We start from the raw sequence: 57,671 nt of genomic DNA on the forward strand, positions 1-57,671 counted from the left end.
CTGACGTAGTAGATGTCATCGAAGCTGTGTCGCGTGATCAGCTCGGACACGAACGGCAGCATCGCGCTCTTGTCCTTGCTGAGGTCGACCTTGTTGATCGCCAGCAGACGCGGCACTTTCTGCTCGACCAGGGCGTCGTAGAGGGTTTCGTCCTCGTCGGTCCAGCGGCCGGCCTCGATCACCTGCACGATCACTTCGACTTCGCTGATGGCCGAGCGCGCGGCGCGATTCAGGCTGCGATTCATCGCGCGCTTGGCGCCGCGATGCAGGCCGGGCGTATCGACATAGAGGATCTGCCCGGCTTCGCTGGTCGCGATGCCGAGAATCCGGTGGCGGGTGGTCTGCGGACGCGGGCTGACGATCGACAGCCGGAAGCCGATCAGGGCGTTGAGCAGCGTGGATTTGCCGACATTGGGCCGGCCGGCCAGGGCGACCAGGCCGCAGCGGAAATCCTCGTGCGGCAGCTCGGGCGCGCCGACGTCTTCAAAACTATCGTCGTTATCATTCATGGCTTGGAGCCTGTTCGGTAAGTCGGCGGGATGTGGGCCCAAGGCCGGGCGCCCCCGCTAGAGGTGGGAAAGAAGTGTAAGTCAATGTGCGCCGGAGCGCCGGAATCAGGCGACCTAGGATTCTAGCAGGCGGCGCAGTACCGTCTCGGCCGCGTCCTGCTCGGCCGCCCGGCGACTGCCGCCATGGCCGTCGGCGTGGATGATCTGCGGCTCGGTGATCGCACAGGAGACGTCGAAGGTCTTGGCGTGATCCTCGCCGCGAGCGTCTTTGAGCTCGTACAGCGGCAGGGGCAAGCCACGCGCCTGCAGCCATTCCTGCAGGCGGGTCTTGGCGTCCTTGGAGGAGCGCGGGATCGCCGCGACCCGGTCCTTGAACAGGCTGCGGACCACCTCGCGGCAGGCTTCGAAGCCGCCATCGAGATAGACCGCCGCCAACAAGGCCTCGAAGGCATCGGCCAGGATCGAATCGCGCCGGAAACCGCCGCTTTTCAGTTCGCCTGGGCCGAGCTTCAGACCATCGCCCAGCTCCAGCTCGCGGGCGATGACCGCCAGTGCCTGGCCGTTGACCAGTTGGGCGCGCAACCGCGACAGCTCGCCTTCGCTGGCATTCGGGTGCGCGTCGTAAAGCAACTCGGCGACCATGACGCCAAGCAGGGCATCGCCGAGAAACTCCATCCGCTCGTTGTTCGGCTTGCCGACGCTGCGATGCGTCAGCGCCAGGTCGGCCAGGGCCGGATCACGGAAGCGGTAGGACAGTTTGGTCAAAACTCGAAAACTCGGTTATTCGCCGACATTGCCCTGCAAGGTTACGCTTTTTTCAAAGTGCAGCAGGAAGTCGATGTTGTAAAGAAACGGGATGCGCTTGTCGTAGGCCACCTTGAGCTGGGCGGCATTGCCGCTGCGCTGAAGGGTGATGTCCTTGGGACCGACGGTGGCGTCGTCCACGTACTGGAAGCCCATCTTGAAGATCAGGTCACGGCGTACTTCATCCAGCGACTTGCCTTCCACGCCCGCACTGGCGACCTGGTTCATCGCCTTGGAGACGCCCATGTACTCCGTATAGGACGGTATCAGCTTCATTGCCATGAAACCGAAGAAACCGACCACGATCAATACGACAAGAAACCCGATCAGGGTGATGCCCGACTGCTTTTTCATAATCCCCTCGCTACGCCGCGTTGGCGGCCGTACCCCGTGTGCGTTTTATGCCAGCCTCACAAGGTGACGGAAATACCGATCACCTTGGCTTTGCGAGTGCGATTCTGCCCGCAGTCGGGCTGCAGGTCACGTGCCCTGGATCGCGTTTGGAGCAGCCCGAGGGCTACTCCGTTACGCAGGTGTACCTGAATCTCAATGAATGAGGGTGCCTACGCGCTTGAAGTCGCCGAAATTCAGCCAGACCAGAAACGCCTTGCCAGCCAGGTTCTGCTCCGGCATGCAGCCCCACCAGCGGCTGTCGGTGCTGTTGTACCGGTTGTCGCCCATCACCAGGTAGCAGCCCTGCGGCACCTCGGACGGCACCTTGTCGTTGGGAATCGACGGCGGGGTGTTGTAGGCCGGCATGCGGGCGATCTTGTGCGTGACATTGCCCAGGTGCTCGTTCCATACCGTGGCGCCCATTTCCAGCATCAGGCGCGACTCCTGCTGCTTGGGGTCGCCCGCGTACGGACCGATCAGGTCGGCCGCGACAGGCTGGTCGTTGATCAGCAACGTATCGCCATGCACCTCGATGCGGTCGCCCGGCAAGCCGATCACGCGCTTGATCCAGTTCTGGCTTTCCACCGGCGCATGCGGATTGGCGCAGGTGATGTCGCCGCTGCGCACCATCTTTTCACCGTCCTGGCACAGATAGCCCGGGAAGCGGAACACCACCACGTCGCCGCGCTTGGGTTCGCCGGTGGCAAAAAACTTGTTGTTGAAGGCCGGCATGCGCAGGCCATAGGAAAACTTGTTGACCAGGATGAAGTCGCCGACATCCAGCGTCGGCATCATCGAACCGGACGGAATGCGAAACGGCTCGGCAACGAAGGAGCGCAGTACCAGCACCACCAGCACCACCGGGAACAGCGAACGCGACCAATCGACCAGCACCGGCTCGCGCACTTCCGTGGCACCGTCCGCTTCGGCCTTGGCCTTACGCGCCTTGTAGAAGAACAGGCGATCGATCAGCCAGATCACGCCGAACGCAACGGTCAGGCCAAGCAATATCGCCGAAAAATCAAAATCCATGCACAGCTCCTGGTAGAGCGGTCAATAGTAAATGGTCCGTGGCCAAGAGAAGCGTCGACTCCGTTGACCATTTGCCGTTTACCGTTTACCGCTTATTTGTCGACCTTCAGCACCGCAAGGAAGGCTTCCTGTGGAATTTCCACGCGACCGACCTGTTTCATGCGCTTCTTGCCTTCTTTCTGCTTTTCCAACAGCTTTTTCTTACGACTGACGTCACCGCCATAGCACTTGGCCAGAACGTTCTTGCGCAAGGCTTTCACGGTGGAACGCGCAATCACCTGCGCGCCGATCGCCGCCTGGATCGCCACGTCGAACTGCTGACGCGGGATCAGGTCCTTCATGCGCTCGACCAGGTCGCGACCGCGACGGTCGGCGTGACTGCGATGCACGATAAGACTCAACGCATCGACGCGATCGCCGTTGATCAACACGTCGGTACGCACGAACGGGCCGGCATCGAAACGCTCGAAGTGGTAGTCCATCGAGGCATAGCCGCGCGACACCGATTTCAGACGATCGAAGAAATCCAGCACCACTTCGGCGAGCGGTAGCTCATAGGTGATCTGCACCTGGGTGGCCAGGTACTGGATCGAGCGCTGCACGCCGCGCTTTTCTTCGCATAGCGTGATGATGTTGCCGATGTAGTCGGGCGGCGTGAGGATGCTGGCGACGATGATCGGCTCGCGAATCTCGGTCACTTCCTGCGAAGGCGGAAGCTTGGCCGGGTTGTCCAGCAGCAGGATCGAACCGTCGGTTTTCAGGACCTCGTAGACCACCGTCGGTGCGGTGGTAATCAGGTCCAGATCGTATTCGCGCTCCAGGCGCTCCTGCACGATTTCCATGTGCAGCATGCCGAGGAAGCCGCAACGGAAGCCGAAGCCCATCGCCTCGGAGCTTTCCGGTTCGAAAAACAGCGCGGCATCGTTCAGGCGCAGCTTGTCCAGCGCTTCGCGCAGCGCCGGATAGTCGTCGGCCGAGACCGGGAACAGGCCGGCGAACACGCGCGGCTGCATCTGCTGGAAGCCCGGCAGCGGCTTGGCCGCCGGCTTGGACGCAAGGGTCAGCGTGTCACCGACCGGCGCGCCGTGCACGTCCTTGATCGAGGCGTTGATCCAGCCCACCTCGCCCGCACCGAGCTTGTCGAGCTTCTTGCGCTTGGGGGTAAACACGCCCACTTCGCTGACTTCGTGCGCACGGCCGGTGGACATCACCAGCAGCTTGTCGCCCGGCTTGATCTCGCCCTGCATCACACGCACCAGCGACACGACGCCGAGGTAATTGTCGAACCAGGAGTCGATGATCAAGGCCTGCAGGCGATCGGTGTCGCCGGGCTTGGGCGGCGGAATGCGCGCGATGATCGCTTCGAGCACCTCGACCACGTTGAGGCCCGTCTTGGCGCTGACCGCCACCGCATCGGTGGCATCCACGCCGATCACCGCCTCGATCTCGCCCTTCACCTTTTCGATGTCGGCGGTCGGCAGGTCGATCTTGTTGAGCACCGGCACCACTTCCAGGCCCTGCTCCACCGCGGTGTAGCAGTTGGCGACGGACTGGGCCTCGACGCCCTGCGCCGCATCCACCACCAGCAGCGCGCCTTCGCACGCAGCCAGCGAGCGGCTGACCTCGTAGGAGAAGTCGACGTGCCCGGGCGTGTCGATAAAGTTGAGCTGGTAGGTCTTGCCGTCGCGCGCCTTGTACGGCAACGACACGGACTGCGCCTTGATGGTAATGCCGCGCTCGCGCTCGATCGGATTATTGTCGAGTACCTGCGCCTCCATCTCGCGTTCGGTCAGACCGCCGCAGATTTGGATGATGCGATCCGCCAGCGTGGACTTGCCGTGATCGATATGGGCGATGATGGAAAAATTGCGGATCAGATCCATGGACTACGCTGTATACGGTGTTCCACCGAACGCAGTACGCCGGCAGCGCGCCCCCCCGATGGCGGCACGAACTGGGCATTATCGCATGGAACGGGTGGGGGCCGGGTTGCCGGTCGCCGCTGTATGAATGCGTAGTCAGCGAGGTTGAGCCTCAGTACTTAAAGCCCCCCTCACCCCAACCCGCTCCCCTGGCTTTGCCGGGGGAGCGGGTTGGGGTGAGGGGGAAGCTCGGGACGATGCGAAGCGGGCCTACCGCCCTTACTCGCCGTCCTTGTCGCCCGGCACCGTCAGCCCGATAAACGAACTGCGATCGTCACGGCGCACCAGCAACAACACAGTGCCACCTGCCTTCACGTCCTTGGTGGCCTCACGGAACGAGGCGGCACTGGTAACCGGAGTCTGATTGACCCGCAGGATCACGTCACCCTGGCGCAAACCGGCCTGGGCAGCCACGCGCCCAGTGACATTGGCCACGACCACGCCCTCGCCGGCCTTCAGGCCCAGCTGCTTACGGGTGGCGCTGTCGATCTCCTGCACGGTCAGCCCCAAAAGGGACGAACCGGCACGCGCACCGGGCTGCTCGCTACCGCCCTTGCTCGCCAAGGCGGCGTTCTTGTCGCGCGGCAGTTCGCCAACCGCAACCGGGACATCCTCTTTCTTGCCGTTGCGCAGAATCTGCAGGGTCGCCTTGGTGCCAGGCGGCGTCATGCCGACCAAAGGCGGCAGGTCCGAGGCCTGATTGACGCGTTGGCCGTTGAATGCCAGCACGACATCACCCGGATGGATGCCGGCCTTCTCGGCCCCGCTGTCCTTGCTCACATCGGCAACCATGGCGCCATTGGCATCAGGTAGCTTGAGTGCCTTGACCATCTCGTCGGTCAACGGCTGCACGGTCACGCCCAGCATGCCGCGTGATACATAACCATGTTCCTTGATCTGCTTGACCGCGCTCATCGCCACGTCGATCGGGATCGAGAACGCCACGCCAAGATAACCGCCGGTATTGGAGTAGATCTGCGAGTTCACGCCGACCACCTGGCCTTGCAGATTGAACAGCGGACCGCCGGAATTGCCCCGATTGATCGGCACGTCGGTCTGGATGAACGAGGTATACGGCTGGTCCTGGCCACCAAGGTTGCGGCCGATCGCACTGACGATGCCTTGGGTCACGGTGTAGTCGAAGCCGAACGGCGAACCGATCGCCAGCACCCATTGCCCCGGCTTCAACGCGCGTGAATCACCGATGCTCACCGCCGGCAGGCTACCGCCGGCATCGACCTTCAATAGCGCGATGTCGTATTGCGGATCGCTGCCGACGACCTTGGCGGTCAACGTGCGGCGATCCTGCAGGCGCACGCTGACGGTGTCCGCGTCGTCCACTACGTGCGTATTGGTAATGATGTAGCCATCGTGCGAGATGATGAAGCCCGAACCCAGCGACGTGCGCGCCTGCTCTTCGGGCGAAGGCATCATCGGCATGCCGAAGAAGCGGCGCAGGATATCGTTCGGATCGTCGCCATCGGGACTGTCGGAATCGGGCCCCTGTTGCTGCCCCCGACGCACGGTTTTGTTAGCGCGCTTACCGCTGTATTTAGCCTCGACATGCACGACGGCCGACGCGTTCTGCTGCACGATGCCGGTGAAATCCGGCAGGCTGCCTGTTGTCGCAGGGGCATTTTGCGCCTGCACACTGCCGATGGATGCCAGCCCGACCAGGGCGCAGCAAGCCGCCGTGCGCAAGATAAATCCACTCATGCTGATGTTCCTCCTGTTTTCAGACACGCCTCTAGGCAGCCCATGGCATGGACCGTTAGAGGCAACAAAAGATAGGGAGCTTGCAAGACAAGGCCACGACGAACGCGTGGCCTTGTGGCCTTACTGGGTGGCGGCTGACGCCCCGCCGTCATTGACCGACGGCGCGGGCCTGCGGCACGGACTGCTGAGGCACCGCCTGATCCGGACTGATCAGCAGGTAGCTGCCGTTGCCATGGTTGACCACGCGGTAGCCGCGGACCTGATAGGGCGACAGCTTGTCGCTCTGCGAGTAGAACAGCGGGCCTTCGTTGGCATCGATCGTGGCCGATGCCCGTTCGCTCAGCTGCGAGGGAAGGGAGGCATAGCTATTGAGCCAAGCCGGCGCCTGCGCGGGAGCGGCATTGTTGTGTGTCGGTACCGCCTGCGTCACCGGCGAAACGGTTGCGCCGTTGTTGGCGGCCACCAGCGGCGAGCCGCGATCGCTACCTTCCTGACCTGCCGGCTGTGTCACCAGCAGCGCGGCGATGGCCACGCTTGCGGCAATTGCGCCGCCAGCCGACCAGTGCAGCCAGCGTCGACGGCCTTGCGGGGCCACCGTAATCATTGTGTCCTGGTCGATCGCCAGCATCACCCGGGCGGCAAAGCCCTCGGAGGCTACCGATGGCAGCTCGCGCCGCAGCCCATCGCGGGCGAGGTGATAGCGCGCCCAGGCCTGGGACAGCGAGGCATCGGATTCGAACCGGCGCAGCAGAAAGCGCAGCTCCTCTTTGGAGAGCTGGCCGTCCATTCCGGCAGAAAGGTTTTCGCGATTGACTTCAGTCATTTTTACGATCCTCGCGGTCCGACAGCAGCGGCCGCAGCTTTTCATCGATCGCCTCGCGAGCGCGGAAAATCCGCGAACGCACCGTGCCTATCGGACAATCCATGGCTTCGGCAATCTCTTCGTAACTGAGCCCCTCCACTTCCCGTAGGGTAATGGCGGTACGCAGTTCTTCTGGCAGGGCTTGGACCGTCGAAAACACGGTTTGTTCAATTTCCTGCCGCATTAATTCACGTTCGGGGGTGGCGCTTTCCTGCATGCGGTCGGCACCGGGCACGAAAACGGCGTCTTCGACGGCGATATCGTCGGTCGGCGGACGCCGTCCCATCGCCACCAGATGGTTTTTGGCGGTATTGACCGCGATCTTGTACATCCAGGTGTAGAACGCGCTCTCGCCGCGGAACGAGCCGATGGCACGCCAGGCGCGCACAAAGGCCTCCTGAGCGACGTCCTCGCACTCGGCATAGTTGTTCACATAGCGCGAAATCAGGCCGATCACCTTGTGCTGGTACTTGCGTACCAACAGGTCAAACGCCCGCTTGTCCCCACTTTGGACTCGCTCGACCAGCGCGCGATCCAGTTCGTTTTCGCCCATCCGGGCCGTCTCCTTCGTTACCGCTGTTACAAGCATAAAGTGCGCCGGATGAGAACGATGAAATCAGACAAGCATCCAGAGGTTAAGTTCAGCACGAAGGCGTTCATCATGCGGCCCCATCCTATGACAGCTTCCCGCTCGCCCGGCATGGCACCGGTACGAGCCCCTAAGATTATCGATATGGGGCCGTTAAGGCGGCTGGCAAGTCAATCGCCGGCGGTGGCGATCAGACGCTGGCGCTCGGACAGCAGTTTCTCAAAGGTGGGCACCGGCAGCGGGCGGCAGAACAGATAGCCCTGCAATTCGTCGCAGTGGTTGTTGCGCAGGAACTGCAGATGCTGTTCGATCTCCACCCCCTCGGCCACGACGCCACGCTTGAGGCGGTGAGCCATCTCGATGGTGGTACGCACGATTGCTTCGTCGTCCGGATCGACGCCGATATTGCGCACGAAGCTCTGGTCGATCTTGATCCGGTCCGCCGGCAACTTGCGTAGATAGTCCAGCGAGGCCGCACCCGTACCGAAATCGTCGATCGCGATGCGGCAGCCGAGCTTGTGCAACCCGTGCAGATTTTCCATCAGATTCGGCGCGGCCTTGATGCTGATGCTCTCAGTGATCTCCATTTCCAGCAGGCCGGGATCGAGCCCGGTTTCCTGCAAGACCGAGGAGACCACATCGAGAAAGTTGGGTTGCATCAACTGCACGGCGGACAGGTTCACGCCCAGGCGTAGCCGCAAGCCGAATTTCCGCTCCCACTCCTGAGCCAGCCGGCAGGCCGCGCGCAGCACCCACTCGCCGATCGAAATGATCAGCCCGGTTTCCTCGGCCAGCGGGATGAAGAAACCGGGGCCGATGTAGCCCAGCTCCGGATGCTCCCAGCGGACCAGCGCCTCCATGCCGACGATGTCCTCGGTCTTGGCATCGACCTGCGGCTGGAAGAAGACGCGCAGCTCGCCGTTGCTCTCGGCATGGCGCAGGCGCGATTTCAGCGCGAGATTCTGCTGCTGCGCCTGTTCGGCGCTGACTTCGTAGATCTGGAAATTATTGCGACCCAGGCTCTTGGCCGCGTACATCGCCTCATCGGCGTGCTTGAGCAAGGTTTCCGCGTCGTCGGCGTCGTCGGGATAGAAGCTGACACCGATGGAGGTGGTGACCTGTAACTCGGTGCCGTCGTCGATCCGCAGCGGCGCCTGCATGACCTGCACGATCTTCTCGGCGATACGCAACACGTCTTCGTTCTTGACGATGTGCCGGAGCACCACCACAAATTCATCACCGGCGTAACGGGCCACGGTGTCGGACGCGCGCACGCTGGTCCGCAGGCGCTGGGTCGCGGTGATCAGCACCTGATCGCCCACGGCATGGCCGAGCGTGTCATTGATGGTCTTGAAACGATCCAGATCGACGAATAGCAAGGCGAAGCACTCGCCTGTCCGGGTCGCCTCGCGAATGATCATGTCCAGGCGATCGTTGAACAGCAGCCGGTTGGGCAAGCCTGTCAGCGCATCGAGCAGGCCTTCGGCACGTCCCTGCTCTCGCGTGCGCTTGAGTTCCAGCGCATGCGCGAAACGCGTTGCAGCCACGCGCAAGGTCGGCCCGAGAATATCCATATTGCCGAACGGATGATGCGTGCCCACGAGCAATGCACCAAGCACATTGCGCCGCTCGTCGAGCAAGGGCAGACCGGCAAAACCATTAAGAGCGAGCTGTTCGAGCAACGGATCGACCGCGGCCAGACGGCGCGCATCGCCCTGATGCAGCATCGGTTGGCCATTGAGTACCAGACGCAGCGAGCTTTGCAGGCCAGGGCTGGGCCAGGTCTGGTTTTCGCCACGCCATAGCTGCAACAGCTGGGTAGGTGCGCTGCTTTCTTCCGGCCGCGCCGACCATAATGCGAAGTAATCCAGGTCCAGAGCGTCGTAAAGCAGTTTGGCGGCCGCTTCGACGCCATCGTCGCCGCCGCCCGAATTGAACAGACGCGTGAGCAGATCCAATGCGGGTTCCGCGCGTGCGGCAGGGCGATCGCTGCGAAACGAGAACGCTACCGCATCCCGCCCCTGGTGCCTGACCTTGCGTGCATTGGCCTGGCCGCTGTCGCTGCCGCTCGCCGAAAGACGCTTGCAACGATGCCATTGGCGGGAGCCTTCGCCGATCAGCTTGTGGAGGTCGGCCTGTTCGAACTGGAACAGCTCGGCGATCGGCAGCCGGGACAGCCGCGCCAACGACAAGCCGCTATGGCGAATCATGGCGACGCTCGACTCGATGATCCGTTCGCGCACCGGGTCGACTACCACCCACTCGGTATCGGCCTCGTCGAACGCAAAGCGATAGTCGCCGCGATCGCCCGGTGACGCGGCCGCCGTCGGCAGCGCCACGACCGGTGCGGACAGGTGCGCAAGACGCCGCCAGCGGCCGATCAGCTCGTTGGCGATCTGCGACGCGTAAAGCCAGTCGGCCACTTCGGCAGGCAGCTCGCTGGGCTTCAACCCCGAGCTTTCGGTCAGTATCAGCAGCAGCGGCGTTGCCGTGCACGATGGCCATTGGCGTAGCGTTTCGACGTTCTGGCGCGTGTGCCGCGCGTCGCCGTCGCAAACCAGCACGGCCAGATCGAGCTTGGGCTGTTCCTGCAGCAACTGACGGGCATGGGTGAGATCGCGCGCCGAATAGACCACCGGATGCAGTTCTTCGTGGTCGAACAGATCGAACAGCTCCCGACGCAGCTCCCGCTGGGCGGCTATGATCAGAACACCGGTGGCAGCCTTGTCCATAAGGTTGTGTCGTTAAAGCAGCCAGCGCCCGTCGCGCAGACGCGGACGGACTTCCGGCTTGGCTGCGCAATCGACGCGCACCAGCACGTCGGCAAGGGTATTGAGCAACCCGTTCGGCGCGTCGAGCAACACGACGCGACGCACCTGTTCGGTCTGGCTACGGGCAAGCTGGCGTAGCAGACTCAGTTCGGAGGCTGCCAGGGGCGTGGGGATGCCCCGAAACAGATAGACGCCAAAATGGATGCTCTGCTGTACAAAGCGCAACGCCTGCCCCAGTCGCTGACTACCGGGCACGCGAGCGTGGGCTTCGCGAAGATTGTCCAGCCCCGTCTCGGGCAGCCACAGATAAACCGACTGCCCGGAATGGCGCACCAAGGCCCGGAACTGGTCGATCAACGCATCGGTATCCCCGCCATCGAGCGCAAGCAGCCCTCCGGACGCAGCGAGGATGCGCTCGAAAATATCTGCGCCGACGGGTGCGGCGGGGGTGGCCAAGGAAGTATTCATTCGATGCGTAAAATTGCGCACTCCAGGAGCGAGCACAATAGCTAAAGCCGCATTCCTATCGATTGGCGGCATTTTGCGAACCGATTCATGCGGTAGCGCACAACGCGGATTCGCCCCGGCCTCCCGGGCCCGGGTAAAGAACCGTTTCCGGTGCCCGCCCTCGTCTCGCAATCATCGCTACGGGAAGGTATGGTGAGCAGCTTCTAAGCCACGTCCCCTATCACCATGTTCGAAGGATTGCGCTTCAACCATTGGAAGACGAGCCTGGACGACAGCGGCATCGTCACCCTCTCCCTCGACCGGGCCGACGCCCATGTCAACGCGATCTCGCGTGACGTGCTCGACGAGCTGGGTCAGATCGTCGAACGCCTGGCGATCGAAAAGCCTGCCGGCGTGCTGATCCATTCGGCCAAGCCCTTTGGCTTTGCGGTGGGTGCCGACATCAAGGAATTCGTGAAGTACGCCCAGCATGGCAGCGTGCTGGAAAACATCGAGAACGGCCAGCGCGTCTATGAAGCCCTGGCGCGCCTGCCCTGCCCGACCGTCGCGGCCATCCACGGCGCCTGCATGGGCGGTGGCACCGAGCTGATCCTGGCTTGCCGCCAGCGTGTGGCGGCCGACGATGAGAAGACCCGGATCGGCCTGCCCGAAGTGATGCTGGGCATCCATCCCGGTTGGGGCGGCACCGCTCGCCTGCCGCGGTTGATCGGTGCGACCGAAGCGCTGCCGATCATGCTGACGGGCCGTGCCCTGTCGGCCAAGCGCGCCCTCGCCCTGGGCCTGGTCGACCGGCTGGCCCCTCCCGCCGAGCTATTGGCCGAAGCGCGCAGCCTGCTGCGCCGCCCGCACGCTCGTCCTTTCGCACTGCGAGCCAAGGCCTGGGCGACCAATATCTGGCCGGTGCGTCAGGTACTCGCGCCCATGGTGCTCAAGCAGACCGCCGCCAAGGTACGCAAGGAACACTATCCGGCGCCGTTCGCCACCATTGACGTATGGCGTCGCGGCGGCAGCAGCATCAACCAGCGTCTGAAACTGGAGGCCAAATCGGTCGCCAAGCTGGCGCAGACGCCGACGGCGCAAAACCTGATCCGCGTGTTCTTTCTGCAAGAGCGTTTGAAATCGCAAGGCAGCGGCATCGAGCACGGCATCGAGCATGTGCACGTCGTCGGCGCGGGCGTCATGGGCGGAGATATCGCTGCCTGGGCCGCCTTCAAAGGCTTCAACGTCACGTTGCAGGACCGTGAAATGAAGTTCATCCAGCCAGCGCTGGATCGTGCGCGCGAGCTGTACGAGAAGAAGCTCAAGAATCCGGACAAGGTACAGTCCACGATCGCCCGTCTGCGTGCCGATGTCGAAGGCAACGGCATCAAGGAAGCGGACCTTGCCATCGAGGCCATCTTCGAAAACGCGCAAGCCAAGGAAGCGCTCTACGCGACGATCGAACCGCAATTCCAGGCCGACGAAATCCTGGCCAGCAATACCTCGAGCATCCCGCTTGCCGAACTCAGCAAGGGTCTGCAAAAGCCCGAGCACTTCCTCGGCTTGCACTTCTTCAATCCGGTCGCGCAGATGCCGCTGGTGGAAGTGGTGCGCCATGACCGCCTCGACCCAGCGTTTGAAAAGCGCGCACTCGCCTTTTGCAAAGCGATCGGCAAGCTGCCGATCGCGGTGAAAGGCACGCCCGGCTTTCTGGTCAACCGCATCCTGATGCCGTATCTGCTCGAAGCCATGCGCCTGTACAACGAAGGCATCCCTGGCCCGGTGCTGGACAAGGAAGCGAAGAAGTTCGGCATGCCGATGGGCCCGATCGAACTGGCCGACACCGTCGGCCTGGACGTGTGCGCCTCGGTCGGCAAGGAACTGGCACCTTTCCTCGGGCTCGAATTACCAGCGGGCCTGGAAGACAAGCTTGAGGCCGGCAAACGCGGCAAGAAGGACGGCCAGGGGCTTTATACCTGGCACGAAGGCAAGCCGCAGAAACCGGAAGTCGACCCTGATTACGTTGTGCCAGCCGATCTGCAGGACCGCATGATTCTGCCGATGGTCAACGAAGCCGTTGCCTGCCTGGGCGATGGCGTGGTCGATGATGCCGACCTGCTCGATGCGGGCGTGATCTTCGGTACGGGGTTTGCGCCGTTCCGGGGTGGTCCAATTCAATATCTGCGCAGTGAAGGTGTTGGTGTTGTGCGCGGGAAGCTCGAGCGCTTGGCGCAGCGTTATGGCGAGCGCTTTGCACCGAAGGGTGGGTGGGAGCATCCAGCGTTGGCCAAGACGGGGTTTGAGTTTGAGGATGTTTGACGTTGGGTTTTGAGGAGGCTCCCATGGCCTCCTCACATTTCGGCGCCCCGGCATCTTTGATGCTTGTCGCGAACTCTCCTATTACGTCATTCCGGCACAGGCCGGAATCCATTCGCTCAGTGTTCGCTCGTCAGACGACATTTCGCAAGCGAATGTGCTGAGGAATGGATTCCGGCCTGCGCCGGAATGACGAACAGGTAGAAATGAGTAAGGCATGTGGGAGCGCGCTCTTACTTACCACTCACTCCTATCAACTCCTCACTGCAAATCCGCCCTACCACCTCACCACATCAAATCATCCGGCACGCCATCTTCACCGACACCGCCAGCACTGGGGTCGATCAGCAAGGCGACCATATGCGCATCGATGTCGCGCACTTGCTCGGCGATCGCGCGCGTCACGACAAAATAGCGACCGTTCTGCTGCACCACGCCGAGTTCGCCCGTGTTGATCGCGACAAGTTGTGCGGCATCGAGGTAGACACGCCGGATTTTGCCGCCGTATTCGAAATGGCGAGCCTGATCGGCGTCGGCCTTGTTCAACGATTGGTCCTGCATCAGTTTTTCGATTTTCTGCTTGCGCTCGCGCTTCAGGCGCGCCTGCTCGGCGGCCTCCTGTTCGGCACGCTTGCGCTCGACCGCTTCGGTTTGCGCGCGCACGGCATACGCCTTGGCCAGATCGATCTCGCCATCCTTGCGCGGAGCGTTTTGCTGCTGCGGTTTACCGTGCCCACGATGCGCGGGCTTGCCCTGATGCGGCGGCTTGCCTTGCGGCTTGCCGGCGGGCGGAGACGAAGCGCGCTTCTCTTCGCGCACCTGTTTGACGATGCCGCTTTTGAGCAGCTGATCGCGCAGGGATTCGGCCATGATCTTGAACTCGTAGAACGCTCAGGAAGAAAAGGAAAACTTAGTAATGCGGGGGCGGCGGTTCGCTTTGCGGATCGTGCCCCTGCGACAGGCGCATCGTCGATAGCTCGCTACGCAGATCGCGGATGATGCGCTCCAACGCGGCAATACGCTGTGACTGATCCGCATCGGCGGCTGCCAGGGCGTTGACCGTGTCGTCGATGAAGGTGAGTTTCACCTCCAACTCGGTCAGACGTTGCTCGAGCGTGAGATCGGACAAGTTTCAAGCCCTCAAGCTTCGGCCACGGCCGATACCGTAGTACGCCAGGCCGGCTTCTTCGACCTGCTTGGGATCGTACAGATTACGGCCGTCGAAAATCGCCGGGCTGCTCAGGCTGGCGCGAATGCGCGCGAAATCGGGGCTCCGGAAGGCTTTCCATTCGGTGACGATGGCCAGCACGTCGGCGCCGTTCAAGGCCTGATACGCGTTATCGCAAAGCTTCAGGTCGTCGCGATCGCCGTAAACGCGATGCGTCTCCTCGCGCGCCTCCGGATCGAAGGCCTGCACCTTGGCGCCCGCCTCCCACAACGCTTCCATCAAGCGACGGCTCGACGCCTCGCGCATATCGTCGGTATTCGGCTTGAACGCCAGACCCCATAGCGCAACGGTCTTACCGGCGAGCTGGCCATCGAAGTGCTGACTGATCAGCTCGAACAGCTTGAGCTTCTGGTCGTGATTGACCGATTCGACGGCAGCGAGCAAACGCGCATCGTAACCGACGCCGCGTGCCGTACGCTCGAGCGCCTGCACGTCTTTCGGGAAGCACGAGCCACCGTAGCCCGCACCCGGATAGATAAAGTGATAACCGATACGCGGATCCGAGCCGATACCCTGGCGAACCAGCTCCACGTCGGCGCCTACGCGCTCGGCGATATTGGCGATCTCGTTCATGAAGCTGATCTTGGTCGCCAGCATCGCATTGGCGGCGTACTTGGTCAGTTCGGCCGAGCGCTCGTCCATGACGACGGTGCGCTCGTGATTGCGATTGAACGGCGCATACAGCTTGCGCAATACATTGATCGCGCGTTCGCTGGAGCTGCCGATGATGATGCGGTCGGGGCGCAGGCAATCTTCGACCGCGTCGCCCTCTTTGAGAAATTCGGGGTTCGACACGACGTCGAACTCGACAGCGGCACCACGCGCGTTCAACTCGCCGGCCACCGCATGGCGTACGCGGTCGGCAGTACCGACCGGCACGGTGGATTTATTGACCACGACGGCGTAACGATCCAGATGCTGGCCGATGGTCCTGGCCACGCTGAGTACGTATTTCAGATCGGCGCTGCCGTCTTCGTCCGGCGGCGTGCCAACGGCGATAAAAATCACCTGACCGTGCTCGATCGCCGGTTGCGGATCGGTGGTGAAATCCAGTTGCCCGCTGGCGTGGTTGCGCTTGACGATGGGCTCCAGGCCCGGCTCGTAGATGGGAATCTCGCCGCGCTTCAGGCGCTCCACCTTGCCCGCGTCGATATCGACGCAGACCACGTGATTGCCCATTTCAGCCAGACAGGCGCCAGTGACCAGACCTACGTAACCGGTGCCGAAAATGGTGACTTTCATCGTCGCGGGGATTCCCGAAATCTCAAGACGACCGATTTTAGCAGGCCGCTGCTGGCTAATTCACAAAAAACAACGGGGCGCGAATCGCTTCGCGCCCCGTCGGATGGTGCTTGGTAACGCCGTGGGCTTACTTGCCCGCGCCGTCGCCGCCGCCAGCCGGGGTCGGACCGGTCTTGACGAGGGTCACGTCGAAGATGATGGTCGCGTTCGGCGGGAAGCCGTTCTGCGGCTGTGCGCCGTAGGCCAGGCTCGACGGGATGAAGAACTTGTAGTGACCGCCGGTCTGCATCAGCTGCAGGCCTTCACGGAAACCCGGGATCACGCCAGCGAGCGGGATCGAGGCCGGGCCACCACCTTCGTGCTTGGACGAATCGTCAAACGCTTCGCCATTGACGAAGGTGCCGACGTAGTTGACCTGCACGGTGTCGTTCGGACCCGGGCGTGCACCCGAACCCTGGCTGATGACCTGGTACTGCAGGCCAGAAGCCGTGGTCTTCACGCCAGCGGCGGACTTGTTCTTGGCGATGAAGGCGTCGCCTTCGGTCTTGTTCTTGGCGGCCACCTGGGTGTACTCGGCCTTGGCCTTGGCCTGCAGCTGGGTCACGAAGGCTTCCTTGGTCGCCTTGTACTCAGCTTCCGACATGGTCGGCTTCTGGCCCGACAACGCGGACTGGACAGCGCGGGCGACGGTCGCCGGATCAACTTCGTCGCGCACGAGCGGCGGCAACGAGCTGGCCAGATCCCAACCGACCACATAGCTGGCCTTGGTCTTGTCGACCGTGCCCGCTGCGCCCGACTTGGCGGCCTGAGCGTGGACCCCGGCGGTCATACCCAGCGCAACGGCCAGAGCGGCCGCCGTCAGCGTGGGACGCAGAAAATGCTTCATTTGGAACTCCCTCGTGATTGGATGTGCCGGCACGAACCGGACGGGCCTCCCCGATGGAGGCGCAACGCCCATTGTGCGGTGCCTTTCCCGTCTTAGCAACGAGCAAAGGCGTTGACCGTTCATATGCGCAAAGGTTCGTGACGCAGATCAAAATCGTCTGTTTTTACGATTTTTTCTATAGATGACGGTGATCTGACGGCTCGGTCTTGTCCAAAGTGTCGCGCAAGGCCGCCTGCAGGCGAGCGTGCACCTGCACCAGGACCCGCCATAGTAGCCAGGTCAGCACCAGCCCGATCAACACCAGCACCAGCGCCACCTCGCGCGGAGGCAGGATGGTCGAAGCGAGCGCGGCCACAAGCAGGGCCAGCACGGCCATCGCAGCCAGAGGCACCAGGCGTGCCAGTACGGCACGAATCTTCACATTGTGCTGCCCGCCCACCCGCTCCGGGATGCTCAGCTCGGCCAGCAGCATGCCCAACGCATTGGCTTTGCGATACGCCGCCACGATCATCGGCAGCGACAGGAGTGCCGCAATCGACCAAGCCACTGTGCGTGACACCAGCAGTCTGCCGTTGAAGATGTCCCAATGAAAATACCCGCGCCGATACAGGTAGGCCATGATCAGGAACACGGCCACCACCAGCATCATATTGATGATGACGTGCCAGACCAGGCGACGGATCATCTTCATGATGATGGCGCCCTGCCCCGAAAAACTGATATTGCCCATCCAGTCGGTGTAGGCACTGAAGACGCCGGTCAGACCTGAAGGCAGGCGACGCGCGAGCAAGCCCGATAGAGGATCGGAGGCACGTATGAGATAAGGCGTAAGAAACGTGGTGATCGCCGACACCGCCACCGCGATCGGATACAGAAAACCGCTGGTCACTTTCAGACTCAGGCCAAGCGACGCGATCACGAACGAGAATTCGCCGATCTGCGCCAGCCCCATGCCCACGCGCAGCGACGTACGCCCGTCCTTGCCGGCAACGAACACACCGAAGCTGCAGGTGATCACCTTCCCCAGCACCACCGCAATCGTGACGATAGTGATCGGCCACGCGTATTGCACCAGCACTTTCGGGTCGATCAGCATGCCGATCGCCACGAAGAAGATCGCGCTGAACATGTCGCGCACCGGCCCGACAATGCGCTCGATGCGACGCACGCTGGTCGATTCGCCGACGATCGCGCCGATCAAGAAGGCGCCCAGCGCGACGCTGTAGCCCATCTGCGATACCAGCAGACAGAAGCCAAAACACAGGCCAAGTACGGCAATAAGCAGCACATCGTCGCGGCTGACACGGGCGATGTAGTCGACCACGCGCGGCACCATCAAGAGGCCAACGACCAGCGACACGGCCATGAACAAGGTTAGTCGACCGACCGCCTCCATCGCCTCGCCCGCCGCCAGATCGCCCGTGCTGGCAATGCCGGTGAGCAGGGCCATCAGGACGATGGCAAGCACGTCCTCGATGATCAGGATGCCGAAGATCACCTGGGCGAAGCCCTCGCGCTTCAGGTTCAGATCGCCCAACGCTTTCAGAATGATCGTCGTCGAAGAAATCGACAACATCGCGCCAAGGAACAGCGAGTCGATCGAACTCCAGTCGAAGAAGCGCCCGATCTCGTAACCCAGCCACAGCATCAACACGATTTCGCACACCGCCGCGACCAGTGCCGCACCGCCGACCTCGCGCAATTTCTTCAGGCTGAACTCCAGCCCCAACGCGAACAACAACAGGATCATGCCCAGCTCGGACAGCGTGCGAATGGTGTTTTCGTCGTGGATGAAAACGATCGAGTTCGTATAGGGCCCGACGACCACGCCAGCGATGATGTAGCCGAGCACTACCGGCTGACGCAGGCGTTGGAAGATCACCGTGGTCAAACCGGCGACCAGCATGACGGTGGCGAGATCCTGTATGAACTGAAGTTCGTGCATTGCGATTCCCATCGAGCGACAAGCCAAGACTAACAGCCGCTCTTCGATGCTCAATCACGCCATGTACGATGCACGTGTCATGGCAAGAGATCGCTATCCGCACGCCGGCAACATCGGCGCAAACTTTTTAGAATTTTTTTGTCACGAACCCTTGACGAAATCCCGAACCCCTTTTATTCTTTCGGGCTTCCAGCGGCTGGGGCCATAGCTCAGCTGGGAGAGCGCCTGCATGGCATGCAGGAGGTCGGCGGTTCGATCCCGCCTGGCTCCACCAACTTGAATTGTCCCCATCGTCTAGAGGCCTAGGACATCACCCTTTCACGGTGGCGACCGGGGTTCGAATCCCCGTGGGGACGCCAAGTTGGAGCCACAGTAGCTGGAAGCAATACGGAGCGGTAGTTCAGTCGGTTAGAATGCTGGCCTGTCACGCCGGAGGTCGCGGGTTCGAGTCCCGTCCGCTCCGCCATTAACGAAAAGCCCGCCTAGTGCGGGTTTTTTGTTGTCATTCCTTCCGGAATGACCTTGGTAGTCGCGACAAGCTAGCCGTGGATCTCCGGCTCGGGAACGCGTTCCAGCGTGCCGATCGAATGCCCCTGCTCCGACAGGTATTCCAACCAGCGGGTGAGAAACCCGTTCATACGCAGGCGGTGCTGAAGCACCGTGTGCGCGGGCGCAAAGGGTCCCAATACCTGCCACAGATGCCGTCCCGGATGGCAATGCAGGGCCTCGGCCACATGGGCGTCGGTATACATGCGCAACTGGGCGGACGGCGACGGTTGGCCAGTCTGCTGATCGATAAAGTCGTAGGTGAGCTCGAGTTCCAGCGTATAGGGATGACATTCCTGGATGTGCAGGTGCACGTCCAGGCCGTCGTCCACGCTCGATACGTAACGCCCGGGCGTCAGCTTGTGCGGCGCGAACAGGCGCGCCAGCCGGTGATAATTTTCCGCATAGAGGCCCATCAGGAAACCGAAGCGGCCTGGCAATAGCGCATTGCGGCTGTCCAAAACGACACTCATGGGCGGTATTTCACTCTCAGGCGATAACTAGAACATGGTCCGCTCGATACCGAAGCGGTCGAAAATCTTGCTGGCGATTTCTTCAATGGAGACGTGGGTGGTGTTGAGGCTGGGGATCCCTTCCCGCCGCATCAGCTTTTCAGCCTGTTCCAGCTCCCACCGGCATTGCTGGATCGTCGCATAACGGCTATTGGCGCGTCGCTGTTCGCGGATCTGCGCCAGGCGCTGCGGTTCGATGGTAAGCCCGAACAGGCGGTCTTTGTACTTCAGCAACCGGGCGGGCAGTTCGAGCTTGTCCAGGTCATCGTCGGTCAGGGGATAGTTGGCGGCGCTGACCCCGTAATGCAAGGCCATATACAGACAGGTCGGCGTCTTGCCCGAGCGCGATACCCCGATCAGGATCAGATCCGCCTGCCCGTAGTCGACATCAATGCCGTCGTCATGTGACAGCGCGTAGTTGGTCGCGTTGATACGCGCCTCATACTTTTCGAAGTCGACCAGGCCGTGCGACCGGTTCACCGCACCGGAGCGCTTGGCCCCCAGTTCTTCCTCCAGCGGACCGATAAATGGTGCGAAAACGTCCATCATCAAGGCCCCGCTGGTCGCGACGATGTCGCATAGCGAGCGATCGGCCATGGTATTGACCACGATGGGCTTTTCACCCGTCTGCGCGTAGCGTGTCTTGATACGCAGCGCAGCGGCTTCCGCCTTTTGTGCGTCGTCGATGAATGGGAGGCGGTGCTTGTCGAACTGCACACCCTCGAACTGCGCCAGGATACTGTTGCCGATCGTCTCCGCGGTAATACCAGTGGAGTCGGAGATGAAAAAAACAGTTCGCTGCATGAGTCGTCCTGGGTATTCGAGCGGGTTGTTGGGGAACCATAGCGCAAGCCTGCAGACCTGTCTTTGCTTGACTTTCACCTGACTGGTATTGCGTTGGCTTGGTATCTGGAGCCAATGGTCTTCTTGTGCCGCGCACCATTGGCAGCGGACAATACCAGTTCTTTGCGACCGGTTTTTGCCTTGAAGCCGGTCTCTCAACCGCATCACCCATTAGAGCTCTTAAGGAGACTCCCTTGAACGATTTGGTGCTTTGGCTCGACACGCTGCGCATGACCGACCTTGGAAAGGTCGGCGGCAAAAACGCGTCGCTCGGCGAAATGATCGGCAACCTGGCCAAGCTTGGGGTCTCGGTGCCGGGCGGTTTCGCCACCACCGCCGATGCCTTCCAGCAATACCTGGAAAAGAGCGGCGTGGCCAAGCGTATCCAGGAGCGCCTGACCGGCCTGGATGTCGACGATGTACAGGCGCTGGTGGCCGCGGGCAAGGAAATCCGCGAATGGGTGACGGAAACGCCCCTGCCCGCCGAGCTGGACAAGGCCATCCGCGACGCCTACATCAAGCTTTGCAAGGATGCCGGCGCCGACAATATCGCCGTCGCCGTGCGTTCCTCGGCCACCGCTGAAGACCTGCCTGACGCCTCGTTTGCCGGTCAGCAGGAAACCTTTCTCAACGTGGTCGGCATCGACGATGTGCTGCACAAGGTGAAGGAAGTCTTTGCCTCGCTGTACAACGACCGCGCCATCGCTTATCGCGTGCACCAGGGCTTCAAGCACGAAGACGTGTTCCTTTCTGCTGGCGTGCAGTTGATGGTGCGCTCGGATGTGGGCGCGTCGGGCGTACTGTTTACGCTCGATACCGAGTCGGGCTTCCGCGATGTGGTCTTCGTCACCGGTAGCTACGGCCTGGGCGAAATGGTCGTGCAGGGCGCGGTTAATCCGGACGAGTTCTACGTCTTCAAGCCCACGCTCAAGCTGGGCAAGCCCGCGGTGCTGCGTCGCCAGCTCGGCGCCAAGCAGTTGCGCATGATCTATTCCAGCACGCCGGGCGAACGCGTCAAGACCGAAGACACACCGATCGAACTGCGCAACAAGTTCTGCATTACCGATGCCGACGTCGAGGAACTCTCGCGCCAGGCACTGGTGATCGAGCAGCATTACGGCCGCCCGATGGATATCGAGTGGGCCAAAGACGGCAACACCGGCAAGCTGTACATCGTGCAGGCCCGCCCGGAAACCGTGAAGTCGCGTGGAAACGCGACGCAGCTGGAACGCTTCCACCTCAACGAGAAAGGCAAGGTGCTCGCCGAAGGTCGCGCCATCGGCCAGAAGATCGGCTCCGGCAAGGCACGCGTCGTGCGCAACCTTGACGATATGAGCAAGGTGCAGGCCGGTGATGTGCTGATTGCCGACATGACCGATCCCGACTGGGAGCCGGTGATGAAGCGCGCTTCGGCGATCATCACCAATCGCGGCGGCCGCACGTGTCACGCGGCGATCATCGCGCGCGAGCTCGGCGTTCCGGCGGTGGTCGGCACCGGCAATGCGCTGGAGCTGATCCCTGACGGCAAGGACATCACCGTGTCCTGTGCCGAAGGCGATACCGGCTTTATCTACGAAGGCCTGCTGAAGTTCGATCGCGTCACTGCGGACCTGGGCGATATGCCCGAGGCCCCGCTAAAGATCATGATGAACGTCGCCAACCCGGAGCGCGCCTTCGATTTCGGCATGCTGCCCAATGCCGGCATCGGCCTGGCGCGTCTCGAAATGATCATCGCCAGCCATATCGGCGTGCATCCGAAAGCCTTGCTCGAATACGGCAAGCAGGACGCCGCGACCAAGGCAAAGATCGACGAGCGCATCGCCGGCTATGCCGACCCGGTGAGCTTCTATGTCGACCGCCTGGCCGAAGGCATCGCCACCATCGCCGCCTCGGTGTTTCCCAAGACGGTGATCGTGCGCCTGTCCGACTTCAAGTCGAACGAATACGCCAACCTGCTTGGCGGCGCACGTTACGAGCCGCATGAAGAAAACCCGATGATCGGCTACCGCGGCGCCAGCCGTTACGTCGATTCCGGCTTTGCCGAATCGTTCGGGCTGGAGTGCAAGGCGGTCAAGAAAGTCCGCGAAGTGATGGGCCTGGACAACGTCTGGGTGATGATCCCGTTCGTGCGCACCCTGGGCGAAGGCCGCAAGGTGATCGAAGTGCTGGAAAAGAACGGCCTCAAGCAAGGCGCGAGCGTCGGCGGCGAAGCGGCACTCAAGATCATCATGATGTGCGAAGTACCGTCCAACGCCCTGCTTGCCGATGAGTTCCTGGACATCTTCGACGGCTTCTCGATCGGCTCGAACGACCTGACCCAGCTCACCCTGGGCCTGGACCGCGATTCGAGCATCGTGGCCAACCTGTTCGACGAACGCGACCCGGCGGTGAAGAAGCTGCTGGCGATGGCGATCAAGACGGCGCGCGACAAGGGCAAGTACATCGGCATCTGCGGCCAGGGGCCGTCCGATCATCCAGACCTGGCCGAGTGGTTGATGGAGCAAGGCATCGAGTCGGTGTCCTTGAATCCGGACACGGTGGTGGATACGTGGTTGCGGCTGGCCAAGAAGAAGGCTGGTTGATTGATTCATGATGAAAGGGGGCGGTGGCGACACCGCCCCCTTTTTTGTATCCGCAGAACACCACCCTCGTCATCCCGGCGTAGGCCGGGATCCACTCCTCTACGTGGCAGCTTGCCAAACGTTATCTGACAAGCGCGTACTCAGGAATGGATCCCGGCCTAGGCCGGGATGATGGCTAAGGGAGGTCGAAAGTCATCTGAACTCCCTGTTCCTCTGAGGGTCCCATCTTGCAGCCACCGACGCACAAGGGGATCGCCATGCGTTATCTCACCGGACTGCTGACCCGCAACAAAGGCTTCCTGGCCTTCATGCTCTGCATGTTCGTCTTCCGCAGCGCGGTGGCCGACTGGAACGTGGTACCCACCGGCTCCATGCAGCCGACCATCCGCATCGGCGATCGCATCCTGGTCGACCGCGCGGCCTACGACATCCGTCTGCCGTTCACGCATATCTCGTTGCACAAGGTCGCCGATCCCGCGCGCGGCGATATCGTGGTACTCGATTCGACCGAAGCCAACGAGCGGCTGGTGAAACGCGTCATTGGCGTCCCCGGCGACCAGATTGCGTTACGTGGCAACCGGCTGTACGTCAACGGACAGGCCGCACGCTATTCGTCGATCCATGTCGCCGGCATCGGCGATGACCGCACCGACCCCGCGCATTACGAGCTCGAGCGCACGGGCAGCGCCTCCCGCATCGTTCGCCTTTCGGACTATCGCCCCAGCGTCGGCAGCAATTTCGGCCCGGTTACCGTGCCGGCCGGGCACTACCTGCTGATGGGTGACAACCGCGACAACAGCTATGACTCGCGCTTCCTGGGCTTTGCCGGCCGCGGGGAAATCCTGGGGAGGGCCCGCTACGTGGCCTTCTCGCTCGACCCCGAGCACCACTATCTGCCGAGAAAGGACCGCTTTGGCGCTGCACTGGACGGCGCAGCCCAGCATTCGGGCGCCCACGCCGGGCAGGACCTTTGAGCCGCATCACAACAGTTGTCAGCGTATGGCGGAACGCGTAAAATCGCCGGCTCGCGTCGACCAACGCACACGCTTTTGGAGAGGTGGCAGAGTGGTCGAATGTACCTGACTCGAAATCAGGCGTACGTGTAAGCGTACCGTGGGTTCGAATCCCACCCTCTCCGCCAGAAATAAAAAGCGCCCTTATAGGGCGTTTTTTATTTCTGGCGCTGACGACTGGTAAGAAACCAGCGTGCCCGGCAACTGAAGACTGGACCCGCCCCTCTGCCAGCGCCAAAACGCTATTGATTTCATTGGCTTTATGGTCGGCTCGTCATACCCCGACCAACTCGACCAATGATCAAGAAACGCCCACACGCCTGGCTTACCCGCCGCTCGGATGTCCCTCCGCCTTCGTGGTAAAAGCAAGCGCCTGGAACTCGAGCAATAGTCATTTCACTCGACGTGAAAGACGCTGCTGGGTCATCTCAAAAAGCCTGACGATGTCGAGCACGTGGTCAGGTCAGCCACGCAGAAATCGAACTCGAAACCATCGACACTGGGTCATGCCCCACGACGCGCTTTTTTAATTTGGGCACGCGCTTCCGTCCTGGCGAGGCTTGCGCATACACTCGTCCAGTATCGCAGGAGAAAAAAGATGGCTGGGGAGCAATTCAAGCCTATCTCGATCAAAGCACCTTCAAGCAATCCCTTGCTGTTTTCAGTGCGCTGCATGATCGATTTGCAGATGAAAACCGTCGTTCGGCATCTCCGTCCCGCCATGGCAAAGCTCAAGGGCCAGGTTATCGATGTGGGCGCCGGCGAATCGCCCTGGAAAGAATGGCTGGGCGACGACGCCAGCTATCACGGCCTGGACATCGCGAGTGCCGCGGATTTCGGCATGGAAAGCCATCGTAAGGACGTTACGTATTACGACGGCCGAAAAATGCCGTTTGACGCTCAGAGCTTCGATTCGGCCATCTGCATCGAGGTCCTGGAACATGCTGAAGATCCGATGGAGCTGTTGAACGAGATTTCCCGCATTCTGCGCCCGAACGGCACCCTACTGCTTTCAGTTCCCTGGTCCGCACGGCGTCACCATATTCCCTTTGACTTTCATCGCTTCACCCGGGAGCGGTTGCAGGCCATGCTTGAGGCAAGCGGCTTTCACGACATCTGCATCACCGAACGGGGCTCGGACATAGCCGTGGTGGCGAACAAGCTGGTGGTGATTTCAATGCGCCTGCTCAAGCCCGCAGCCTGGCGGCCGTTACGCATCTTGCCGACGCTGGCCTGCCTGCTCTTCATGCTTCCGCTAACGGCGGCATGGCTGTTGTTCGCACACCTCGCGGAATTTTTTGACCTGGGTGCGAAAGAAGACCCCCTTGGTTATTTCGTATCGGCACGAGCCTCGTCGTGCGCAACACTATAGATGTGAATCCACTCAATTTCTCAGCGACTCCACATGGACAGTAAACTCGTCACGGTCATTGTTTACCTGATCCTGGTCGCACTCGTTGCAGCAAGCTTGCTGCTCTCGCTTTTTCGATCGCTGCCATGGCAGGCCCAGTCCCACGGCAGTGGACGGTGGACTGCGTTGCTTGTTGTGGCCGCCGTGGCTTTCCTCGCACATGCGGCGAGCGCGACCAATCCATACATGGCTGGCGCCGCCATCATCGCCGCAACGCTGACGGCCGCATGGTCCAGGTCAAGCTTCCCGGGAGGCCTCATCACGCGGATCGCTTCGCTCTCTAGCGTGTTTGCGCTGGCGACCGGAATAACCTGGTGGCTACGCGACGGCGCCGCTGCCCGTGCATTCGAGTGGACATGTATCGCAGCACCGTTGGCCATGGCCGGGATCTATCTCCTATGGCGCTCTCCGCAGACAACAAATCCCAGTCGATACCCCGCGCTGTCGTGGGCGCTGTTGCTGCTTTTTCTATCAGCCGGCCTGTTTTTCTTCTTTTCCCCGGTCTTCTATCGAATACCGTTTGCTTCGTTCAACGCCTGGCATCACTGGGGCGCGTACGTGGGCCCTGCGCAACTGATGCATAAGGGTTTGACGCCGCTCTACGATTTTCCATTGCAATACGGTCTCGGCCCGACGACGCTGCTGTCCCTTGGTTGCGGCAGCGATTGCTGGCAGACGATGTACTGGGTCGCCGGCGTCACTGGCCTGATCCACGCCATGGCCTTATTCAGCGCTGCTCGCTTACTGCTGCCCGGATCGAGCTCGCGTATCGCCCATGTACTTTTGGCGGTCACCGTGTTTGCGATGGTTTTCGTGTGGACAGGCAGTCCCTCGCATCTGGGCTCGCCATCCATCACGCCGTCTGTCAGCGGCTTGCGCTTCATGCCCTTGTCGCTATTGCTGCTCACTCTGCTGACGCGGCCACAGGCGGCCCCAAGCTCGGGCCTAACCGTCCTGAGTTTCGCCGCATGGCTCCTCGGCCTCTGGTGGTCTCCCGAAGCGGCTTACCAGACCACGCTGGTTTGGGCCCCCTATTACGTCTGGTCAAGAACCGTCCGTCAGCCCACTACTGCATTGCGCAGAGTTGCCGCATTCAAGGCGACCGCCATCATCATGATCGTGCTGGCGAGCGCCATCGCAGTCCTCGCGGCCATTTATGCCATGAGGTATGGCCAACTTCCCTCGCTGCAGGTCTACCTGATCTACGTGCTGTATCCGCCGGGTGAGATTCCCGTGGACACACGTGGCGTCGTCTGGTTCTTCCTGTTGATCATGCTTGTCGGCCTGTGCGCGCTGTATCGTCAGCTGCGGCGGGAACCCGATTCGCTATCGACAAGCCATATCCTGCTGACCCTGCTGGCGGCCCTGGCGGTTTCCAGTTACTACCTGGGCAGGAGCCACGACAACAACCTGCTCAATATCAGCATCTACTTCGGACTGCTATGCGTGGCGTTGAAGAACATGCCTGCCCAGCGTCCGGAACCTCACTTGGCAACCGCCGTGCTCGCGGCCTTCCTGGCTTACTCCCTCGCCACGAACGGGAGCAACTGGCGACAGATGATCGCCCAGCCTCCCCTGCACCATGAAGACATCGCCACAATCATCTCCAGTTGGCGCTACACCAGCAAGGAAGCGCCATTGCCCGCGGACGCACGCGAGGCAGCGCAGTATATTCAGGCAAATTACGCCGAACCGGTAACCTTGATCGACCCATGGCTGCTGGACGCCTCATCCGATGACTCGGCCTGGAACGCACTGAATGGCCCGGAAAATTATTACTACGTGCCGGCGGCTTTCAGGCAATTGTTCCTGCAGCGAGCCGTCGCCAAACTGCATGGGCCGGGCTGGCTCATCGTGCGAAATTCGCCCGATACGAATCTCTGGGTCGATGATTTCAAGACCGCCTATGCCGAGGGCGAACGCATTCCCTTCGGCGCGTACTACGCGATCAGATTTACATCGCCGCGCTTGTTGACCACCACCCCTGCCAGGTAACGATGGGACAGGTTGGCGCCGACGCTACCTCATATCCTGAGCAATACATGATAGTCACCGGCTACATGATCCGCCCACGCGGGCGACAATTGCAGGTAGCGCCTCACGCTATCGACGTTGCATGCCTGGGGAACAACTATGGCGTTCATGGCCGGCAGCAGTTCTTCGCTGTCCACTCCATGATCCGGAAAGGCGCAACGGGTCAGGTCAGACTGTAGCCGCACGCGTAGAGCGCCCGCTTCAGTGTTTCCCGCGTTGGCAAAAATCAGCGCGGTTTCCTCCGGTCTGGCTGCAATGAACTTCAGATCCGGGCGAAGCAAAGCCAAAGGAATCACTTGATCGGCTGCGCCAAGCACCACCGATTGCTGCGGTAACACAGGCGACAGCGCAGTCACGGTCATCATGTCCGACTGGGCCAACTTGGGCGAAGGCCATCCCAGGCCGACATGGCCAAGCACCGGCGTCTTGATCACCGTCGTCAGGCCAATGACTGCAATAACCGTGAGAGCACCATATTTCATGGCATGACCACGCCGTGCGAACAGCGCTATGCCCCCAGACAGGGCCAACCCGGCCCAGATCGGAATGCTCAGCGCGTATGCCAGGCGCCAGAACGCGCCAGGCATCACAATCCGCATCAAAAGAGTGCTACTCAACGGCAGCACCAACGCCGCGGCCACTAGCAGGGTATAGATGAGAAGTAACCGAATGCGAGCGAATGACCAAAACGCCACGGAGGCGACGACCAGATAAACGGCGTACAACAACGCGGCTTGCCCTGTTAAGACCAGGCCGAGATTACCTGGAACGTCCGACGGCCATCCGCGATACCACGCCGAGGTATCGCCGAGCTTGGGCAATAAGCCAAGCGTTGGAAGCAACGCCACCATGGCCGGTTGTGCAAACGTAGTCAGTGTCAGTACGAACCGCTTCACTTGCGAGGCGGAGCATCGCGCCCACAGAAGGCCCGCCGCTCCCGCAATACCAAGCACGAACGGCACCAGAAAAATTCCCGAACTCGACAGTGCGATTCCGCAACAGGTTATCCCGTGCAGGCGCAGCAGATCGGCACGCCGGCCTTCCATCGCGAATCTAAGCGAATGGAGTAGCGCCAGCGGCAATAACAACTCAACCAGAATGCATTTCCCCTGCCAGCTTCTCATCAAGGTGAAATATCCCCAGTCCCGATGAGCGTCACCAGCCATTAATAGAAACAGGACTGCGGTGAAGGCAGCTATCACCGCTGATCGCAGGGAAAGACCAAGCGCGCGAAAAACACCAAAGTAAGCCAACGGCAGCAGAAAATTGACCAGCGCTGGCAGCAGGATATAGATAGCGGTCGTCTGCCGGATGCCCAATGCTGCAGCGACAAGTGCGGTACTGACTTCTATCGAGGTAAATGAATGGAAGGGTGAGATCGGTGGCAGGCCGGGTACATCATGCGTCGTATCGCCTTCAGCGAAAGGCTTATCAAGCTGGGTGACAGCCACCAATGCCCGGTGAGAAAAAGAAATATCGTCAGCATCAGGTACATTGGTGAACAGACAGGCAGCCACGGTCACAAGGCACAAGAGCAGCAGCGGCATGCCCCAGCGCAGCATGGACGAATCGAAAGAGCCCACTCGCCATCCAGATCGCTGGCGCAAAAACATCCCAGCGCCGACGCCCGCACAGATCACGACGGCGGGATACCACCACCACGCTTCCAATCGCCAAAGGAACACAACCCAGTAAGCGACTGTGAAGACGACGCCGCATGCGACCGCTGCGTCGCAAAGCCATCCTGCCGCCTCGTCGAGGTGCGTCGACGAGGCGGCTTGACGGGCATGATTCGCGCCCCCGTTATTGGAACGTGTCATGTCACCGGTCAGCATGGTCTGGGCATCCGGCATACATAGGCAACAAGGCGACCGACATCGCGCACCCCATTGAAAAAAACATCATTCAGCAATTTTCTTTCGCTCTGGAAAAACGAAGGAGGACATCAGGTAAAACGAGAGCAGTGCCATCACCGGCGTCAACACAATCTGCCCGACGATCTTTCCCGCACCTGCCGCCATCAATCCTCTGAGCAATGCGTAGTTGCAGCAGAACAGGAAGAGATACGCCAGTGCGAACCTGGGAAATCTCGCCAACTTGCCGTCGAGAAATACCAGGCGTCCGGTGGTGACGAAGTTAAAAAAAATACCCGCGACATTACCACCGATAATAGCAACGGAAATTGGCATGCCAAGCATGATCAGGCCGGTATATATCGCCAGGCCGAACAGCGTATTCAACAAACCCACGACCAGAAATCTGACCACGAGCAGGCGACGAGCAGCGGCCAGGCGCCTGGCAATCATTGTGGCTTAAAGCCAAAGGCGACTAGATTTCCGACATTCATGGAAAGCTTTGCCTTGCCTACGTGAGTGATTGCCAGCGAGTTCAGTACCCACTTCTTCAAAAACCCGGGTATCGGCAACAGGCGCGCCCAATACGATGCGTTATAGCGATTGGCAAACGGTGCTACCGACTCGCTTTCGTATCCGGTTCTGCGCAGCAATTCGATCACGCTTCGCGGTGAAAACAGCTGCATGTGCTCCACATCGACAATCGGCGAGCGGCGCCCAAGCAGGCGATTGATATGGGCATCGCAATCATGCACCACGACCGCAAAGGCACCGCCGGGCCTTAGCAAGGCATACGCAGCCTCGGCCACCTCACGCGGATCATGAACATGCTCCATGGTCATGAAGCAGCAAATGAGATCAAACGACTCATCAGCATAATCGCCGCGATGGAATATCCCTTCGCGGATATACGGCCGCACGTCGTCCGCGGCGGCTTCAATGGCGGCAGGCGACGGCTCCACGCCGGCCACCTGCTCGAAGCCGCGTTTCAGCAAGCCGCTGAGGAACACGCCCGTACCGGTGCCTATCTCAAGCGCGTGGCCGTGCCGAACCCGTTCAAATACGGGTGCCAGTTCTCGCAGATAAGTCGCCGCCGCATCGGCAGCTTCTTCGGAACTGTCATAGTCGGCGGCGTGATAGGCCTGCTGCAGCGCGTGCCGTGACGGAGGTCGATCGACGTATACGAGTCCGCACTGCTGGCAGCGGACCATCCGATAGTTGAGGAACTCCGGCTGCTTCCTTGATGAGAAACTGAAGCTGTCCAATCGTGAGGCATCGATCTTCTCATCGAAGTACAGCACCGCCTGAGAAGCATCCGCCGTGCAAACCGGACAGTTTCTGTCCGTCCGCGACAAGTCGAACGCCTGACCAGAGTCATTTGTGTGCATAAATGTCCTGAGGGCAGGAGGTCAGCAGATTCAGACAGGCTTGGCGGCCTGCGGTACGACTTCTCCGCCGCGTATCAACGCGGCACGAATCAGTCTCGGCCGCCCCTTTACCTCGATCATGATTTTCCCAATGTATTCGCCGACCAGCCCGATGCCGAACAGGTTCAGTGAGCCGAATGTCAAGATAGCGATCAAAATGGTTGTCGCACCACGCGGCGCGACATCCGGCCACACCAGGCGAAGCACGATCATCACGAGCATGGCGAGCATCGACACGCCCAGCAGGCATAAGCCTGTCGCGGTCAACAAAGCCAGCGGCACGTTGCTAAAGGAGAAAATGCCCTTCTTTGCCCAATCCAGGTTCTTGATCAAGGTATTTGTCGTGCGACCGAACATTCGCTCCGGACGAATATAATTCACGCCTTCCTGGCGAAAGCCGACGTAAGCACGCAAGCCGCGCATGAACAGATCGCGCTCAGGACAGTTAAGCAGCCACTGCACCACCTTGCGGTCCATCAGCGAAAAATCGCCAGCATCGAGCGGTATATTGACGTAGCTGAAAGCGGCAAATACGCGATAGAAGGCTTTATACAGCAAGCCCCAATGCCATGGCATTTCACGCTTGATGCGACGTCCATAAACGACATCGCAACCTTCATTCCACTTCTCAAAGAACTGTTCGATGAGCTCCGGCGGATCCTGCAAATCGCCATCCAGCAAAACCACTGCATCCTTGGAAGACAGCTCCATTCCACTCCTGAAGGCCATCTGGGAGCCGAAGTTGCGCGAGTGGCTGATGCCTATCACGTGCGGATCCCGAGCCGAAATTTCGCGGATGACATCCGCGCTACCATCGGGGCTGCCATCGTTTACAAAAATGATCTCATGGTCCACGCCCAGGCGCACAAAGGTTTCCTTCAGGCGCTGATGCATGATCGGAATGGCCTGTTCGTCCTTGTAGCAGGCGATGATGGCTGAAATGCTGCGCCGCTTGTGGCTGACGGTTTGCTTGGATCGGTCGTGCAAGTCGTCCTTCGAAAGCGTTGCCACCCATTCGGATGCTTTCTTGAGGCCATCGGCCAACGACACCTCGGCGCGCCAGCCCAGCAGTCGCTGTGCCTTTTCCGGATTGGCATACCAGTCCGCCAAATCCCAGGAACGAGCCGCCATGGAGCCAAATTGCGGCTCGGCATCCACGTGGAAAATCTCGCGCGCTTTCTCTGCCAGCTCGGCGATGGTAGTGCAGACACCGGTGCCGATGTTGAAGCTTTCTCCGCGGATGTCCGGGTTCATCTTGACTGCAGCCAACACGAAAGCCGCGCAGACGTCATCGATGTAGACAAAGTCGCGAGATGTGCGTGCATCCACGAACGGCGGCAGGCGCCCAGCCAGTGCCTCGTGCAGCAGGTTGGGAATCAGGCGCGAACCGTCTTCGAGCTGACCATAGACAGAATAGAGCCGCAGACTCACGCATGGAAAGCCGCTCGACTTGCCCAGGTAGCGCAGATACTCCACTGCGGCCAGCTTCGATACGGCATAGTGGCTGTTAGGGTCGCAACGGTCGTCCTCTCCCGGTGCGGCGCTGTTGGTGCCGTATTCGGACGAACTACCAGCGTGCACGTAGGCAGCAATGGAGCGGTCAGCCAATATCGTGGTGAACTTGACGATCGATTGAAGGTTCGTCTCGTAGATCAGACCTGGATCCTGCTCGAAGGAATACGCACCGTACGCGACACAATCGAAAACAGTCTTCGGATCGATCAGATCGACCATGTGCCGGATTGCGGATGCGTCGTTCAGATTGGCCGCAATGATATTTTCATCGGGCACGCCTTCGAGCCGCCAGTTGCGGCCATTGAGCACCACCGCATGAACGTCGGAACGCACGGCAAGAATGCGTCTGAACAGATTCGCGCCGACAAAGCCACCGCCACCCGTCACCAGGATCGGTCCGCGCAGGGCAAGGATCTGAGGGGTAAGCTCGGTCATGTCGGGTTGAGTGCCTGCAAGCTATTTAAGAGATCGGAAGGCAGCAGCCCGGACTGTTCGCGCAAGTACCGCTGCGATCCATACCTGGGGTAGAGATGTTGCCTCGCGCACAGATGGGACAGGCGCGCGGCGATTCCTTCCTGCATCAGCCACAAGCTGAGCTCGGAAGCGGCCCCACCATGGGCGACGTGCTCTTCGGCCACCACCAGTGCCTTCTTTTGGCGAATGTCGTCGAGCAACTCCCCCGGCGGCGGCGAAAGTTTCAAGGGAAGTTCGGCGAGCGCCCACAGCGTGGGCCGCTCATCGGGCGCCAGCGCACTAACTGCCTCTATATAAGTACTGGCCAACGGCCCTACCGCGATGAGCGGTACGCCGCCGCCCTGTACCAGCTTGCGCCACGGCGAATAACCGGGAATGCCGAACCCCGCCGGCGGCTCGCCTCGCCCCAGGCGCACATAGGCGGCCTGAGGACTCTCGCCGGCAAGCCTGACAACGGCGGGCACATCTTCGTCAAATACCGGGATGAAGGCGCGCATATTAGGTAGCGTGAGCAATACGCCGTAATCATCGATGGCGTGATGCGTCGGTCCCATGACGCCATAGCCGTAGCCGCCACCGTTGCCGACAAGTTTCACCGGCAAGCTGTGAAGGCAAATGTCATTCCTGATTTGCTCGAAAGGACGCGCATAGCAGAACGGCGCGATGCTGTAGACCCATGCCTCCAGCCCCTCGCGCGCCATGGCGGCAGCCACCGAGATCATGTTCTGCTCGGCGACGCCAGCATTGATGAAGCGATCGCCCATGGCCTCCCTTAGTGGCTCGAGCGCCATAAAGCCCAGGTCCCCGGTAAGAAAGATCATTTCGGGCCGGGCCGCGCGCGTTACCAGGGCGTCACAAAATTGCTTTCTCATGCCCGTCCAATTCGCTCAGCGCACGCAAATATTCAGCCTCTTTCAGAGGCAGGTAATGCCACTCCATCCGGTTTTCCATAAAGGAAACACCGTTGCCCTTGGTTGTCTCGAGCACGATCAGTTTGAGCTTGCCGGGCTGGACATCAAGCGCCTGCCGGATCGCATCCAGATCGTGGCCCGGTACCGTTTCAACATGAACGTCGAAACCTTTCAGCCGCTCGGCAAGTGGCTCCATCGTCGCCACTTCCGTTGTATGGCCAAAACCCTGCAAGCGATTGTGGTCAATCAGGATGGTGAGATTTTCCAGGCGGTGATGCCGGGCGAATATCAATGCCTCCCAGGTCGAGCCTTCTTGCCACTCCCCATCCGAGGTAAGGCAATAGACGTGGCCGCCACTCTTTTTGAAGCGCTGCGCCAACGCGGTGCCCGCCGCCAGGGAAAGACCATGGCCAAGACTTCCCGTGGCAAAAGAAATATCGGCTATACCATGGGCGGGGGGATGTCCGGCCAACAGCGTATCGTCGCGGTGAAAGCTATTCAAAGCCGACTCGTCCAGCCTGCCGGCACTCCAGAGCGCGACATAAAGGGCGCCTGCCGAATGCCCTTTGGACAGTATGAAGCGATTTTCAGCACCCATGCGCTCGCTGAAAAGCAACGCCAGTGCGTCAATACATGACAGGTTGCCGCCAATGTGGCCAACGCCGCTCTCGTAATGCATCTTAAGCAGGCGCTTACGAATGGCGACCATGCGTTCACCATTCAAACGCCGCGACGTTACGCCCTCCTCCACTTTGGAGCCTACCTGTTCCAAACAACGTCTCCTCCAAAATGATGCTGGGACCTATAGTTCTTTAGGCGGGATTCTAGCCGATAAGGCGAGAGCTCTTGCTCGTGTGCCGAACAGTCACACCTTATCAATGGTGCCGAGGCTGTCGAACAAGCCCGCGATAGTCAGGGCATGGCGACCCCAAGCTGGCAGGCGACCCCATGAATAACGCGCTATTCATTGCCAGGCCCATGCAGATTTCACGCTACGTATCCTGGTCTGGGCTTGGTCGCGACTCGTTAAAAACGCTCGCCCAACCCCTTGCATTCCATTGTAGAGCTTGGTAGGAGACAGACTCTCCGCCAGCAACGCCAGCGCCTGTCGTGGGGCATTTTTTGCGTTTCTGGCCATCACAGACGTTTTGCACCGATCCGCTACATCCGTCATGCTTATCGCACTTGCAGCCATCAGCACATCATGATCGAGTTCGGACACGGAACCCACGTCGGCCTGCGCCGTACGCGCAATGAGGACACTTACTACGCCGACGCATCGCTGGGATTGTTCCTGGTCGCCGATGGCATGGGCGGCCATCGCCATGGTGAGGTGGCCTCCGCCCTGGTCCGCGATGCCGTGACCGATCTGGTTACGCGCGGCCACAGTCTGATCGATGCCGTGCGTGCGGCGAACGAGCGCCTGATGCAGCAGGCACAGGCGCGCGGCAGGCATGACAGCCTGCCGATGGGCACGACGATCGCGGCGCTACGCATGACGACCGACAGCTACGAGGTGGCCTGGGTCGGCGACAGTCGCGTTTACCTATGGCAAGGACATCTGCGCCAGATCAGCCACGACCATTCGCTGGTGCAGGAGATGGTCGAGGCCGGAACACTCGATGCCTCCCAGGCAACGCGGCACCCGCAACGCAATGTGATCACGCAGGCATTGGGCATTACCGCCGCCGACCAGTTGCATATCGGCATGGCTCGTGGGCGCATGACGCCGGGTACGAGCTTTTTGCTTTGCAGCGACGGTCTGACCGAAGAGCTGAGCGACAACACGATCGCCAGCACCATCGAACGCCGCGACCTTGCCGCGCAGGAATGTATCGATCATCTTTTGCTTGCCGCGCTCGACCACGGCGGCAAGGACAACATCACCGCCATCCTTGCCCGCGTGCACTAAGGGTACGCGTTCAGGAAACCTTCGCTTCCAGCGCGGCAGGCGCATGCTGCGCACGCCATACGCTGCTACCGCCGGCGCTCTTGTCGAGCGCATCGAGCCGGCCCTCGTGCAGCACCTGTTCTTCTTCGCTGGCGCGCAAAACGCGCGGCCGGCGATCGAGCCGCAGCGGAACCGCAACGTGATTGGGCCCCTGCTCCGCGGCGCCTTCAAACCCAAGATCGAGCGCAACCTGGCCCGAAGTCATGTACAGATAGACTTCGGCCAGCAGCTGCGCATCGATCAGGCCGCCGTGCAGATCGCGACCGGAGTTGTCCACACCCAGGCGCTTGCACAAGGCATCGAGGCTGTTGCGCTGCCCGGGATAACGCTCGCGCGCCATCACCAGCGTATCGAGGACGGTGCAACGATCGGCGATCTTGCCGCGACCGGCACGCTCAAGCTCCGCATCGAGAAAGCCGACGTCGAAGGTCGCGTTGTGAATGATCAGCTCGGCGCCGTCGATGAACTGGAGGAACTCATCCACCACATCGGCAAAGAACGGTTTGTCGAGCAGGAACTCGTCTTCGATACCGGTGACCTGACGCGCGCCTTCGTCGATCGCACGTTCGGGATTGAGATAGGTCTGGTAGTTGTTGCCGGTGGGACGGCGCTCGATCATTTCCACGCAGGCGATTTCGATCAGCCGATGCCCCTGGCGGACTTCCAGGCCGGTGGTTTCGGTATCGAGAACAATCTGCCTCATGCGCTCACCTTGAACAGTTCTGCCTGCTGACGGGCGGCAACGTCGACACGCTCGTTTTCAACGTGACCGTTATGCCCTTTCACCCACTGCCATGTTACCTGGTGCGGACTCACCGCCTGCGACAGGCGCTCCCACAGGTCCTGGTTCTTTACGGGCTTCTTGTCGGCGGTACGCCAGCCGTTGGCTTTCCATTTGGGCACCCATTCCTCGATGCCTTGCATGACATAGCGCGAATCGGTGCAAAGCACGACCTTGCAGGGCCGGGTCAGGGCCTCGAGCGCGGCGATCGCGCCCATCAGTTCCATGCGGTTATTGGTCGTCGCCGGCTCACCGCCGGCCAACATCCGTTCGGTACCCTTGGCACGCAACAACGCGGCCCAGCCACCCGGGCCAGGATTGCCCAGACAGGCACCGTCGGTAAAAGCTTGTACGTCAGTCAAACAACCACCTTAAGTTTCATATTCGCCAAGGAACAAAGATGCCGCTCAAGCGGCACTGCGGCGGGCGCCAGGGGCCAGGCCAACACCAACGGGAGCGGCCACCGCCTTGGGGCGCAGACGCGTGGGCGTCATGGCGTGACGGCGTTTGCGCGCAACCAGCACATAGCCCCCGCCCAGGAGCGGCGTGACTCGCCATTCCTCCACCGCACCGGGTCGCCAGCGGCCGACGCGCTGCACGCGCTCGACGCTGAGGTCATTGGCGCGGAGCCAGTGCTCCACCACCCAGGGCGACATCAGCGAGACCGGCGCCGGGCGCGTGCGCCACCGCAGCCACGGGTTCCACGCGCTGAAAGGGTGCACGCCGGTCAGCGCCAGGGTACCGCCCGGAGCCAGCACGCGGATCGCCTCGTCCAGCAGGGCGCGCGGCGCGGGCGCCACTTCCAGCGCGTGCCGCAGCATGACCAGTTCGAACGACTCGTCCAGGAAAGGCAGCGGCTCATCCGCACGGCCCTTCAGGTCACCCTGGAATCGCCCCTGCCCCAAGGTCAGGCGCACCCAGTGGTTGAGCATGGGCAGGCCGGGCGACATATCGCCGGTCACGGCGGTCAGCAACAGCCCGTGCTTGCCGGCACAGCGCTGCAGATCGGCCGACAGGGCAACCGATTCTTCAGCGACCAGTCCGTGGAGCGGCGTGCTGGTGTAGATGTCGTTGTCGCGCTGAAGCATGCGTCGACGGCCCGGGAGTGAATCTGCAGCGCACAGTGTAATGGCTGCCGCAGCTTCGATGTGCCGGCCGACACAAGCCTGAATGGCCGTGCCAGCCTTTAACACCTAGCTAACGAGCGGGCAGGAAGGCGGCTTTATAGTCGCTTGCCTTGCGCACGCAGGATGCATGCGTCAGTCGATACGAAACCGCAGTGGGGTCTTCCTTGCACGTCGTACCGTTACCGGCGCTTGCCGACAATTACATCTGGTTGCTGCACGACGATGCCGGTCACGCCATCGTCGTCGATCCGGGCGATGCCGCTCCGGTGGAGCAGGCACTGGCCGAGCGCAAGCTCACCCTGTGCGCGATCTTGCTCACCCATCACCATGGCGACCATATCGGTGGCGTGTCGGCCTTGCTGGAGCATCGTTTCGTCCCGGTCTACGCGCCGAAGGACGAGCGCATCACGGTGGCCACGCAATGGGTGGCCGATGGCGACAGCGTCATCCTCGACCATCCGACCGCGCGTTTCGAAGTGATCGCCGTCCCCGGCCACACGGTCAGCCATATCGCGTTTTCCGGCGAAGATCTGCTGCTGTGCGGCGACACCTTGTTCAGCCTCGGCTGCGGTCGCCTGTTCGAAGGCACGCCGGCCCAGATGCTTGCCTCGCTTGACCGCCTGCGCGCCCTGCCGGCACATACCCTGGTCTGCTGCGCCCACGAATACACCGCAGCCAATGGGCGCTTTGCGCTGACCGTGGAACCGGACAATGCCGCTCTGCAGGCACGGCTGGACCAGGTTGCGACCTTGCGCCATGCCGGCAAGCCCAGCGTCCCCATCGCGCTGTCGGACGAGCTGGCTGCCAATCCTTTCCTGCGGGTCGACAGCCCCGATGTGATGGCCTGGTGCGCCCGACAGGAACATGCCACCTCCGATCGTGTCGGCCGCTTTGCGGTCTTGCGTGCTGCCAAGGATGACTTTCGCGGATGAACCCTCGACACCTTCGCCCGCTTCCTCTGGCGCTCACCAGTTTGCTTGCCGCTTGCGTAAGCACGACACCGCAACCGGCAAGTCGCGCACCCAGCATCACGCCGCCCAAGAGCACGCCGGTGGTCACCGATATCGCCCACCCGACAGGTCCTGCCGCTACCGCGGAACCGGTCGCGTCCGGCGACGTATGGGGCAACTTGCGCAACAGCTTCGCGATGGACGACTGCGACGCCGACCCGGCCATCATGAGCGCGGCCAACGCATTTACGCGCAACCCGCAGCGTTTCGAGAGCCAGCTGAGCGACGTACTACCGCATCTCGCCTATGTGCAGCAGATCGCCGCCAAACATCAGGTCGCTGGCGAATTCGTGTTGCTGCCCTGGGTCGAAAGCCACTACCAGCCCGTGCCCGGACACAAAGGGAACCCTGCCGGCATGTGGCAGATCATGCCGGTGACCGCGCAAGCGCTGGGCATGCGCGTGGACAAGCGCTATGACGGACGCCTCGACGTGCCGCAAGCCACCGACAAGGTCATGACGCTGCTGCGCCGCTACTACGACGACCTTGGCGATTGGCGCATGGTCGATTACGCGTACAACGCGGGTGAGTTTTCGGTGCGCAACATGACCGACAAGTACGGCACGCCCGCCGCCGATCCGGCGATTCCGCGCATGCCGGTCAAGCGCGTCACACGCGAGCATCTGATCAAGCTGCTGGCCATGGCCTGCGTCGTTCGCGAGCCCGAGCGCTTCCATGTCACCTTGCCGCAACTGCCTTCCGAACAGCGTCTGGTCAAGGTCGACGTCGACCATGCCATGCCGGTAACGCAGGCCGCCAGCCACGCGGGCATGTCGGTCAACGATTTCAAGTTCCTCAACTCCGGCTTTCGCAGCAATACGGTGGATCCGAATGTCGCGTCGTACCTGTTGCTGCCCAGCGACAAGGCCGAACAGTTCCGCCAGTCCTCCCTGCAGGCCGGCAACAGCGTCACAGATACAAACGATGCCTCGCTGGCGTCGATAAACGACGCCGGATCGTCGGCCGATGATCAGGATTCGACCCCGGGCCAGGCCAAGCACGGCAAGCGCGCCAAGGCGACGACATACAAGATCAAATCCGGCGACACCTTATCGACCATCGCAAGGCGCTACAGCGTGACCACCAAGCAGCTGCAGCGCTGGAATGGCCTGCAGGGCGCCAAACTGAAGCCGGGTCAGACGATCAAGGTCAGCGGCAGCTAAACTCCTGCGGCAGCGCCCGAAGGCGCACCTTGTCGGTCCTCAGGAGGATGCCATGGGATTTCTTCACGGTAAGCGAGCTCTGATCGTCGGTATCGCCAGTCAGCGATCGATCGCCTGGGGCATCGCCAATGCCATGCATCGCGAAGGCGCCCAGCTTGCCTTCACCTATCAGAATGATCGCCTCAAAGACCGCGTCGACGAAGCGGCCAACGCCTTCGGCTCCAATATCGTCCTGCCATGCGACGTTGCCGAGGACGCACAGATCGCCGACATGGTGGCCGAACTCGGCAAGCATTGGGACGGTTTCGACATCCTGGTGCACTCTGTCGGTTATGCACCACGTGAAGCGCTTCAGGGCGGTTTTCTGGATAACCTTACGCGCGAAAACTTCTCCATCGCGCATGACATTTCCAGCTACAGCCTCGCCGCACTCGCCAAGGCCGCCCGGCCGATGATGGCCGACCGCGGCGGCGCGATTCTCACGCTGAGTTATCTCGGTGCGGAACGCGCCCTGACCCACTACAACGTCATGGGCCTGGCCAAGGCCAGCCTCGAAGCGAACGTGCGCTATCTGGCTTTCAATCTTGGACCGGAGGGCACGCGCGTCAACGCGATATCGGCAGGTCCGATCAAGACCCTGGCCGCGGCGGGCATCGCCAATTTTCGCAAGATGCTCGATCACGTCGATGAGAATGCACCGCTACGTCGCAGCGTCACCATCGATGAAGTAGGTAACGTCGGCGCGTTTCTGTGCTCGGATCTTGCGTCGGGCGTGACCGGGGAAATCATGCATGTCGATGCGGGTTACAGCATTCTTGGGATGACTGGGATTTGATCGTAGGTTCGCTTCGCATCGCCTGAATAAAAAAAAGGCGGCCAACTGGCCGCCTTTTTTAGCAAACGTCATCGATGCTTACATACGATCCGTCGCGATCTTGATATCCGCGGTGGCTTTAAGCGCTTCGATCAAACCATTCGTCTGCATCGCACCGAAGGTCTGCTGCATCTGCGTGCGCAGCGAGTTGCGATCGTCCGGCGTCATCTTCGACAGGTCGGCGCCCTCGACCTTGTCGAGCGCCAGCAGATCGAAGCTCCCATCGGGCAACGCTACCGACGCATACTGCGGCTTGCCTTCCACCGGATGCGGCAGCTTGAATGCCTGCGTCAGCAGTTCCGGCGGAACCTGGTCCTGACCGCGCTGGACGTCGTTGACGGTGCGTACGGTAGCACCCAGGGACGTTGCAACGGTTTGCAGATCTTCGCCCTTCTGCAGGCGAGCGAGCAGCGCATCCGCTTGCTGCTTGGCTGCAGCCACCGTGCGTTCGTCGACAATCTTCTTGCGGATCTCGTCGCTGACCTGAGCCAGCGGACGGACGGCAGATGCAACATGCTTGTCGACGCGCACCACGACGGCATGATCGCCACCCAGGTCGATCAGACCCGAGTTGTTACCCTGGGCCAGCACGTCGTCGGAAAACGCCGCCGTGACGACTTTCGGATTTGCCGCGATGCCCGTCGCCGCGCCCTGGCGCGAGAATGCTTCCGTGGTCTTGACCGTCAGCTTGAGTTCCTGCGCGGCCGGATCCAGCGAAGACGGCGACTGGTAGGTCTTGTCCGCAAGCTTGCCGGCGAAATCGTTGTACAGGCGATCGCTATCGGCCTTGGCCGCTTCCTGCGCCAGCTGTGCACGCACTTCTTCGAACGGCTTGACCTCACCCGCACGCACGTCGCGGAGGTAGATGATGTGGTAGCCCTCGTCAGGCGACAGCACCGGCTTGGAGATCTGGCCCTTCTGCATGGAGAACAGCGCGGTGTCGAACGCCGGGTTGGCAATGCCTTTTTCCAGCCAGCTCAGATCACCGCCCTGACGCTTCGAGCCCAAGTCTTCCGAATCCTGTTCGGCCAGCTTGGCGAAGTTCTGCGGCGTGGCTTCTGCGGCGATCTTTTCGGCCTTGGCCAGCGCCACCTTCTGCTGCTCCGGCGTCGCGTTCTTGGGCACGTTGATCAGGATGTGCGAGACCAGGCGCTGCTCGGGCTTCTGGAAGCGCTGCTTTGCCGCTTCGTAGCGCTTCTTGAGCTCTTCGTCGCTGGCCTGCGCTTCGGGCTTGAGGTCCGCGCCGTTGACTTCGAGGTAGCTCAGAGACACCGTTTCGGGGCTCATGAAGTCAGCCTGGTGTGCCTTGTAGTACGCATCGATCTGCGCGTCGGTGACATTGCTGTCGACGCCGGTCGGGTGCGGCAGTGCCACGAAGCGGAGGTTGCGGCGCTGGAAATTGATGTTCAGGAAACGATCCACGTCCGCGTCGGTGACGATCGCGCTGCCGGCCAGAGCATCAGGCAACTGCTGCACCTGCAGGTCCGAACGAACCTGACCCTCGAACGTGGTCGGCGCCATGCCCTGTGCGGCCAACAGCGCGCGATAGGTGTTCGGATCGAACTGTCCGTTGATCTGGAAGTACGGCAGCGACGCAATGCGCTCGCGTACCGCGCCACTGGACACGCGCATGCCGAGATCTTCGCCGGTCTGGGTCAGCAGCGTCTGCGCGATCATCGCATCCAGCACGCGCTGCTTCATTTCCGGCTTTTCGTAGACGCTCGTATCGCCTTTCTGCTCAGCGGTCTGCTGGCGCAGGCTGTTCAGGCGATTCTGAAACTCCTGCTGGCTGATTTCATGCTTGCCGACCTTGGCGACGAACGTTTCGGTATTGCCCAGGAAATAGGACTCGATACCGAAAAATGCCACGGCAAACACGCAAACGCCCAAAACGACGATGGCTGGCCATCCGTGTAGCTTGTTACGTAGTGCCTGCAACATTGAAGTGATCTCGCAATCGTTTCCGACACCCGGCCCCGCGCCGGGACGTAAATAACAAAGGCGCCACATGGGCGCCCTTGCGTTCTGTGGCGGAGCGGACGGGACTCGAACCCGCGACCTCCGGCGTGACAGGCCAGCATTCTAACCGACTGAACTACCGCTCCACACAATCTGGTGGGTGCTGTAGGGATCGAACCTACGACCCTCGCCTTGTAAGGGCGACGCTCTACCGCTGAGCTAAGCACCCAAAACCAAGCGGGTAGCCGCTTAGTTTAAGGCATCCTTCAGCGTCTTGCCAGCCTTGAAGGCCGGGACCTTCGAAGCCTTGATCTTGATCACTTCGTTGGTGCGCGGGTTACGACCGGTGCGAGCGGCGCGCTTGCGCACGGTGAAGGTACCGAAGCCAACGACCGATACGTCGTCGCCCTTCTTCAGAGCCTTCTGCACGGTCTCGAAGAACGCCTCGAGCGCGCGGCCGGCGTCGGCCTTGGTGAGCTCGGCCTTCTCGGCGACGGCATTGATCAGATCGGTTTTATTCATTGAGACACTCCCTTCAATACGGTTATGCAGCCCGCGTAATCAGTCTGGGACGAAGCAGCGCCGCCAACCATAAGGTGGACGGATCAAACGCTACCCCGCGACCCCGCATCGCTTTCGCTCTTCGCAGCGTCTGGATGGCGGTGCCGCCCTTTATACCAGTGCCCCTTAGGGTCCGCAATACAAGTTGTACCAACGTTTTCCGGCCTATAGCGCATGTCGATGACGACATGCAACAACGTCAAAGTATGCGTTGCGCGTCGATTCATTCGCCAAAAAAAAGAGGCGTGCCAAGCACGCCTCTTTTGTGATGCATCGAACAAAACTTGCGCGATATCAATGCGGTCGCACGTGAGCTTCGTTTGAATCTTCCACCGTATTGTCGACCTTGCCCGCAGCCGGTTCGCCTTCTTTGGCGAGCGGTTGCAACGGACGCTCCAACGCAATGTCGAGCACTTCATCGATCCAACGCACCGGATGAATATCCAGCGAGCTGGTGATGTTGTCCGGAATATCGGCCAAATCCTTCTTGTTCTCGTCCGGAATGATCACGGTGGTAATGCCACCGCGGTGCGCTGCCAGCAGCTTTTCCTTCAGGCCGCCGATCGGCAGCACACGACCACGCAGCGTGATCTCGCCGGTCATCGCCACTTCCGAACGTACCGGCACCTTGGTGAGCACGGACACCAGTGCGGTGCACATGGCGATACCCGCGCTCGGACCATCCTTCGGTGTCGCGCCTTCGGGCACGTGGATGTGCACGTCGAGCTTCTCATGGAAGGTCGGATCGATGCCCAACTGCTCGGTGCGCGCACGCACCACCGACAATGCAGCCTGGATCGACTCCTTCATCACGTCACCGAGCTGACCGGTATGCACCAGCCTGCCCTTGCCGTTGACCACGGACGCCTCGATGCTGAGCAGATCGCCGCCCACCTGGGTCCAGGCCAGACCGGTCACCAGGCCGACTTCGTTCTGCAATTCCTTGCGGCCGAAATCGAAACGGCGCACGCCCAGGTACTGCTCGAGGTTGCTCGAATCGACCTGGATCGAGCTCGACTTCGCCTTCGACTTGGCAGTCTTGGCTTCGGCTGTCTTCGCCTTGGCCTTGGCTTTCTTGACCTCGCCCAGGGTCAGTTCCTTCACCACCTTACGGCAGATCTTGGAGACTTCGCGCTCCAGGCTGCGCACGCCCGACTCACGCGTGTAGTAGCGCACGATGTCGCGCACGGCGTCTTCGGACACCTTGAGCTCCTCGGGCTTGAGGCCGTTGGCCTTCAGTTGCTTGGGCAACAGGTAACGCTGCGCGATCGCCAGCTTCTCGTCTTCGGTGTAACCCGGGATACGGATCACTTCCATACGATCGAGCAGCGGGCCCGGAATGTTCAGCGAGTTCGCGGTAGCAATCCACATCACCTCGGACAGATCGAGATCCACTTCGAGGTAGTGATCGTTGAACGTATGGTTCTGCTCCGGATCGAGCACTTCGAGCAAGGCCGACGACGGATCGCCGCGGAAGTCCATCGACATCTTGTCGATTTCGTCCAGCACGAACAGCGGATTCTTGGTGCCGATCTTGTTCATGTTCTGCACAATGCGGCCCGGCATCGAACCGATGTAGGTACGACGATGGCCGCGGATTTCCGCTTCATCGCGCACACCGCCCAGGCTCATGCGGACGAACTTGCGGTTCGTCGCCTTGGCGATCGATTGACCCAGCGAGGTCTTACCCACGCCAGGCGGGCCGACCAGGCACAGGATCGGGCCTTTCATCACGTTCACGCGTTGCTGCACGGCGAGGTATTCAAGGATGCGATCCTTGACCTTCTCCAGGCCGAAGTGATCGGCATCGAGCACTTCCTGCGCCATCTGCAGATCCTTGCGCACCTTGGAACGCTTCTTCCACGGCACACCGACCAGCCAGTCCAGATAATTGCGCACGACCGTGGCTTCGGCCGACATCGGCGACATCTGCTTGAGCTTGCCAAATTCCTGGCGCGCCTTGGTCAGCACCGCCTTGGGCATGCCGGCCGATTCGATCTTTTTCTGCAGCTCTTCGATTTCGTTCGGGCCATCCTCGCTCTCGCCGAGCTCCTTCTGGATCGCCTTCATCTGCTCGTTGAGGTAGTACTCGCGCTGGCTCTTTTCCATCTGCGACTTGACGCGGCCGCGGATGCGCTTTTCCACCTGCTGCAGATCCATCTCGCCATCGACCAGGCCGATCAGCAATTCGAGACGCTGACCGACGTCGGCCGTTTCGAGCACTTTCTGCTTGTCCGCCATGCGCACCGAAAGATGCGCGGCGATCGAATCGGCCAGACGCGACGGATCGTCGATACCCGACAGCGTCGCCAATACTTCCGGCGGCAGCTTGCGGCTCTGCTTGACCAACTGCTCGAACAGCGAGATCAGCGTGCGCGATACTACGTCGAGCTCGCGCTCCTTGGCGCTGTAGACCGACTCAATGACGCGCGACGTCGCGGTGAGCATGCCGCCGTCTTCGTTGTAGTTGTCGATCGACACGCGCGACTGCCCTTCGACCAGCACCTTGACGGTGCCATCGGGCAGTTTCAGCAACTGCAGGACACCGGCAAGCGTACCGATCTGGTGCAGATCGTCGATTTCCGGATCGTCGATATCCGGGCTCTTCTGTGCCACCAGGAGAATCTGCCGCTCCCCTTCCATCGCGCGTTCGAGCGCGCGCATCGACTTGTCACGGCCGACGAACAGGGGAATGACCATATGGGGATAAACCACCACGTCGCGCAATGGCAACACTGGCAAAGCATCCAGTGCAGATCCGGTGGCTACGGGTAGTGAGGCGTTTTTTGCCATGTAAAAAAATCCCTCGAAGGAGACAAGTTCGGCTCGCCCCGACACTGCGCCGGGGTCACTTATACGTCAAGTGGAGGCGCCGACAGTTCAGTACAAGTGGATAAGCAAACGGCCCCTGTCGGGGCCGTTATGTTTAGACGATGTATCGCCTGTGAGGCGTGAGACATCAGGAGGAAACGGACGTAAGCCCATCTCCTCCCTACCGTTTTCAGGCGGCGTCCCCACCCGACTCACCCGCAATCCGCTGCTGCTGCAGATTGCCGCGATAAATCAGGTACGGTTCGGCCTGGCCGTCGATGACGGCGTCGTCGACCACGACTTTACTGACGTGCTCGAGCGACGGCAGCTCGTACATGGTGTCGAGCAGCACCTGCTCCAGGATCGTACGCAGGCCGCGTGCACCGGTCTTGCGCTTGAGCGCCTTGCGGGCAATGGCCTGCAACGCTTCCGGACGGAATTCCAGCTCCACGCCTTCCATCTCGAACAGACGACGGAACTGCTTGGTCACGGCGTTCCTCGGCTCGGTGAGAATTTTCACCAGAGCGGGCTCATCCAGTTCGTCCAGCGTCGCGACGACCGGCAAACGACCCACAAACTCGGGAATCAGACCGTAACGGACCAGATCGGCGGGCTCGACATCGGCCAGCACCTTGCCCAGGTTCTCGGTGCGTTCCTTGCTGCGGACCTCGGCGGAGAAGCCGATACCCGTGGTCTCGGAACGCTGCTGGATGACTTTCTCCAGCCCCGCGAACGCGCCGCCACACATGAACAGAATGTTCTTGGTGTCGACCTGCAGGAATTCCTGCTGCGGATGCTTGCGGCCGCCCTGCGGCGGCACTGACGCCAACGTGCCTTCGATCAGCTTCAGCAGAGCCTGCTGCACACCTTCGCCGGACACGTCGCGGGTGATCGACGGGTTCTCGCTCTTACGCGAAATCTTGTCGATTTCGTCGATATAGACGATGCCCGACTGCGCCTTGTCGACGTCGTAGTCGCACTTCTGTAGCAGCTTCTGGATGATGTTTTCCACGTCCTCACCGACATAGCCGGCTTCGGTCAGCGTGGTGGCATCGGCGATCGTGAACGGCACATTGAGCAGGCGCGCCAGCGTTTCGGCCAGCAACGTCTTGCCCGAACCGGTCGGACCGATCAACAGAATATTGGATTTGCCAAGCTCGACGTCATCGGCCTTCTGGCGCGACTCCATCCGCTTGTAGTGGTTGTAAACCGCCACCGCCAGCGCTTTCTTGGCACGCATCTGCCCGACCACGTACTGGTCGAGGGTCTCCATGATTTCCTTGGGCTTGGGCAGCTGGCTGCGCCCGGAGGCGGCCTTTTCCTCAAGCTCCTCACGGATGATGTCGTTGCACAGCTCTACGCACTCGTCGCAGATGAACACGGAGGGACCCGCGATCAGCTTGCGCACTTCATGCTGGCTTTTGCCGCAGAAGGAGCAGTAGAGAATCTTGCCGCTGTCGTTGGAACGGCCCTGCCGCTCGTCGCTCATGCTTTGGATCCTGCTTTTAAAACGGTTGCGGCCCGAGAATAACACAGGGTTCCGTGTCTGCATCCAGACACAGAACCCCTTTTTCCGACCGGGAAAACGCCGTTAATCAGGCGGATTTGACCGATTCGACGCCACGGCGGTCGAGTACGGCGTCGATCAGGCCGTATTCGCGGGCGGCTTCGGCACTCATGAAGCGGTCACGCTCCATATCGCGCTCGATCTTGTCCAGGGGCTGGCCGGTATGCTGAACGTAGATATCGTTCAGGCGGCGGCGCAGGTACAGGATTTCCTGGGCCTGGATTTCGATGTCGGTCGCCTGGCCACGCGCACCGCCCGAGGGCTGATGGATCATGACGCGCGAATTGGGCAACGAATAGCGCTTGCCCTTGGCACCTGCCATCAGCAGCAGCGACGCGGCGCTGCAGGCCTGGCCGATGCACATCGTGCTGACGTCGGGCTTGATGAATTGCATGGTGTCGTAGATCGCCAAACCGGCGGTTACGACGCCGCCCGGACTGTTGATGTACAGATGAATGTCCTTGTCGGGGTTTTCCGACTCGAGGAACAGCATCTGCGCCACCAGCAGATTGGCGACCTGGTCGTTCACTTCGCCGACAAGAAAGATCACGCGCTCCTTCAGGAGGCGCGAATAGATGTCGTACGAGCGCTCGCCGCGGGCCGTCTGCTCGACGACCATCGGCACCAGGTTGAGGTCTTGGATCGGGTCCATGGCCATGCTTGTGGCTCTCCGGTTGATGTGCCTGTCTTTAGAGTGCCTGATTTAATTCAATCAGGCACCGACCGGGCGCATCACTTCGTCGAAGCTCAGCGTCTGCGTCGTGGTTTTGGCGTGTTCCGCAACCCACTCGGCGACCTGGTCTTCCATGACGCGGTTTTGCAGCCCAGACATCAATTGGGGGTCATTGTTATAAAGTTCAACGACCTTTTCGGGTTCTTCATAGGTCGAGGCAATCGCGGCCAACTGCTCGGCAACGCGCTTGCGGTCGATCACGAGGTTCTGCTTGCGGGAGATCTCGCCCATCAGCAGGCCGGCGATGACGCGCTTGCGAGCCACCGGGGTGGCAGCCTCGATCAGCTGCGGCGGCGGCTGTTGGCCACGTGGCACGCTGCCGGCGGCCAGACCACGGGCCTCGGACTGCACCATCAGATTCGGCACATCGAGTTCCGGGTGGGCATCGGCCAGCTTTTCGGCCACTTCGCCTTTCAGGCGGGCCATGAGGGTGGCCTTGAGCTCGCGCTCCAGATTGGCGCGGACTTCCTTGCGGAAGGTGTCCAGGTCGCCATCGGCCACGCCGAACAGCTGGGCAAAGTCGGCGTCGACTTCGGGCAGCTTCGGCTCCTGCACCTTGATGACCTTGAATTCGACCTGCGCCGTCTTGCCGGCCAGCTGGTCGTTACGGAAGTCTTCCGGGAAAGCGATATCGGTGCTGAAGCTGTCGTCGGCCTGGTGGCCGGTCAAGGCTTCGTCGAGCGCCTTGAACAGGGTGCCCGAGCCGAGCACGCTGCCGGCGCGCTCCAGGCCTTCGGCCGGGAAGCGGTAGTCGCCAGCCTGGGCGGAGTACTCGAACATCACGAAGTCGCCTTCGGCCGAGGCGCGCTCGACGACTTCGAAGCTGCGACGCTGCTGACGCAGGGTCTCGATCATCTTTTCGATGTCGGCATCGCCGACTTCGGCCGCCGGGCGCGTGATTTCAAGCGCGGCGACGTCGATTTCCGGGAATTCCGGCATGATTTCGAACGTCGCCGTATAGGCGATTTCGCCGTTTTCCGGCGTACCCGTGGTGTCGATCGCCGGATTGGCGATCGGGCGCAGCTTTTCCTGCTCCACCGCTTCACGCAGCGTGCTGCCGATCAGGTCGGAAAGCACCTCACCACGCACCTGCGCACCGAAGCGCTGCTGGATGACCGTGGTGGGCACCTTGCCCGGGCGGAAACCCTTCAGGCGGATCGTGCGGCCCATCTCCGCGATACGCGCGGTCACCTGCGATTCGAAGCGCTCTGCGGGAAACTTGACCGTGAGCTTGCGCTCGAGCTTGCCGACGTTCTCAACCGAAACCTGCATGACGTCTCCTGGGTAACTGGATGGGGCGCCCGTCACAGACGCCGGCGGCCCTTGCCGCCTCAAAAAAATCAAATAAAAGGGATGGTGCGAAAGAAGGGACTCGAACCCTTACGGTGTTACCCGCTGGAACCTAAATCCAGTGCGTCTACCAATTCCGCCACTCTCGCATCAGAACAACCCGAGGACGAATCCATAACCACCGGATTTCAGAGGCTTTTTCGGCGAAGTTCGCCATCTTGCCCTCCCCGCCCAGCGCCTGGACCTCATCGCTCTTAAGTCGATGATTCCCTTACACGAAAGCGGGCCATTTTACGGTTGTGAGGGCGCGCAATACAAGGTGCGAGGCGAGGAGTCGCGGACGTCCACCGCCCTCACAAAGCCTCCCAGGCAGGCTGCGGCCAAGCCTGGCTTCATGCTACACAGCGCGGGCCCACCGACAAACGAGCCGAGCATGCCCCTCCCTGACCGCCAGCCACCTACACCCCTTCAGGGCTTGGCTTGGCGACGCGTACTGGCCTGGGCCGCCCTGTGCACGGCGATAGGCTTGCTCAATGCCTACCACCTCTACCTGGACGAGGCCGCCAACGGCCGCCACGGCGTGCTGTTGCCACGCGCCATCACTGAGCTGACGGGCGCCTGGTGCGCAGGGCTGTTGGTACCTCCGTTGGCGGTGGCGCTGGGTCACCTGCGCCGGCAAACCGGCGGGCGCCTTTTTCGCTATGCCGGACATCTCGGCCTGTTGCTGGTGTTTTCGTTGCTGCATACCAGCCTGATCTGGGGTAGCCGCGCACTGCTTTTCCCGCTGGTCGGCATCACCGATTACGACTACGGCGTCATGGCCTGGCGCTACGCCATGGAATTTCCAAGCGACGTGATCCTTTACGGGTTGACCGCCTGCATCACTTGGCTATTGCAGCACTATCGCGCCAGCCGTGCACGTGAACTGCATGCCGTGCAGCTGGAATCGGCATTGGCCGATGCACGGCTGGATGCCTTGCGCCTGCAACTCAATCCGCATTTCCTGTTCAATGCGCTCAATGCCGTATCCGCCACCATGTACGAGCAACCGCGCGCAGCCGATGAAATGCTGGCGCGCGTGGGCGACCTGTTGCGCGCCACCCTGCAGGCGGATATGCAGGAACACACGCTCAGCGACGAACTGCGCCTGTTATCGCTCTATCTGGATATCCAACGAGCCCGTTTCGGAGATCGTCTGCAGGTGAAGCTGGATATCGCCCAAGGCCTGGATTCGGTACGCGTGCCATTCCTGGTGCTGCAGCCGCTGGTGGAAAACGCCATCGAGCACGCTGGCAACGCGGTCGAACACCACGTGAGCGTTCGTGCACGCGCCAGCGATGGGCATGTGGAACTGTGTGTGAGCAACCAGGAAGGCAGTCCTGTCAGCCGCCACCACGGACACGGCATCGGCATGGGCAATACACAGGCAAGACTGCGGCACCTCTACGGCGAAGACGCCGGGCTCGCCCTGGAAACCGTGGCCGATCAGACGCAGGCACGCGTTTGGCTGCCTTTGCGCGAGATCGCAACGCCATGACGCTTCGTATTGCCGTCGTCGACGACGAAGCGCCCGCGCGCGACAAACTGCGCCGTTACCTAAAGGATGCCGCCGGCTTCGAACTGATCGGCGAAGCCGATAGCGGTGGCGCGGCCGTGACACTGATTTCGCGCGAACGACCCGATGTCGTATTGCTCGACGTGCGCATGCCGGACATGGATGGGTTCGCTGTGCTGGAGGCCCTGGGCGATTCGTTGCCGTCTGAAGTGATCTTCGTCACTGCGCATGGCGACTATGCCCTGCAGGCTTTCGAAGTGCATGCATTCGACTACCTGCTCAAACCCGTCAGCCCGGAACGCTTCGATCGGCTCCTGCAGCGTCTGCGGCAACGACTGTCACCGCGACAGGATATCGGACAGCGGCTGGAGGGTTTGTTGGACGCCTTGCCTGCGCCCGTCGGCTACGTCGCGCATTTGCTGATCGAGGCAGACAGCCGCGCCGAGCTGATTCCCGTCGAACGGATCAGCCGTATCGAGGCCGATCGCAACTATCTGGACATTCATGCCGATGGCCGTAGGCATCGGATGCGCGGCACGCTGGAACGCATGCAGGCACGCCTGGATCCTGCTTGCTTTGTACGCATCAATCGTTCGACGCTGGTGCGCCTTGCGGCGATCCACGAACTCGCGCCCTGGCCCGATGGCGAATATCGGCTGCATATGGATGACGGGAGTCGAATTACCTGGACGCGGCGTTATCTGGAGCAGGCGCCGCCTGGGTTGTTGCGGCGGGTGTAGATGGCCTGGAAAAATCCCTCCTATTCGTCGTCCCGGCGGAGGCCGGGACCCATTCCTCAACGCAGACGCTTGCCATGCGTCACCTGACGAGCGAAGCCTGAGGAATGGATCCCGGCCTTCGCCGGGATGACGATGAAAACTGAAGTTTGCAGGTCCTGCCACAAGCTGAGACTTCGTCCCAGCCAGCCCGGCGTTCGTCCCGCACAACACCCCCGGCTCCCCCACAGCACTGCATGCTGTCGTCACGTCTTCCCGTGAGCATGACCATGCCTGCCTCCCATCGCCTTTCCCGACTCATTCCTTTACTGCTCGGCGCCACCTTCGCTCATACCGCGATAGCCGACGGCGACTGGCCAGCCTACGGCAACGATCCAGGCGGCATGCGTTTCTCGCCACTGACCCAGATCGATCGCAGCAATGTCGCCAACCTGAAACCCGCCTGGACCTTCCACGTCGGCGACATACTCGACGGCAAGAACGACACGCCGCGCAGCGGGCTGGAGACCACGCCGATCATGGTCGACGGCACGCTCTATCTGACGACACCGATCAATCGGGTCATCGCTCTGGATCCGGAAACCGGCAAGCAACGCTGGGCCTACGATCCCAAGCTGGACCTGCACGCCGATTACGGCGATGGCCTGATCAACCGAGGCGTCGCCACCTGGCTCGACGCTTCCGGCGATACGACGCATGCCTGCCACCGACGGATCTACGAAGCTACCCTCGATGCGCGCCTGATCGCGCTAGATGCCGCTACCGGACAACCCTGCGCCGACTTTGGTCAGCACGGACAGATCAACCTGGCCAACGTCCCGGGCTTTCGTCGCGGCGAATACCACATGACCTCACCACCGGCCGTCGTCGATGGCGTGGTCATCGTGGGCTCGGCCATCAACGACAACAACCGTACGGACATGCCGGCCGGCGTGGTGCGTGGCTTTGACGCGCGCAGCGGCGCGTTGCGCTGGAGCTGGGATCCGATCGCCGCACATCCTGCCGGTAGCGGGGCGTCCACGTGGCAAAGCGGTGCTGCCAATGCCTGGTCGATCATGGCGGTCGACGAGGCACGTGGCCTGGTGTTCGTTCCCACCGGCAGCGCGAGCCCGGACTACTACGGCGGTCATCGTCCCGGCGACAATCACTGGGCAAACTCCGTCGTCGCCTTGCATGCATCGACAGGCAAGCTCGCCTGGGGTTTCCAACTGGTGCACCACGATCTGTGGGACTACGACACCGCATCGCCGCCCCTGCTGACCACGCTCAAGCGCGATGGCCGCGACGTGCCGGTGGTCGTGCAGGGAAACAAGACCGGCTATCTCTATGTGCTCGATCGCACGACCGGCAAACCGTTCTTTCCGGTGGAGGAACGTGCCGTCCCGCAAAGCGACGTACCGGGTGAACTGACCTCGCCGACGCAGCCGATTCCCACCACGCTTCCTGCGCTGAGTCCGACTTCGCTGAACATAGCCGACTTCTGGGGGCCGACCGAGGCCGATCGCGAAAGCTGTCGCAAAGCGATGCATGGCCGCAGCACGTCCAGCGTGTTCACGCCACCGAGCCTGCAAGGCGGCGCCGCCGTGCCCGGCAACGTCGGCGGCATGAACTGGAGCGGTTATGCCTTCGATCCCCAGCGCAACCTGCTGGTGGTCAACACGAGCTTCTTGCCGTTCGAACTGCGCCTGATCGAACGCACCGATTACGATACGCACGTCCATCAGGATGATCCTGGCGAATACGCAGGACAACACGGCACGCCTTACGCCATGTATCGCCACGCCCTGCTGTCTTCCTCGCATCTACCCTGCGGACCCGGGCCGTGGGGCGAATTGGTGGGCGTCGACCTGGCGACAAGCCGCATCCGTTGGCGCGTTCCCCTGGGATCGTTCCAGGACTTCGCGCCGAAGATCAAGAACATGCCCGCCGGCGCACTCAGTCTCGGCGGCCCGATCGTGACGGCGGGCGGCCTGGCGTTTATCGCAGGCACCATCGATCCGTATCTGCGCGCCTTCGATCTCGATAACGGCAAGGAGCTGTGGAAAGCACGCTTGCCGGCGAGCGGACATGCCACGCCGATGAGCTATAGCTGGAAGGGTCGCCAGTATGTCGTGATCGCTGCTGGCGGTAGCGCCAAGATCACGGAGGAAGCACAAAGCGATGCCGTCATCGCCTACGCGCTCCCGGATAACGCCACGCCCTGAAAACAGGGACGAAAACAGTCGCTACGACTGTGTAGCGCCTGTTTCGGCGGATGGACTTGCCGATCGCCCTTGGTGAACGAGGCGCTGATCCGCAAGGCACGTATCCATGCCACGTCGTCCGGCCGTTGTTGCGTGCTCAGTTCGATCTATCAATCGACCGATCCGTAGAAGGGCAGCGCGCCCCTCAACTCGTAGAAGAAACCCAAAGAAAAAGGCGCTCGGCTTTCGCCAAGCGCCTATCTTTAGTTGGTGGGCCGTCAAGGATTCGAACCTTGGACCAATTGATTAAGAGTCAACTGCTCTACCAACTGAGCTAACGGCCCAGGAAACTCTAATTGTACTACAAATTGGGGTGGACGATGGGACTCGAACCCACGACAACTGGAATCACAATCCAGTACTCTAACCAGCTGAGCTACGCCCACCGTAAAACTTTGAACTGGCGCGCCTGACAGGAATCGAACCTGCAACCGTCGGCTTAGAAGGCCGATGCTCTATCCGGTTGAGCTACAGGCGCAGTGCACTTTTTGCGTGCAGAGCACCCGCTGGTCGGGGCAGAGGGATTCGAACCCACGACATCCAGCTCCCAAAGCTGGCGCTCTACCAGGCTGAGCTATACCCCGATTGCTTCGAAACCTCGTCCGCTTACGCAAGCCGAAGCTTAGAAATGCTACGGGTGACGCTTCGCCTAGTCAATCCGTATCGAAGCACACCGAACTTCAAACTTATCGTCCGGCACCACAATGGCGGTGTTTTGCCTTTGTAGTAAGAGTGCAGTGCGAACACTGCGCTCCTTGAATAATGGCGCGCCCGGAGAGATTCGAACTCCCGACCACCAAGTTCGTAGCCTGGTACTCTATCCAACTGAGCTACGGGCGCGCGGTGAAAACTTCTGTCTTTGTCGCCGATCTGCCGAAACAGGAGGCGCCGAAGCCAGAAGCGGAATTATTCAGACTCCGCGCACGATCGTCAATACTTTTTTCAGAAAAATTTCATTTCGATGTATCGGAGCGTTCATCGAAAGCACCGTCCATTGCGCGTGATGGCTGCATTTGGACGTCCGAATGAGCTCACCCAACAAAAAAGCGGCCCGCGGGCCGCTTTTTCATATCAACCTGCCTTGGTTCAACTCTGCGTCGCCGGATCGCCCACCTTCGCACCCGCATCGCCACGTGGCGGCGGAGGCGGCGGCGTGGACGAGGTCGACGAGGTCTTCGACCAATCGGCCGGCGGACCCGGTGTGCGACCGGCCATGATGTCGTCGATCTGATGCGCATCGATCGTCTCGAACTGCAACAACGCATCGGACATCACATGCAGCTTGTCGATGTTCTCGGTGAGCAGCTGCTTGGTACGCGCATAAGCCCGATCGAGAATGTTGCGCACCACTTCGTCGATCTTACGCGCAGTCTCGTTGGAGACGTTCTTGTGCTGCGTCACCGAGCGGCCGAGGAAGACTTCGTCTTCTTCTTCGCCATAGGTCACCGGACCGAGTTCGTCGGACAGACCCCACTTGGTGGCCATGTTGCGCGCCATCTTGGTCGCACGCTCGATGTCGTTCGATGCGCCGGTGGTGACCTTGTCGGCACCGAAGATCAACTCTTCGGCCACGCGGCCGCCATACAGCGAGCAAAGCTGCGATTCGATCGCCACGCGGTTCATGCTGTACTTGTCGCCTTCGGGCAAGTACATCGTGACACCCAGCGCACGGCCACGCGGAATGATGGTGACCTTGTAGACCGGATCGTGCTCGGGCACGAGGCGACCGACGATGGCGTGACCGGCTTCGTGATACGCCGTCAGCTTCTTCTCGTCTTCGCTCATCGCCATCGAGCGACGCTCGGTGCCCATCAGGATCTTGTCGCGTGCCTTGTCCAGATGAATCATGCGCACGTCGCGCGCGTTCTCACGCGCAGCGAACAGCGCCGCCTCGTTGACGAGGTTGGCCAGGTCCGCGCCGGAGAAACCAGGCGTACCGCGCGCAATCACCATCGGATTGACGTCGCTGGCCACCGGCACCTTGCGCAGATGTACCTTGAGGATCTGCTCGCGGCCCTTCACGTCCGGCAGGCCGACCACGACCTGGCGATCGAAACGGCCCGGACGCAGCAGCGCTGGATCGAGTACGTCGGGACGGTTAGTGGCCGCGATGACGATGATGCCCTCGGTGCCTTCGAAGCCGTCCATTTCGACCAGCAACTGGTTGAGCGTCTGCTCACGCTCGTCATGACCGCCGCCCAGACCTGCGCCGCGATGACGACCGACCGCATCGATTTCGTCGATGAAGATGATGCACGGCGCGTGCTTCTTGGCCTGCTCGAACATGTCGCGCACGCGACTGGCGCCGACGCCGACAAACATTTCGACGAAGTCGGAACCGGAGATGGAGAAGAACGGCACCTTGGCTTCGCCGGCGATCGCCTTGGCGAGCAGCGTCTTGCCGGTGCCGGGCGGGCCGACCATCAGCACGCCGCGCGGAATCTTGCCGCCGAGCTTCTGGAACTTGCCCGGATCGCGCAGGAACTCGACCAGTTCGCCGACTTCTTCCTTCGCTTCGTCGCAACCGGCGACGTCGCTGAAATTGACCTTGATCTGGTCCTCGCCCTGCAGCTTGGCGCGCGAACGGCCGAAGCTCATCGCGCCGCGTCCACCGGCACCGGCCTGCATCTGCCGCATGAACCAGATGAACACGCCGACGATCAGGATGATCGGTAGCCAGTTGAGCAGCAGGCCAAGTAGCGAGAAGCCGTTATTGGAGGGCTCCTGGCGAACCTCGACGCCCTTGTCCTGCATCTGCTTGACGACCGTGCTGGTCGACCAGCCGAGCACAGGCGCGACAGTGCGGAACGAACTGCCGTCCTTGAGTTTGCCGCTGATGGCGGCGGGTTGGTCGGCGCTGATGGTTGCGCTGGACACGTTGCCGTTGTCCACGCTCTGCACGAAGCTGCTGTAAGGCAGATCCGATGACGAGCCGCCATGCGGGTTGAAGCTCTGGAAAACGGTGAGCAGGATCACTGCGATCACTAACCAGAGCAGCAAATTTTTAGCCATTTCATTCATGCACGGTTCTCGCCCGGTTGCCCGCTGCCGGCCTTGCGACCGGTAGCGAGGGCATATACCTCACGCGAACGGGCGCGGGAGGCCTTTGGTTTACGCATAGTCACGCGGCTGAACTCCGCGCGCAAGTTGCGCAAGTAATCGTCAAAGCCGGCCCCCTGGAATAGCTTGATCAGGAAAGACCCGCCTGGCTTGAGCCAGTGCCGGCTGAAATCGAGCGCCAGATCGGCCAGGTCCATTGCCCGGATCTGATCGGCCAGCGCTACACCACTCATATTGGGGGCCATATCGGAGAGCACAAGATCGACCTTCTGGCCGTCCAGTCGACTTTCCAGCTCCCTGAGCACGGATTCCTCGCGAAAATCGCCCTGCAGGAAGTCCACCCCACCGATACCCTGCATCGGCAGGATGTCCATGGCGATGATCGTGCCCTTGTCGCCCATGCGTTGGCGCACCAGTTGCGACCAGCCACCCGGGGCGGCGCCCAGGTCGACCACGCGCATGCCGG

At 61.2% G+C, this 57,671-nt stretch carries 46 protein-coding genes and 12 tRNA genes (2 of these 58 cut by a window edge); 16 read left to right on the forward strand and 42 right to left on the reverse strand.

Annotation, left to right across the window (positions count from 1 at the left end; translation table 11 throughout):
- From era to ACZ6WW_RS16820, 10 genes are all read right to left on the reverse strand, one after another.
- Positions 1-509, reverse strand: partial view of a GTPase Era gene (gene era / locus ACZ6WW_RS16775; protein ID WP_281849399.1) — the 5' portion only. Its footprint begins 433 nt before the window's first position; the window shows 509 of its 942 coding nt (coding positions 1-509); it begins with the start codon at positions 507-509; its stop codon lies off the left edge, out of view.
- A gap of 114 nt (positions 510-623) precedes the next feature.
- Entirely contained in the window at positions 624-1,274 is a 651-nt protein-coding gene (gene rnc, locus ACZ6WW_RS16780; protein ID WP_281849400.1) for a ribonuclease III, read from the reverse strand.
- Between the two features lie 15 nt (positions 1,275-1,289).
- Positions 1,290-1,670 (reverse strand): DUF4845 domain-containing protein, encoded by a 381-nt coding sequence (locus tag ACZ6WW_RS16785; RefSeq protein WP_281852926.1) that lies wholly within the window; start codon positions 1,668-1,670, stop codon positions 1,290-1,292.
- Between the two features lie 189 nt (positions 1,671-1,859).
- Positions 1,860-2,738 (reverse strand): signal peptidase I, encoded by an 879-nt coding sequence (lepB, locus tag ACZ6WW_RS16790; RefSeq protein WP_281849401.1) that lies wholly within the window; start codon positions 2,736-2,738, stop codon positions 1,860-1,862.
- A gap of 92 nt (positions 2,739-2,830) precedes the next feature.
- A complete protein-coding gene (gene lepA / locus ACZ6WW_RS16795; RefSeq protein ID WP_465275221.1) occupies positions 2,831-4,621 on the reverse strand; it encodes a translation elongation factor 4 in 1,791 nt (596 codons plus the stop codon).
- A gap of 258 nt (positions 4,622-4,879) precedes the next feature.
- On the reverse strand, positions 4,880-6,376 hold the full coding sequence (locus ACZ6WW_RS16800; protein WP_465275222.1) for a DegQ family serine endoprotease: 1,497 nt from the start codon (positions 6,374-6,376) through the stop codon (positions 4,880-4,882).
- Positions 6,377-6,524: 148 nt separating this feature from the next.
- Positions 6,525-7,199, reverse strand: a complete 675-nt coding sequence (locus ACZ6WW_RS16805) for a sigma-E factor negative regulatory protein (protein WP_281849404.1) — start codon at positions 7,197-7,199, stop codon at positions 6,525-6,527.
- A complete protein-coding gene (gene rpoE / locus ACZ6WW_RS16810) occupies positions 7,192-7,791 on the reverse strand; it encodes an RNA polymerase sigma factor RpoE (RefSeq protein WP_281849405.1) in 600 nt (199 codons plus the stop codon). The genes ACZ6WW_RS16805 and rpoE overlap by 8 nt, the downstream gene beginning before the upstream one ends.
- A 206-nt stretch (positions 7,792-7,997) precedes the next feature.
- Positions 7,998-10,559, reverse strand: a complete 2,562-nt coding sequence (locus ACZ6WW_RS16815; protein WP_465275223.1) for a putative bifunctional diguanylate cyclase/phosphodiesterase — start codon at positions 10,557-10,559, stop codon at positions 7,998-8,000.
- Between the two features lie 12 nt (positions 10,560-10,571).
- The gene (locus tag ACZ6WW_RS16820) at positions 10,572-11,054 is read right to left on the reverse strand and encodes a hypothetical protein (protein ID WP_281849407.1); all 483 of its coding nucleotides are present in this window, start codon (positions 11,052-11,054) and stop codon (positions 10,572-10,574) included.
- Positions 11,055-11,291: 237 nt separating this feature from the next.
- On the opposite strand from ACZ6WW_RS16820, the gene ACZ6WW_RS16825 reads away from it, so the two are divergent.
- The gene (locus ACZ6WW_RS16825; protein WP_465275224.1) at positions 11,292-13,364 is read left to right on the forward strand and encodes a 3-hydroxyacyl-CoA dehydrogenase NAD-binding domain-containing protein; all 2,073 of its coding nucleotides are present in this window, start codon (positions 11,292-11,294) and stop codon (positions 13,362-13,364) included.
- A gap of 282 nt (positions 13,365-13,646) precedes the next feature.
- On the opposite strand, the gene ACZ6WW_RS16830 is transcribed toward ACZ6WW_RS16825, so the two are convergent.
- The 5 genes from ACZ6WW_RS16830 to ACZ6WW_RS16850 all read right to left on the reverse strand — a co-directional run bounded on the left by ACZ6WW_RS16830 (position 13,647) and on the right by ACZ6WW_RS16850 (position 18,662).
- The gene (locus tag ACZ6WW_RS16830; protein ID WP_465275225.1) at positions 13,647-14,231 is read right to left on the reverse strand and encodes a DUF2058 domain-containing protein; all 585 of its coding nucleotides are present in this window, start codon (positions 14,229-14,231) and stop codon (positions 13,647-13,649) included.
- 40 nt (positions 14,232-14,271) lie between these two features.
- Complete coding sequence (locus ACZ6WW_RS16835) at positions 14,272-14,490, reverse strand: SlyX family protein (RefSeq protein ID WP_281849410.1); 219 nt, start codon at positions 14,488-14,490, stop codon at positions 14,272-14,274.
- A 3-nt stretch (positions 14,491-14,493) separates the two neighbouring features.
- Positions 14,494-15,831, reverse strand: a complete 1,338-nt coding sequence (locus ACZ6WW_RS16840) for a UDP-glucose dehydrogenase family protein (protein ID WP_465275226.1) — start codon at positions 15,829-15,831, stop codon at positions 14,494-14,496.
- 127 nt (positions 15,832-15,958) lie between these two features.
- A complete protein-coding gene (locus ACZ6WW_RS16845; RefSeq protein WP_281849412.1) occupies positions 15,959-16,717 on the reverse strand; it encodes an FKBP-type peptidyl-prolyl cis-trans isomerase in 759 nt (252 codons plus the stop codon).
- Between the two features lie 175 nt (positions 16,718-16,892).
- Complete coding sequence (locus ACZ6WW_RS16850; RefSeq protein WP_465275227.1) at positions 16,893-18,662, reverse strand: cation:proton antiporter; 1,770 nt, start codon at positions 18,660-18,662, stop codon at positions 16,893-16,895.
- Between the two features lie 198 nt (positions 18,663-18,860).
- Here ACZ6WW_RS16850 and ACZ6WW_RS16855 point away from each other — a divergent pair.
- From ACZ6WW_RS16855 to ACZ6WW_RS16865, 3 genes are all read left to right on the forward strand, one after another.
- Positions 18,861-18,936 (forward strand) — tRNA-Ala (locus tag ACZ6WW_RS16855).
- 9 nt (positions 18,937-18,945) lie between these two features.
- Positions 18,946-19,021 (forward strand) — tRNA-Glu (locus ACZ6WW_RS16860).
- Positions 19,022-19,051: 30 nt separating this feature from the next.
- Positions 19,052-19,128, forward strand: a tRNA-Asp gene (locus ACZ6WW_RS16865).
- A gap of 73 nt (positions 19,129-19,201) precedes the next feature.
- Here ACZ6WW_RS16865 and ACZ6WW_RS16870 read toward each other — a convergent pair.
- Both ACZ6WW_RS16870 and ppsR read right to left on the reverse strand, forming a co-directional pair.
- Positions 19,202-19,681, reverse strand: a complete 480-nt coding sequence (locus tag ACZ6WW_RS16870; RefSeq protein WP_465275228.1) for a DUF1249 domain-containing protein — start codon at positions 19,679-19,681, stop codon at positions 19,202-19,204.
- 27 nt (positions 19,682-19,708) lie between these two features.
- Positions 19,709-20,524: a posphoenolpyruvate synthetase regulatory kinase/phosphorylase PpsR gene (gene ppsR, locus ACZ6WW_RS16875; RefSeq protein ID WP_281849415.1), complete on the reverse strand. Its 816-nt coding sequence runs from the start codon at positions 20,522-20,524 to the stop codon at positions 19,709-19,711.
- Positions 20,525-20,757: 233 nt separating this feature from the next.
- Here ppsR and ppsA point away from each other — a divergent pair, with 233 nt between their 5' ends.
- The 5 genes from ppsA to ACZ6WW_RS16900 all read left to right on the forward strand — a co-directional run bounded on the left by ppsA (position 20,758) and on the right by ACZ6WW_RS16900 (position 27,564).
- Positions 20,758-23,145 (forward strand): phosphoenolpyruvate synthase, encoded by a 2,388-nt coding sequence (gene ppsA, locus ACZ6WW_RS16880; protein ID WP_465275229.1) that lies wholly within the window; start codon positions 20,758-20,760, stop codon positions 23,143-23,145.
- A 257-nt stretch (positions 23,146-23,402) separates the two neighbouring features.
- Positions 23,403-24,119, forward strand: coding sequence for a signal peptidase I (gene lepB, locus ACZ6WW_RS16885; RefSeq protein ID WP_465275230.1), 717 nt, complete (start codon positions 23,403-23,405; stop codon positions 24,117-24,119).
- Positions 24,120-24,196: 77 nt separating this feature from the next.
- Positions 24,197-24,286: transfer RNA gene (locus tag ACZ6WW_RS16890), tRNA-Ser, on the forward strand.
- A 326-nt stretch (positions 24,287-24,612) separates the two neighbouring features.
- Positions 24,613-25,530, forward strand: a complete 918-nt coding sequence (locus tag ACZ6WW_RS16895) for a class I SAM-dependent methyltransferase (protein WP_465275231.1) — start codon at positions 24,613-24,615, stop codon at positions 25,528-25,530.
- Positions 25,531-25,563: 33 nt separating this feature from the next.
- On the forward strand, positions 25,564-27,564 hold the full coding sequence (locus tag ACZ6WW_RS16900; RefSeq protein ID WP_465275232.1) for a hypothetical protein: 2,001 nt from the start codon (positions 25,564-25,566) through the stop codon (positions 27,562-27,564).
- Between the two features lie 29 nt (positions 27,565-27,593).
- Here ACZ6WW_RS16900 and ACZ6WW_RS16905 read toward each other — a convergent pair whose 3' ends face one another.
- The 6 genes from ACZ6WW_RS16905 to ACZ6WW_RS16930 all read right to left on the reverse strand — a co-directional run bounded on the left by ACZ6WW_RS16905 (position 27,594) and on the right by ACZ6WW_RS16930 (position 34,555).
- A complete protein-coding gene (locus ACZ6WW_RS16905) occupies positions 27,594-29,438 on the reverse strand; it encodes a DUF6077 domain-containing protein (RefSeq protein ID WP_465275233.1) in 1,845 nt (614 codons plus the stop codon).
- 66 nt (positions 29,439-29,504) lie between these two features.
- The gene (locus ACZ6WW_RS16910; RefSeq protein WP_465275234.1) at positions 29,505-29,909 is read right to left on the reverse strand and encodes a GtrA family protein; all 405 of its coding nucleotides are present in this window, start codon (positions 29,907-29,909) and stop codon (positions 29,505-29,507) included.
- The gene (locus ACZ6WW_RS16915) at positions 29,906-30,757 is read right to left on the reverse strand and encodes a class I SAM-dependent methyltransferase (protein ID WP_465275235.1); all 852 of its coding nucleotides are present in this window, start codon (positions 30,755-30,757) and stop codon (positions 29,906-29,908) included. The genes ACZ6WW_RS16910 and ACZ6WW_RS16915 overlap by 4 nt, the downstream gene beginning before the upstream one ends.
- A 117-nt stretch (positions 30,758-30,874) precedes the next feature.
- Positions 30,875-32,833, reverse strand: coding sequence for an NAD-dependent epimerase/dehydratase family protein (locus ACZ6WW_RS16920; RefSeq protein WP_465275236.1), 1,959 nt, complete (start codon positions 32,831-32,833; stop codon positions 30,875-30,877).
- Positions 32,830-33,744, reverse strand: coding sequence for a transketolase family protein (locus ACZ6WW_RS16925; RefSeq protein WP_465275237.1), 915 nt, complete (start codon positions 33,742-33,744; stop codon positions 32,830-32,832). The genes ACZ6WW_RS16920 and ACZ6WW_RS16925 overlap by 4 nt, the downstream gene beginning before the upstream one ends.
- Positions 33,725-34,555, reverse strand: a complete 831-nt coding sequence (locus ACZ6WW_RS16930) for a transketolase (protein WP_465275238.1) — start codon at positions 34,553-34,555, stop codon at positions 33,725-33,727. The genes ACZ6WW_RS16925 and ACZ6WW_RS16930 overlap by 20 nt, the downstream gene beginning before the upstream one ends.
- A 432-nt stretch (positions 34,556-34,987) precedes the next feature.
- On the opposite strand from ACZ6WW_RS16930, the gene ACZ6WW_RS16935 reads away from it, so the two are divergent.
- Positions 34,988-35,695, forward strand: coding sequence for a PP2C family protein-serine/threonine phosphatase (locus tag ACZ6WW_RS16935; RefSeq protein ID WP_281849418.1), 708 nt, complete (start codon positions 34,988-34,990; stop codon positions 35,693-35,695).
- A 10-nt stretch (positions 35,696-35,705) separates the two neighbouring features.
- On the opposite strand, the gene dnaQ is transcribed toward ACZ6WW_RS16935, so the two are convergent.
- From dnaQ to ACZ6WW_RS16950, 3 genes are read right to left on the reverse strand one after another with little or no spacing between them, the layout of a single operon-like run.
- The gene (dnaQ, locus tag ACZ6WW_RS16940; RefSeq protein WP_465275239.1) at positions 35,706-36,437 is read right to left on the reverse strand and encodes a DNA polymerase III subunit epsilon; all 732 of its coding nucleotides are present in this window, start codon (positions 36,435-36,437) and stop codon (positions 35,706-35,708) included.
- Positions 36,434-36,877, reverse strand: a complete 444-nt coding sequence (rnhA, locus tag ACZ6WW_RS16945; RefSeq protein ID WP_281849420.1) for a ribonuclease HI — start codon at positions 36,875-36,877, stop codon at positions 36,434-36,436. The genes dnaQ and rnhA overlap by 4 nt, the downstream gene beginning before the upstream one ends.
- Before the next feature lie 45 nt (positions 36,878-36,922).
- Positions 36,923-37,603, reverse strand: a complete 681-nt coding sequence (locus ACZ6WW_RS16950; protein ID WP_465275240.1) for a methyltransferase domain-containing protein — start codon at positions 37,601-37,603, stop codon at positions 36,923-36,925.
- Positions 37,604-37,806: 203 nt separating this feature from the next.
- Between ACZ6WW_RS16950 and gloB the strand changes: the two genes are divergently transcribed.
- The 3 genes from gloB to ACZ6WW_RS16965 are packed head-to-tail and all read left to right on the forward strand — an operon-like array spanning position 37,807 to position 40,650.
- Positions 37,807-38,574, forward strand: a complete 768-nt coding sequence (gene gloB / locus ACZ6WW_RS16955; protein WP_465275241.1) for a hydroxyacylglutathione hydrolase — start codon at positions 37,807-37,809, stop codon at positions 38,572-38,574.
- Positions 38,571-39,815 (forward strand): LysM peptidoglycan-binding domain-containing protein, encoded by a 1,245-nt coding sequence (locus ACZ6WW_RS16960; RefSeq protein ID WP_465275242.1) that lies wholly within the window; start codon positions 38,571-38,573, stop codon positions 39,813-39,815. The genes gloB and ACZ6WW_RS16960 overlap by 4 nt, the downstream gene beginning before the upstream one ends.
- 52 nt (positions 39,816-39,867) lie before the next feature.
- A complete protein-coding gene (locus tag ACZ6WW_RS16965; RefSeq protein WP_465275243.1) occupies positions 39,868-40,650 on the forward strand; it encodes an enoyl-ACP reductase FabI in 783 nt (260 codons plus the stop codon).
- 78 nt (positions 40,651-40,728) lie between these two features.
- On the opposite strand, the gene ACZ6WW_RS16970 is transcribed toward ACZ6WW_RS16965, so the two are convergent.
- The 9 genes from ACZ6WW_RS16970 to ACZ6WW_RS17010 all read right to left on the reverse strand — a co-directional run bounded on the left by ACZ6WW_RS16970 (position 40,729) and on the right by ACZ6WW_RS17010 (position 49,759).
- On the reverse strand, positions 40,729-42,630 hold the full coding sequence (locus ACZ6WW_RS16970) for a SurA N-terminal domain-containing protein (protein ID WP_465275244.1): 1,902 nt from the start codon (positions 42,628-42,630) through the stop codon (positions 40,729-40,731).
- An 87-nt stretch (positions 42,631-42,717) separates the two neighbouring features.
- Positions 42,718-42,794: transfer RNA gene (locus tag ACZ6WW_RS16975), tRNA-Asp, on the reverse strand.
- 8 nt (positions 42,795-42,802) lie between these two features.
- A tRNA-Val gene (locus ACZ6WW_RS16980) sits at positions 42,803-42,877 on the reverse strand.
- A gap of 20 nt (positions 42,878-42,897) precedes the next feature.
- Entirely contained in the window at positions 42,898-43,188 is a 291-nt protein-coding gene (locus ACZ6WW_RS16985) for an HU family DNA-binding protein (RefSeq protein ID WP_465275349.1), read from the reverse strand.
- A gap of 315 nt (positions 43,189-43,503) precedes the next feature.
- Positions 43,504-46,002 (reverse strand): endopeptidase La, encoded by a 2,499-nt coding sequence (gene lon / locus ACZ6WW_RS16990; protein WP_465275245.1) that lies wholly within the window; start codon positions 46,000-46,002, stop codon positions 43,504-43,506.
- A 208-nt stretch (positions 46,003-46,210) separates the two neighbouring features.
- The gene (gene clpX / locus ACZ6WW_RS16995; RefSeq protein ID WP_281849428.1) at positions 46,211-47,509 is read right to left on the reverse strand and encodes an ATP-dependent Clp protease ATP-binding subunit ClpX; all 1,299 of its coding nucleotides are present in this window, start codon (positions 47,507-47,509) and stop codon (positions 46,211-46,213) included.
- 106 nt (positions 47,510-47,615) lie between these two features.
- Positions 47,616-48,239, reverse strand: coding sequence for an ATP-dependent Clp endopeptidase proteolytic subunit ClpP (clpP, locus tag ACZ6WW_RS17000; protein WP_465275246.1), 624 nt, complete (start codon positions 48,237-48,239; stop codon positions 47,616-47,618).
- Between the two features lie 60 nt (positions 48,240-48,299).
- Positions 48,300-49,592 (reverse strand): trigger factor, encoded by a 1,293-nt coding sequence (gene tig, locus ACZ6WW_RS17005; RefSeq protein ID WP_281849431.1) that lies wholly within the window; start codon positions 49,590-49,592, stop codon positions 48,300-48,302.
- A gap of 82 nt (positions 49,593-49,674) precedes the next feature.
- Positions 49,675-49,759: transfer RNA gene (locus ACZ6WW_RS17010), tRNA-Leu, on the reverse strand.
- 284 nt (positions 49,760-50,043) lie between these two features.
- Between ACZ6WW_RS17010 and ACZ6WW_RS17015 the strand changes: the two genes are divergently transcribed.
- From ACZ6WW_RS17015 to ACZ6WW_RS17025, 3 genes are all read left to right on the forward strand, one after another.
- The gene (locus tag ACZ6WW_RS17015; RefSeq protein WP_465275247.1) at positions 50,044-51,147 is read left to right on the forward strand and encodes a sensor histidine kinase; all 1,104 of its coding nucleotides are present in this window, start codon (positions 50,044-50,046) and stop codon (positions 51,145-51,147) included.
- Positions 51,144-51,905, forward strand: a complete 762-nt coding sequence (locus ACZ6WW_RS17020; RefSeq protein WP_465275248.1) for a LytR/AlgR family response regulator transcription factor — start codon at positions 51,144-51,146, stop codon at positions 51,903-51,905. Before ACZ6WW_RS17015 ends, ACZ6WW_RS17020 begins: the two co-directional genes overlap by 4 nt.
- Before the next feature lie 266 nt (positions 51,906-52,171).
- Positions 52,172-54,106 (forward strand): pyrroloquinoline quinone-dependent dehydrogenase, encoded by a 1,935-nt coding sequence (locus tag ACZ6WW_RS17025; RefSeq protein WP_465275249.1) that lies wholly within the window; start codon positions 52,172-52,174, stop codon positions 54,104-54,106.
- 247 nt (positions 54,107-54,353) lie between these two features.
- On the opposite strand, the gene ACZ6WW_RS17030 is transcribed toward ACZ6WW_RS17025, so the two are convergent.
- The 7 genes from ACZ6WW_RS17030 to rlmE all read right to left on the reverse strand — a co-directional run.
- A tRNA-Lys gene (locus tag ACZ6WW_RS17030) sits at positions 54,354-54,429 on the reverse strand.
- Positions 54,430-54,454: 25 nt separating this feature from the next.
- Positions 54,455-54,531 (reverse strand) — tRNA-His (locus ACZ6WW_RS17035).
- 15 nt (positions 54,532-54,546) lie between these two features.
- Positions 54,547-54,623 (reverse strand) — tRNA-Arg (locus tag ACZ6WW_RS17040).
- A 29-nt stretch (positions 54,624-54,652) separates the two neighbouring features.
- Positions 54,653-54,729: transfer RNA gene (locus ACZ6WW_RS17045), tRNA-Pro, on the reverse strand.
- Positions 54,730-54,908: 179 nt separating this feature from the next.
- Positions 54,909-54,985: transfer RNA gene (locus tag ACZ6WW_RS17050), tRNA-Arg, on the reverse strand.
- A 246-nt stretch (positions 54,986-55,231) separates the two neighbouring features.
- Positions 55,232-57,166 carry an ATP-dependent zinc metalloprotease FtsH gene (gene ftsH, locus ACZ6WW_RS17055; protein WP_281849435.1) on the reverse strand — a complete coding sequence of 645 codons (1,935 nt, stop codon included), beginning with the start codon at positions 57,164-57,166 and terminating at the stop codon, positions 55,232-55,234.
- Positions 57,163-57,671, reverse strand: the 3' portion of a protein-coding gene (gene rlmE / locus ACZ6WW_RS17060; RefSeq protein WP_465275250.1) for a 23S rRNA (uridine(2552)-2'-O)-methyltransferase RlmE. It continues 142 nt past the right edge of the window; only the last 509 of its 651 coding nucleotides appear in the window; the start codon falls outside the window, past its right edge — the gene reads right to left on this strand; it ends in the stop codon at positions 57,163-57,165. Before rlmE ends, ftsH begins: the two co-directional genes overlap by 4 nt.

The sequence above is a fragment of the Dyella sp. NPDC103356 genome (assembly GCF_055584465.1).

Excerpts from the sequence above, each read along its gene's own strand:
- lepB (WP_281849401.1), bottom strand. The coding sequence starts at position 2,738 with ATGGATTTTGATTTTTCGGCGATATTGCTTGGCCTGACCGTTGCGTTC.
- lepA (WP_465275221.1), bottom strand. The coding sequence starts at position 4,621 with ATGGATCTGATCCGCAATTTTTCCATCATCGCCCATATCGATCACGGC.
- ACZ6WW_RS16800 (WP_465275222.1), bottom strand. The coding sequence starts at position 6,376 with ATGAGTGGATTTATCTTGCGCACGGCGGCTTGCTGCGCCCTGGTCGGG.
- ACZ6WW_RS16805 (WP_281849404.1), bottom strand. The coding sequence starts at position 7,199 with ATGACTGAAGTCAATCGCGAAAACCTTTCTGCCGGAATGGACGGCCAG.
- rpoE (WP_281849405.1), bottom strand. The coding sequence starts at position 7,791 with ATGGGCGAAAACGAACTGGATCGCGCGCTGGTCGAGCGAGTCCAAAGT.
- ACZ6WW_RS16815 (WP_465275223.1), bottom strand. The coding sequence starts at position 10,559 with ATGGACAAGGCTGCCACCGGTGTTCTGATCATAGCCGCCCAGCGGGAG.
- ACZ6WW_RS16825 (WP_465275224.1), top strand. The coding sequence starts at position 11,292 with ATGTTCGAAGGATTGCGCTTCAACCATTGGAAGACGAGCCTGGACGAC.
- ACZ6WW_RS16830 (WP_465275225.1), bottom strand. The coding sequence starts at position 14,231 with ATGGCCGAATCCCTGCGCGATCAGCTGCTCAAAAGCGGCATCGTCAAA.
- ACZ6WW_RS16840 (WP_465275226.1), bottom strand. The coding sequence starts at position 15,831 with ATGAAAGTCACCATTTTCGGCACCGGTTACGTAGGTCTGGTCACTGGC.
- ACZ6WW_RS16845 (WP_281849412.1), bottom strand. The coding sequence starts at position 16,717 with ATGAAGCATTTTCTGCGTCCCACGCTGACGGCGGCCGCTCTGGCCGTT.
- ACZ6WW_RS16850 (WP_465275227.1), bottom strand. The coding sequence starts at position 18,662 with ATGCACGAACTTCAGTTCATACAGGATCTCGCCACCGTCATGCTGGTC.
- ACZ6WW_RS16870 (WP_465275228.1), bottom strand. The coding sequence starts at position 19,681 with ATGAGTGTCGTTTTGGACAGCCGCAATGCGCTATTGCCAGGCCGCTTC.
- ppsR (WP_281849415.1), bottom strand. The coding sequence starts at position 20,524 with ATGCAGCGAACTGTTTTTTTCATCTCCGACTCCACTGGTATTACCGCG.
- lepB (WP_465275230.1), top strand. The coding sequence starts at position 23,403 with ATGCGTTATCTCACCGGACTGCTGACCCGCAACAAAGGCTTCCTGGCC.
- ACZ6WW_RS16900 (WP_465275232.1), top strand. The coding sequence starts at position 25,564 with ATGGACAGTAAACTCGTCACGGTCATTGTTTACCTGATCCTGGTCGCA.
- ACZ6WW_RS16905 (WP_465275233.1), bottom strand. The coding sequence starts at position 29,438 with ATGCTGACCGGTGACATGACACGTTCCAATAACGGGGGCGCGAATCAT.
- ACZ6WW_RS16910 (WP_465275234.1), bottom strand. The coding sequence starts at position 29,909 with ATGATTGCCAGGCGCCTGGCCGCTGCTCGTCGCCTGCTCGTGGTCAGA.
- ACZ6WW_RS16920 (WP_465275236.1), bottom strand. The coding sequence starts at position 32,833 with ATGACCGAGCTTACCCCTCAGATCCTTGCCCTGCGCGGACCGATCCTG.
- ACZ6WW_RS16925 (WP_465275237.1), bottom strand. The coding sequence starts at position 33,744 with ATGAGAAAGCAATTTTGTGACGCCCTGGTAACGCGCGCGGCCCGGCCC.
- ACZ6WW_RS16935 (WP_281849418.1), top strand. The coding sequence starts at position 34,988 with ATGATCGAGTTCGGACACGGAACCCACGTCGGCCTGCGCCGTACGCGC.
- dnaQ (WP_465275239.1), bottom strand. The coding sequence starts at position 36,437 with ATGAGGCAGATTGTTCTCGATACCGAAACCACCGGCCTGGAAGTCCGC.
- ACZ6WW_RS16950 (WP_465275240.1), bottom strand. The coding sequence starts at position 37,603 with ATGCTTCAGCGCGACAACGACATCTACACCAGCACGCCGCTCCACGGA.
- ACZ6WW_RS16960 (WP_465275242.1), top strand. The coding sequence starts at position 38,571 with ATGAACCCTCGACACCTTCGCCCGCTTCCTCTGGCGCTCACCAGTTTG.
- ACZ6WW_RS16965 (WP_465275243.1), top strand. The coding sequence starts at position 39,868 with ATGGGATTTCTTCACGGTAAGCGAGCTCTGATCGTCGGTATCGCCAGT.
- ACZ6WW_RS16970 (WP_465275244.1), bottom strand. The coding sequence starts at position 42,630 with ATGTTGCAGGCACTACGTAACAAGCTACACGGATGGCCAGCCATCGTC.
- lon (WP_465275245.1), bottom strand. The coding sequence starts at position 46,002 with ATGGCAAAAAACGCCTCACTACCCGTAGCCACCGGATCTGCACTGGAT.
- clpX (WP_281849428.1), bottom strand. The coding sequence starts at position 47,509 with ATGAGCGACGAGCGGCAGGGCCGTTCCAACGACAGCGGCAAGATTCTC.
- clpP (WP_465275246.1), bottom strand. The coding sequence starts at position 48,239 with ATGGACCCGATCCAAGACCTCAACCTGGTGCCGATGGTCGTCGAGCAG.
- tig (WP_281849431.1), bottom strand. The coding sequence starts at position 49,592 with ATGCAGGTTTCGGTTGAGAACGTCGGCAAGCTCGAGCGCAAGCTCACG.
- ACZ6WW_RS17015 (WP_465275247.1), top strand. The coding sequence starts at position 50,044 with ATGCCCCTCCCTGACCGCCAGCCACCTACACCCCTTCAGGGCTTGGCT.
- ACZ6WW_RS17020 (WP_465275248.1), top strand. The coding sequence starts at position 51,144 with ATGACGCTTCGTATTGCCGTCGTCGACGACGAAGCGCCCGCGCGCGAC.
- ACZ6WW_RS17025 (WP_465275249.1), top strand. The coding sequence starts at position 52,172 with ATGCCTGCCTCCCATCGCCTTTCCCGACTCATTCCTTTACTGCTCGGC.
- ftsH (WP_281849435.1), bottom strand. The coding sequence starts at position 57,166 with ATGAATGAAATGGCTAAAAATTTGCTGCTCTGGTTAGTGATCGCAGTG.